At 60.0% G+C, this 43,439-nt stretch carries 40 protein-coding genes and 2 pseudogenes (1 of these 42 cut by a window edge); 18 read left to right on the top strand and 24 right to left on the bottom strand.

Features of this window, described 5'->3' with window-relative positions; all coding sequences use genetic code 11:
- The first annotated feature begins 799 nt into the window (after positions 1-799).
- Genes rpmH through CAURI_RS13220 form a run of 8 tightly spaced genes read left to right on the top strand, consistent with a single transcriptional unit; the run spans position 800 to position 5,736 of the window.
- Positions 800-943, top strand: coding sequence for a 50S ribosomal protein L34 (gene rpmH / locus CAURI_RS13255; protein ID WP_003847033.1), 144 nt, complete (start codon positions 800-802; stop codon positions 941-943).
- Between the two features lie 3 nt (positions 944-946).
- Positions 947-1,315 (top strand): ribonuclease P protein component, encoded by a 369-nt coding sequence (gene rnpA / locus CAURI_RS13250; protein WP_010188081.1) that lies wholly within the window; start codon positions 947-949, stop codon positions 1,313-1,315.
- Positions 1,303-1,581, top strand: a complete 279-nt coding sequence (gene yidD / locus CAURI_RS13245) for a membrane protein insertion efficiency factor YidD (RefSeq protein ID WP_010188079.1) — start codon at positions 1,303-1,305, stop codon at positions 1,579-1,581. The genes rnpA and yidD overlap by 13 nt, the downstream gene beginning before the upstream one ends.
- Positions 1,582-1,590: 9 nt before the next feature.
- The gene (yidC, locus tag CAURI_RS13240) at positions 1,591-2,580 is read left to right on the top strand and encodes a membrane protein insertase YidC (protein ID WP_010188077.1); all 990 of its coding nucleotides are present in this window, start codon (positions 1,591-1,593) and stop codon (positions 2,578-2,580) included.
- Positions 2,581-2,603: 23 nt separating this feature from the next.
- Entirely contained in the window at positions 2,604-3,233 is a 630-nt protein-coding gene (rsmG, locus tag CAURI_RS13235; protein WP_010188075.1) for a 16S rRNA (guanine(527)-N(7))-methyltransferase RsmG, read from the top strand.
- Between the two features lie 10 nt (positions 3,234-3,243).
- The gene (locus CAURI_RS13230) at positions 3,244-4,092 is read left to right on the top strand and encodes a ParA family protein (protein WP_010188073.1); all 849 of its coding nucleotides are present in this window, start codon (positions 3,244-3,246) and stop codon (positions 4,090-4,092) included.
- A gap of 6 nt (positions 4,093-4,098) precedes the next feature.
- The gene (locus tag CAURI_RS13225) at positions 4,099-5,154 is read left to right on the top strand and encodes a ParB/RepB/Spo0J family partition protein (protein ID WP_010188071.1); all 1,056 of its coding nucleotides are present in this window, start codon (positions 4,099-4,101) and stop codon (positions 5,152-5,154) included.
- A 6-nt stretch (positions 5,155-5,160) separates the two neighbouring features.
- Complete coding sequence (locus CAURI_RS13220) at positions 5,161-5,736, top strand: hypothetical protein (protein ID WP_010188065.1); 576 nt, start codon at positions 5,161-5,163, stop codon at positions 5,734-5,736.
- A 159-nt stretch (positions 5,737-5,895) separates the two neighbouring features.
- Here the strand turns inward: CAURI_RS13220 and CAURI_RS13215 are convergent, their stop codons facing one another.
- The 9 genes and pseudogenes from CAURI_RS13215 to CAURI_RS13175 form a co-directional block, all read right to left on the bottom strand.
- Positions 5,896-7,080, bottom strand: a complete 1,185-nt coding sequence (locus CAURI_RS13215) for an N-acetylmuramoyl-L-alanine amidase (RefSeq protein ID WP_010188064.1) — start codon at positions 7,078-7,080, stop codon at positions 5,896-5,898.
- Between the two features lie 65 nt (positions 7,081-7,145).
- Positions 7,146-7,469 carry a thioredoxin gene (trxA, locus tag CAURI_RS13210; RefSeq protein WP_010188062.1) on the bottom strand — a complete coding sequence of 108 codons (324 nt, stop codon included), beginning with the start codon at positions 7,467-7,469 and terminating at the stop codon, positions 7,146-7,148.
- Positions 7,470-7,476: 7 nt separating this feature from the next.
- Positions 7,477-8,403: a thioredoxin-disulfide reductase gene (gene trxB, locus CAURI_RS13205; RefSeq protein WP_010188061.1), complete on the bottom strand. Its 927-nt coding sequence runs from the start codon at positions 8,401-8,403 to the stop codon at positions 7,477-7,479.
- A 54-nt stretch (positions 8,404-8,457) separates the two neighbouring features.
- On the bottom strand, positions 8,458-9,000 hold the full coding sequence (locus CAURI_RS13200; protein WP_010188059.1) for a sigma-70 family RNA polymerase sigma factor: 543 nt from the start codon (positions 8,998-9,000) through the stop codon (positions 8,458-8,460).
- A 139-nt stretch (positions 9,001-9,139) separates the two neighbouring features.
- Positions 9,140-11,668, bottom strand: a complete 2,529-nt coding sequence (gene pepN / locus CAURI_RS13195) for an aminopeptidase N (RefSeq protein ID WP_010188057.1) — start codon at positions 11,666-11,668, stop codon at positions 9,140-9,142.
- Positions 11,669-11,831: 163 nt separating this feature from the next.
- Positions 11,832-12,365: a YceI family protein gene (locus tag CAURI_RS13190; protein WP_010188054.1), complete on the bottom strand. Its 534-nt coding sequence runs from the start codon at positions 12,363-12,365 to the stop codon at positions 11,832-11,834.
- A 220-nt stretch (positions 12,366-12,585) separates the two neighbouring features.
- Positions 12,586-15,828 (bottom strand): murein biosynthesis integral membrane protein MurJ, encoded by a 3,243-nt coding sequence (murJ, locus tag CAURI_RS13185; RefSeq protein ID WP_012715390.1) that lies wholly within the window; start codon positions 15,826-15,828, stop codon positions 12,586-12,588.
- A gap of 9 nt (positions 15,829-15,837) precedes the next feature.
- Complete coding sequence (locus CAURI_RS13180) at positions 15,838-17,979, bottom strand: hypothetical protein (RefSeq protein WP_010188051.1); 2,142 nt, start codon at positions 17,977-17,979, stop codon at positions 15,838-15,840.
- A pseudogene (locus tag CAURI_RS13175) lies at positions 17,976-18,560 on the bottom strand (NUDIX hydrolase); the annotation flags it as partial. The gene CAURI_RS13180 and the pseudogene CAURI_RS13175, both read right to left, overlap by 4 nt.
- Positions 18,561-18,606: 46 nt before the next feature.
- Here CAURI_RS13175 and CAURI_RS13170 point away from each other — a divergent pair.
- The 4 genes and pseudogenes from CAURI_RS13170 (at position 18,607) to CAURI_RS13995 (ending at position 21,711) form a co-directional block, all read left to right on the top strand.
- The gene (locus CAURI_RS13170) at positions 18,607-20,040 is read left to right on the top strand and encodes a CCA tRNA nucleotidyltransferase (protein ID WP_010188047.1); all 1,434 of its coding nucleotides are present in this window, start codon (positions 18,607-18,609) and stop codon (positions 20,038-20,040) included.
- 2 nt (positions 20,041-20,042) lie between these two features.
- A complete protein-coding gene (locus CAURI_RS13165; RefSeq protein ID WP_010188045.1) occupies positions 20,043-20,642 on the top strand; it encodes a YqgE/AlgH family protein in 600 nt (199 codons plus the stop codon).
- Positions 20,643-20,677: 35 nt separating this feature from the next.
- A complete protein-coding gene (locus CAURI_RS13160; RefSeq protein ID WP_012715388.1) occupies positions 20,678-21,394 on the top strand; it encodes an AzlC family ABC transporter permease in 717 nt (238 codons plus the stop codon).
- Positions 21,379-21,711, top strand: a pseudogene (locus tag CAURI_RS13995) (branched-chain amino acid transporter permease). The gene CAURI_RS13160 and the pseudogene CAURI_RS13995 overlap by 16 nt, the downstream one beginning before the upstream one ends.
- Here CAURI_RS13995 and CAURI_RS13150 read toward each other — a convergent pair.
- From CAURI_RS13150 to CAURI_RS13130, 5 genes are all read right to left on the bottom strand, one after another.
- Positions 21,708-22,016: a hypothetical protein gene (locus CAURI_RS13150; RefSeq protein ID WP_010188038.1), complete on the bottom strand. Its 309-nt coding sequence runs from the start codon at positions 22,014-22,016 to the stop codon at positions 21,708-21,710. The pseudogene CAURI_RS13995 and the gene CAURI_RS13150 overlap by 4 nt on opposite strands.
- A gap of 6 nt (positions 22,017-22,022) precedes the next feature.
- Positions 22,023-22,982 (bottom strand): bile acid:sodium symporter family protein, encoded by a 960-nt coding sequence (locus tag CAURI_RS13145; RefSeq protein WP_010188036.1) that lies wholly within the window; start codon positions 22,980-22,982, stop codon positions 22,023-22,025.
- A gap of 75 nt (positions 22,983-23,057) precedes the next feature.
- Positions 23,058-23,429 carry a Rieske (2Fe-2S) protein gene (locus CAURI_RS13140; RefSeq protein WP_010188034.1) on the bottom strand — a complete coding sequence of 124 codons (372 nt, stop codon included), beginning with the start codon at positions 23,427-23,429 and terminating at the stop codon, positions 23,058-23,060.
- A gap of 51 nt (positions 23,430-23,480) precedes the next feature.
- Positions 23,481-23,705 (bottom strand): hypothetical protein, encoded by a 225-nt coding sequence (locus CAURI_RS13135; RefSeq protein ID WP_010188033.1) that lies wholly within the window; start codon positions 23,703-23,705, stop codon positions 23,481-23,483.
- A gap of 223 nt (positions 23,706-23,928) precedes the next feature.
- A complete protein-coding gene (locus tag CAURI_RS13130) occupies positions 23,929-24,393 on the bottom strand; it encodes an SdpI family protein (RefSeq protein WP_010188031.1) in 465 nt (154 codons plus the stop codon).
- A gap of 157 nt (positions 24,394-24,550) precedes the next feature.
- Here CAURI_RS13130 and CAURI_RS13125 point away from each other — a divergent pair, with 157 nt between their 5' ends.
- Positions 24,551-25,786, top strand: a complete 1,236-nt coding sequence (locus CAURI_RS13125) for a dicarboxylate/amino acid:cation symporter (protein WP_010188029.1) — start codon at positions 24,551-24,553, stop codon at positions 25,784-25,786.
- A 635-nt stretch (positions 25,787-26,421) separates the two neighbouring features.
- On the opposite strand, the gene CAURI_RS13120 is transcribed toward CAURI_RS13125, so the two are convergent.
- Both CAURI_RS13120 and istA read right to left on the bottom strand, forming a co-directional pair.
- Positions 26,422-27,189, bottom strand: coding sequence for an ATP-binding protein (locus CAURI_RS13120; RefSeq protein ID WP_012715386.1), 768 nt, complete (start codon positions 27,187-27,189; stop codon positions 26,422-26,424).
- Between the two features lie 5 nt (positions 27,190-27,194).
- A complete protein-coding gene (gene istA, locus CAURI_RS13115) occupies positions 27,195-28,829 on the bottom strand; it encodes an IS21 family transposase (protein ID WP_012715385.1) in 1,635 nt (544 codons plus the stop codon).
- 163 nt (positions 28,830-28,992) lie between these two features.
- On the opposite strand from istA, the gene CAURI_RS13110 reads away from it, so the two are divergent.
- Both CAURI_RS13110 and CAURI_RS14160 read left to right on the top strand, forming a co-directional pair.
- Positions 28,993-29,709 (top strand): hypothetical protein, encoded by a 717-nt coding sequence (locus CAURI_RS13110; RefSeq protein ID WP_241760817.1) that lies wholly within the window; start codon positions 28,993-28,995, stop codon positions 29,707-29,709.
- A complete protein-coding gene (locus tag CAURI_RS14160; protein ID WP_012715384.1) occupies positions 29,625-29,996 on the top strand; it encodes an HNH endonuclease signature motif containing protein in 372 nt (123 codons plus the stop codon). Before CAURI_RS13110 ends, CAURI_RS14160 begins: the two co-directional genes overlap by 85 nt.
- Positions 29,997-30,273: 277 nt before the next feature.
- Here the strand turns inward: CAURI_RS14160 and trpA are convergent, their stop codons facing one another.
- Genes trpA through CAURI_RS13080 form a run of 6 tightly spaced genes read right to left on the bottom strand, consistent with a single transcriptional unit; the run spans position 30,274 to position 36,901 of the window.
- Complete coding sequence (gene trpA / locus CAURI_RS13105) at positions 30,274-31,104, bottom strand: tryptophan synthase subunit alpha (RefSeq protein ID WP_010188018.1); 831 nt, start codon at positions 31,102-31,104, stop codon at positions 30,274-30,276.
- The gene (trpB, locus tag CAURI_RS13100; protein WP_010188014.1) at positions 31,104-32,318 is read right to left on the bottom strand and encodes a tryptophan synthase subunit beta; all 1,215 of its coding nucleotides are present in this window, start codon (positions 32,316-32,318) and stop codon (positions 31,104-31,106) included. The genes trpA and trpB overlap by 1 nt, the downstream gene beginning before the upstream one ends.
- A gap of 45 nt (positions 32,319-32,363) precedes the next feature.
- Positions 32,364-33,746: a bifunctional indole-3-glycerol-phosphate synthase TrpC/phosphoribosylanthranilate isomerase TrpF gene (gene trpCF / locus CAURI_RS13095; RefSeq protein WP_010188012.1), complete on the bottom strand. Its 1,383-nt coding sequence runs from the start codon at positions 33,744-33,746 to the stop codon at positions 32,364-32,366.
- A complete protein-coding gene (gene trpD / locus CAURI_RS13090; RefSeq protein WP_010188010.1) occupies positions 33,724-34,761 on the bottom strand; it encodes an anthranilate phosphoribosyltransferase in 1,038 nt (345 codons plus the stop codon). Before trpD ends, trpCF begins: the two co-directional genes overlap by 23 nt.
- Complete coding sequence (locus CAURI_RS13085; RefSeq protein WP_010188009.1) at positions 34,761-35,405, bottom strand: anthranilate synthase component II; 645 nt, start codon at positions 35,403-35,405, stop codon at positions 34,761-34,763. The genes trpD and CAURI_RS13085 overlap by 1 nt, the downstream gene beginning before the upstream one ends.
- Positions 35,402-36,901: an anthranilate synthase component 1 gene (locus CAURI_RS13080; protein WP_010188008.1), complete on the bottom strand. Its 1,500-nt coding sequence runs from the start codon at positions 36,899-36,901 to the stop codon at positions 35,402-35,404. Before CAURI_RS13080 ends, CAURI_RS13085 begins: the two co-directional genes overlap by 4 nt.
- Before the next feature lie 352 nt (positions 36,902-37,253).
- Between CAURI_RS13080 and CAURI_RS13075 the strand changes: the two genes are divergently transcribed.
- The 3 genes from CAURI_RS13075 to CAURI_RS13065 are packed head-to-tail and all read left to right on the top strand — an operon-like array spanning position 37,254 to position 39,880.
- On the top strand, positions 37,254-38,234 hold the full coding sequence (locus tag CAURI_RS13075; RefSeq protein ID WP_029158887.1) for an ABC transporter substrate-binding protein: 981 nt from the start codon (positions 37,254-37,256) through the stop codon (positions 38,232-38,234).
- Complete coding sequence (locus tag CAURI_RS13070; RefSeq protein ID WP_010188006.1) at positions 38,231-39,088, top strand: ABC transporter permease; 858 nt, start codon at positions 38,231-38,233, stop codon at positions 39,086-39,088. Before CAURI_RS13075 ends, CAURI_RS13070 begins: the two co-directional genes overlap by 4 nt.
- A gap of 3 nt (positions 39,089-39,091) precedes the next feature.
- Positions 39,092-39,880, top strand: a complete 789-nt coding sequence (locus CAURI_RS13065) for an ABC transporter ATP-binding protein (protein WP_010188005.1) — start codon at positions 39,092-39,094, stop codon at positions 39,878-39,880.
- 174 nt (positions 39,881-40,054) lie between these two features.
- Here CAURI_RS13065 and CAURI_RS13060 read toward each other — a convergent pair whose 3' ends face one another.
- Together CAURI_RS13060 and CAURI_RS13055 are read right to left on the bottom strand one after the other, a co-directional pair.
- Positions 40,055-41,905 carry an FAD-binding monooxygenase gene (locus tag CAURI_RS13060; protein WP_012715383.1) on the bottom strand — a complete coding sequence of 617 codons (1,851 nt, stop codon included), beginning with the start codon at positions 41,903-41,905 and terminating at the stop codon, positions 40,055-40,057.
- Between the two features lie 223 nt (positions 41,906-42,128).
- A protein-coding gene (locus tag CAURI_RS13055) for an MFS transporter (protein ID WP_010187997.1) crosses the window boundary here: on the bottom strand, positions 42,129-43,439 show its 3' portion. It continues 54 nt past the right edge of the window; 1,311 of the gene's 1,365 nt are visible here — the last part of the coding sequence; its start codon lies beyond the right edge, outside the window; it ends in the stop codon at positions 42,129-42,131.

Below are 43,439 nucleotides of genomic sequence, written 5' to 3'. Positions count from 1 at the left end.
AACGCCTACCTTCTGTGTAGTTAAAGTTCACGCGGTGCTGCCGAAGAGGCGGCCACACCTATGTGGTTCTGGGAAGAAGTGGCCTTGAGAACCAAAATATTTACTGCGTGACTCTGGGTGAGAATCGGGGATGGACGGATGGATAAGAAAGAGATACGGAACGAGAAATCACAAGAAGTTTGTGATTTCCACCGGAGATTCCACACGATGTTTTAGCGCGTAACCTCGGTTTCCACAAAGTTATCCACAGGTGTGGATAGGTGGTTTATCCACAGCCTATCTTATGACTGTGGATAACTATGAATTGGCTCCTTAATGCAGTTGACCTGCGTAAACAGCAAAAGTCTCAAGTTATGATTGAGAGTTATCCACATCCTGTGGGTGACTGTGGAATTCGATTCCTCAGTTGTACCGCGTTATAGGGGCGCTGTCTAACGCACTTTTATGCGCGCTCGACACGGTGGCGCCTAGCGCGGTGGGCGGACAGCGGGAGGGGGCGCTAGCCGCGCTGCATGTGGGCAAAAAGTGGCGTCCTAGCTGCGGATAAAAACATCCTTGTAATTTCGGGGACACCCAGTGTGTCGATTTGTTTCGCGCACTATCTGTCACGTAACCTGTGATGGTCTATCGCAACAGTGCATGGTGCACATGTTGCATGTGGGAATGCCTCGCCACGCCTCACGGCGCTTAAAGTGCGAAGCCTCATCCCCACGTACACCATTCATTAGTGGATGTTTAAGCCCACCGCCATCAGTGGCGCGAGGCTGTGCCATCCACCAACAACTTCAAGGAGTTAATCGTGGCAAAGGGTAAGCGTACCTTCCAGCCGAACAACCGTCGTCGCGCTCGCAAGCACGGCTTCCGTACCCGCATGAGCACCCGCGCCGGCCGCGCCATCGTCGCCGCTCGTCGCAAGAAGGGTCGCGCTAAGCTCACCGCTTAATTCATGCTTCCAGCCCAGCACAAGCTCACGTCCCCGAGGCAATTTCGGAGGACTATCAAGGGCGGGCGCCGGGCGGGCACGCGCACTGTCGTCGTGCATTTGCGCTTTAATGACGGTGAAGACGCCATCGCGGCCACTGGGCCGCGGTTCGGTCTCATCGTGTCGAAGGCCGTCGGGAATGCCGTGGTTCGCCACCGCACCTCCCGACGGCTTCGTCATGTGTGCATGTCCCTCATGCGCGATGGTGTCAAAGGGACAATGCTGCCCGCCAACGTTGACATCGTCATCCGCGCCCTGCCCGCCAGCGGCGAGGCCACCAGTGAACGCCTTGAGCGTGATATCCGCAAAGCGCTAAGCACATGGGATATCTGAACTCCCAAGGTGAGGAGATCCCCGAAGCCCGCGGCTTCGGCAGAGTCCTGGTTCACGGGGTGCGCTTCTACCAAAAGCACCTATCAGGCCTTAAGATGGTCTCCACCTGTCGTTTTGATCCGACATGCAGTGCCTATGCCCTCGAGGCCATATCGATTCATGGAGCCCTCAAGGGATCGGGCATGGCCCTCGCCAGGTTATGCAAGTGCGGTCCCTGGCACCCGGGCGGGTTTGATCCGGTACCGACCAAACAACAACTGAGGTAAATAACTCTCGTGCTTAATTTCATCTATTGGCCAATTTCAGCCGTCTTGTGGTTCTGGCATTGGCTCTTGAGCTTCGTTCTTGATTCCGCATGGGGCGGAACCTGGATCATCGCCATTGTTCTTCTGACATGGACGCTCAAGGCCATCATGGTCAAGCCGACCATTACGCAGCTGCGCTCTTCCCGAAAGATGCAGGAGATCCAGCCGCAAATCCAGGAACTGCGCACCAAGTACGCCAATGACCAGACCAAGGCGGCGCAGGAGATGCAGCGCATCTACAAGGAATCTGGCGTCCGCCCGGTGGCGGGCTGCCTTCCCATGTTTGCGCAGATCCCGATGTTCATTGGTCTGTTCCACGTGCTGCGCTCCTTCGACCGCACTGTTGCCGTCGCCGGTGGCATTGGCCACCCGGCGGGTGAAGCAATGTCGGAGGAGATGAACGCCTCCATTGCGAACTACATTTTCGAGCCCGAGCTGGTGAAGCAGTTCGTGGACGCGAAGATCTTTGGCGTGCCGCTGGTGGCCAACTTGCGCCTGAACTCCGGTCTGGAGATTGTTAAGGAAACCACTACCATGCAGGCGGCCGTCATCATCGTGCCGCTCATTGCCATCATTGCGGTGCTCACACACTTCAACGCCCGCATGACCCTCAACCGCCAGGAGGCGCGCCGCGCCGCCGGCAAGACCGCTACCCCGCAGGGTCAGAACGCGGAAATGATGCAGCAGCAGATGGCCATGATGAACAAGATGATGCTGTGGTTCATGCCGGCAATGCTGGTCTTTTCCGGCTTCATCTGGCCCATCGGCCTGCTCTTCTACATGCTGGCTAACACCGTGTGGACCTTCTTCCAGACCCGCATCGTCTACGCCAAGATGGACCGCGAGGAAGAAGAGGAGGCAGCCGCCAAGGCTGAGCTCAAGCGCACCTCTGCTCCGAAGCCGGGTGCTCGCAAGAAGGACAATCGCTCCAAGAAGCAGCGCCGCAAGAACAATAACTAGAACTTAACCCAGGAGTTTTCACAGTGACTGAATCTGTGTCCGACACTGTGCCACTGGACCCGTCTGACGTATTCGGATCGCGTCTGCCGCTCGCGCAGAAGTATCACGATTCGCTCGCCACGGACGGGTCCACTCGTGGTTTTATCGGCCCCCGCGAGGTCCCGCGCCTGTGGGAGCGCCACCTCATCAACTGCGCCGTGGTCGCGGAGGTGATGCCGGAGGGCGCCACGCTTATCGACGTCGGCAGTGGCGCCGGCCTACCCGGCATCCCGCTCGCCATTGCGCGTCCTGATCTGAACATCACCCTCATCGAGCCGTTGCTCAAGCGCTCGACCTATCTCAACGAGGTCGTCGATTTGCTGGGCCTCGATAATGTCACCGTCATTCGCGGCCGCGCCGAGGAAGGTCCGGTGAAGAAGGCCGTTAAGGGTGCCGACATCGTGACCTCCCGCGCGGTGGCACCGCTGGGCAAGCTGGCCAAGTGGTCCCTGCCGCTGGTGCGCAAAAGCGGCGAGATGATCGCTCTCAAGGGTTCCTCAGTGCATGAGGAGCTGGAGCGCGATGCTGCTGATATCAAGCGCGCTGGTGGCGGAAAAGCCGAGGTCATGACCATCCACGGCACCACGATTATCCGTGTCCCGCGCGTGAACTAAAGTAGACGGCATGACTCATCCTCGTCTTATCACCATCGCGAACCAGAAGGGTGGCGTGGGTAAAACCACCTCCGCCGTTAACCTTGCCGCCGCGCTCGCTGAGGCCGGCAAGAAGGTCCTGGTGATCGACTTGGACCCGCAGGGCAACGCCTCCACCGCAGTGGGCGCGGAGCATACTTCCGGCACTAAATCCAGCTATGAGGTTCTATTAGGTGACTGCAGCGCGGAGGATGCGATGCAGCACTCCCCCGATAATGAGAACCTCTACTGCATCCCGGCCACCATCGACCTCGCCGGCGCAGAGATTGAAATGGTCTCCCTGGTCCGCCGCGAGTTCCGCCTGTATGACGCCCTGCACAACGGCTTCCTCGAAGAGCATGGCTTTGAGTACGTATTTATTGACTGCCCACCGTCCCTAGGCTTGCTCACCATCAATGCGATGACGTGCGCAGAGGAAGTCATTATTCCCATTCAGTGTGAGTACTACGCCTTGGAAGGCGTGGGCCAGCTGCTGGGCAATATCTCCATGATTCGGGAGCATCTCAACGAGGACCTTCACATCTCCGGCGTGCTGCTCACCATGTTCGACGCCCGCACCAAGCTGGCTGAGCAAGTGGCCAATGAGGTGCGTGAGCAATTCGGCGCCGTCGTCTTGGGCAACGTCATCCCGCGTTCTGTGCGTGTTTCGGAGGCGCCGGGCTATGGTAAGACAGTTATTGCTTATGACCCGTCGTCGACAGGCGCCCGCGCCTACTCCGCCGCTGCACGCGAGCTGGACAAGCGCGGAGACTACACGCCGCACCCCACCACGGGTGCCATTGGCGTGAGCCCAGAGATTTTCGCGGAATTGGAAGGATAGGACACCGTGGCAGATAAGAAGGCAGAGCAGAAGCCGGAGCAGCGCCAGGGCGGACTAGGCAAGGGACTGGCCGCTCTCATTCCGTCCGGCCCGGGTGCGCCCTCCCGCAAGCCGCGCCTTGGGGATTCGGCGGCTGACATTATCCTTGGTGCTTCGACTGGCGGGGCTCACGGTTCTGCGCCGAAAAAGGTGCAGGGTGCGCCCACCATCCAGCAGTCTTCTGGATCGAAGAAGCGGCAGGCCAAGCCTTCGGTGATTGGTGCGACGTACCGCGAGATCTCCGTCGGGGACATCATGCCCAACCCGAAGCAGCCGCGTACTGTCTTCGATGAGGATGATCTAGCGGAGCTGGTCCACTCCATCAAGGAATTTGGGCTGCTGCAGCCGGTCGTGGTCCGCCCTGCTGAGGAGGGCGGCTTCGAGCTCATCATGGGTGAGCGCCGCTGGCGCGCCTCCTCCAAGGCGGGCCTGGCTACAATCCCAGCTATCGTGCGCGATACCAAGGATGATGACCTCCTGCGGGACGCTCTGCTGGAGAACATCCACCGCGTGCAGCTCAACCCGTTGGAAGAGGCGCACGCCTATCAGCAGCTTCTTGAAGAATTTGGGGTTACCCAAAATGAGTTGGCTGACCGCATCGGCCGCTCCCGCCCGCAGGTGACCAACATGATTCGCCTACTGAAGCTGCCGGTCAGCGTGCAGAAGCGCGTTGCCGCTGGCACCTTGTCTGGCGGCCATGCCCGCGCGCTGCTGGGCCTGCCGGATGCTGAGGCCATGGAGCTCATTGCCAACCGCATTGTGGCCGAGGGCCTGTCTGTGCGCGCCACGGAGGAAGCCGTCACCCTGTACAAGCGGGACGGTAAGCCGGCCGAGCCAACGAAGAAGCCTGCCGCCCCACAGCCGCAGTTCTTCACCGATTCCGCTGAACGTCTGGCAGATCGCTTCGACACCAAGGTCACCGTCACCATGGGCAAGCGCAAGGGCAAGATGGTCGTCGAATTCGGTGACCAGGAAGACTTTGAGCGCATTCTGGCGCTCATTGAGGGCAAGGAAAGCAGCTAGCCCACCATGTTCGTTCAGGCCGTCACGGAAGGTGTTGCCATCAACCCCTTGGCGGCCCGATCCATCTTCTGGGAGCTGAAGACCACGGTCGCTGATCCGGCCTTCGAGAAGGAAGCATGGATCAGCGCCACGCTGCTGCGCTGCGGCGAATGCGGCTTCACCGTGGGTGATGAGGCGACGGTGTTCTTCTGCCCGCCTGACCTTGCCCCCGGTGCCGCGAAGCTGCCCACCTCCCCTGTCTCGGAGGATGCTGTGCTCGTGTCCTCGCTCTTCGTGAAGTCGCACCGTGCGGCAAAGGGCCTGGAGGCGGTGCTTCTCGACGCCACCATTATGCACCTCACCTCCCGCGAAGCTAGCGCTGTCGAGGCTTTTGGCTACCGGGGTGCCCAAGCCGCAGAAGATCTTCTGCGGGATAAGCCCGGCCGCATCGGCCTTTTACCTGTGGAAACGCTGGAATCCGCCGGGTTCATGGTGGTGCGCGATCACCCCATTACTCCGCGCTTGCGCCTTGAGCTGCCCCCTGCATTCGACCTGCTCACGGCTGCCGCAGTCGAAGACCTCCTAGCCCGTGCCCTGGCCTAGATACAGGATGGTTCTAGTAAGAAGGCTCTACTCAAACGGTTCTGTTGGGGGCAAGGAAACCTTTTAGAACGTCGTAGAAGGTTTGTTTGGGGGGCAAGGAAACCGTTTGACTGGAACCGTTTGAGGGGAACCGTCTTGGACGGCACCCCCTAGGCTCCGTTAAGAAGAGCGCTCCGCGCGCAGCAGCTCGTCGAAGCGGTAGGTGCCGGTCACGGCGGTGTCGTCGTCGAGAAGGTAGAGGCGCTTAACGGAGACGACGATGGCCTCGGCGATGTCATCGCGGCGATCCGGGTTGGTCAGAACAGCCACGTCCTTCGGGCTGGTCAGGTACCCCAGAACTACTTGGACCACCGGCATTTGAGTCAGGCGCAGCAGCGCCCACGTGCGGCCGTGGTTGCGGCAATTACCCAGTTCGGTGCGGGCAACGATCTCACGCTGGATGAAGCCGGAGAGCGTTTCCCCGATGAGGGAAGAATTGCCGGACTCCGAACCGAAGTAGAAGGTGGCCACGCCATTGGCCTTCTCTGTGGGGTACTCGTCGCAGGCGAGCGAAATGACCAAGTCAGCGCCGAAGGCATTGGCGATATCGGCGCGATCATGAATAGAAGGATCATCGGTACGCGGGCGGGAGATGATGGTCTCCATGCCGGCGGCAATCATGCGGCCAGCAACTCGCTCGGCCAAATCCCAAAGGATCTCTTCCTCGGTGATGTCACCAAAGCGGCCCTTGACCGTGCGGCCCTTGTTGAAACCGCCCAGGCTGGGATCGATGACAACGCGCTTGCCGGCCAATTGGGGTCCCGCATTGCGGACACGCTCACGTTCTTGGATGTTGTGCGCTGAGCCGCCGGTGATGCGCCGACCCAAGAGGTTCAACGCGTTGATGGTCTCCGGGCCACAAATTCCGTCACTGCGCAGTCCAGAGTTCAACTGGTACTCCGCCAGGGCCGCATAGGTGCGGGCACCAAAATTGCCATCGATGCGCTCCTGGTAGAAACCGAGCTCCTGGAGCTGTTGCTGCAATTGGGAGACATCATCGCCCACCTGCACGTTGCCCGGCTCATAGGCCAGCACGCGTGCGCCCAAGGTGTAAGAGGCTTGGCGCAGTTCACGCAAGGTGAGCTCATCGATATCGCCGCTGGGCACGATGCCGCGTGATTGCTGGAAGGCCTTAAGAACTTCCGCCAGCTCGCTATCAAAGTGTTTATCGGCTTCGGAGTACTTTTGCTTCTTCCAGTCGGACAACGTCCCCTGGTAATCAGTCATCAGGCCGAGGCGGGCAAGGGTTGCGCGTGCTTCGGCGACCCGAACGCTCTGGTCACCTACACGTAAAACGCGGTTCACACCTACCCCTTTCGTGATCAAGGAGGCGCACTACAGTGCGCCAACAACGAGTTAAAGAATACCAGTTAGAGCTGTTTCTTTACCTGCGCCACGATGTCGGCCTTGGAACGCAGTCCAACGAACTCATCGACCTTCTCGCCGTCCTTGAAAATCAGCACAGATGGGATGGACATGATCTGGAACATGGCACCCAAAGTGCGCTCTTCATCGACGTTGACTTTGACTACGGAGACGTCCTCACCGAGTTCTTCGGCAACCTCTTCGAGGATCGGGGACAGCTTCTTACACGGACCACACCATTCGGCCCAGAAGTCCACGACGACTGGCTTGCCTGCCTCTACGACGTCAGCGCGGAAGGAATCAGTAGTGACGTTTTTAATGTTTCTCATGTGATTACTAACGGTTCTCGGCGAGGAAATGTTCCGCATCAATGGCCGCGCGACAGCCGGAGCCCGCAGCGGTAATGGCCTGCTGGTAGTGGTCATCCACCAAGTCACCACAGGCAAAGACACCTGGCAGCGAGGTCTTGGTGGAGGGCTGCTCCACCACCACGTAGCCAGCCTCATCGGTCTCTACCTGGCCGTTGAGGAAGCCAGAGCGCGGATCGTGGCCAATGGCCACGAACATGGCGGTTAGGTCCAGCTCGCTGGTCTCACCGGTCAGCACGTTCTTGACCTCGAGAGCACCGACCTTGCCGTCCTTTTCCAAAACGCGCTCGACGGTGGTGTTGGTCAGCCACTTGATTTTTGGGTTCTCCTTGGCGCGTTCCAGCATGATCTTGGAGGCGCGGAAGTTCTCCGAGCGGTGAATAATGGTGACGGTTTCGGCGAACTTGGTGAGGAAGGTGGCCTCCTCCATGGCGGAATCGCCGCCGCCGACGACGGCAATGTTGTGGTCCTTGAAGAAGAAGCCATCGCAGGTGGCACACGCGGACACGCCGCGGCCAGTTAGCTCCGATTCGCCCGGAATACCCAGGTAGCGCGGAGCGGCACCGGTAGCGAGGATGACAGCACGGGCTTCATAAACCTCGTCGCCCACATGCAGCTTCTTCACCTCACCTTCGAGCTCGACGGAATCTACAACTTCCATGCGCAGGTCGGCACCGAAGCGGATGGCTTGGGCGCGCATCTCTTCCATGAGCTCAGGGCCCATGATTCCCTTCTGGAAGCCCGGGTAATTCTCTACCTCGGTGGTGTTCATGAGTTCGCCACCGTATTCAAAGCCCTCGAAGACGATGGGATTGAGTTCGGCGCGTGCTGCGTAGAGCGCTGCGGTATAGCCGGCAGGGCCGGAGCCGACGATGGCGACATCGTGGATAGTCACTAAAAACTCCCTTGTAACGATAATTTTTAAGTAAGACTCAGATTCTACTCGCCCTCAGTCTATCGCCGCACGCAACACTTGCCGAGCTCGAGCTCGCCGTGACTTCACCGTCCCAGGCGCCACGCCTTGTACCTTAGCCACCGTATCGATGGGATAGCCTGCAACATCGGTGAGGTAGAGCGCCTCGCGCTGGTCCTGGCGCAAGGTTTCCATCGCTTGGGCCACCGTGATGCGTTCCGCCAGGTTTTCGCTAGGGTTGTGCGCGAGCGCATAGTTGCGGTCATCCTCAATGATCTCTGCATCCAGGGAGGCGTTCTCTCGGTTCGAGCGGTGGTTGAGGAAGTCATAGCCGGAGTTCATCACCAGTCGGTGCAGCCACGTGCTCAGCGTGGCATCGTGCCGGTAGGAGGCCATATTGCAGCTGGCCTTGAGCAGGGCCTCCTGCACGATGTCCTGTGCATCATCATCGTTGCGCGTATAGCGCCGCGCCATGGCGGTCAGGCGCGCGCGGTGCTTTTCGACGATTGCTGAAAAGGCCTTGGTATCTCCGCCAATGAAGGCATCGACGAGTTCACGATCGGTCGGCTGTGCTGACACTAAGAATCCCCCCGGAAACTTGAGCAATGACAAGTGGGTCAACACAGTCCCCCAGCCGAAGCTGATGGTTTGTGATTGTCCCCCCGTTAATGTGTCTGCGAGTTTACGGGAAGATTCTGCTGTCCGCTACGCGCCGCTTCTAACGTGCCGCGATCACTGCGCGGCACGCACGCACGCGTTGCGCGCGACGCAGCGCATCCTGGCATTCCAGCAGCACGCGGCGAAGTGCACGCGGACGTTCACTGCTCAAGAAATCGCTGGTAGCGGCGTCGGCCATTGCGAGATCCGGGTAGAGCCCGCGGACGAGGCGGTTGGCAATCTCGATGGGGTGCTCCTCCCAGAGCTTCGCCAGAGAATCGAAATACTCCTGGGCGAAGGCCTCGGTGAGGTGGGCCGAGCGCGGCGCGTTGAACGCCGCGAGCAGGGAATCCACCTCCGCGTTGGAGTACTTGCCCGGCGTGCGCACGAGGTCGAAGACTTCGCGCTTGAGCTCGGCAGATGGGAAAGCGTGGGAGGCGCCCAGGTAGGCGGCGGCACCGGTGAGCGTGTTATCGCGCTCCTTCTCCGCCTCCAGCTCCTCGGCGCTGACGGCATCGCGGGCGGCCAAGGCGCGGAGGATGGCCCAGCGGATGTCCGGGTCGAGGGCGAGGCCGTCGAGGGAGCCGTCGTAAAGCGCGCGCAGGCGCTGTGTGCCGGACTCCTCCGGGGTGGCGGCCAGCGCCTGGATGGCAGCGCGGGCGAAGGTGAGCTGTGCGTCGGAGCCGTCCGGGGCCTTCTGTAGAACCTCCCAGAGGCGCTCGGCGTAGTCGGCGCGGATCTCCTCGCGAACACCCTCGCCCACGAAGTGGTCAATGGCATAGCTTGCATTGGCAAAGGCAGTGGTCAGAAGCGTCGGGTTGGACTCCGCCGGGGCGTGGTTGAGCACCGTGTCCAGGTAGGAGCGTACGGGCCACTCGCCATCGCGGGTGAGGTTCCACAGGGAAGTCCAGATGACCGCGCGGGAAAGCTCATCCGGAACCGCAGACAGGCGCGTGCGGATGGTCTCCAAGGAGGTCTCGTCGAAGCGGACCTTGGCGTAGGTGTGGTCGCCGTCGTTCAGCAGCAACAATGCCGGCGCCTGAAGTCCAGATGCCTCGTCGAGGATGGTGCGCTCGCCCTCCAGATCGACGTCGAGGGTGGCGTATTTGTTCAGGGAGTTGTCGAATAACGTCACGTTGAGGCGGTGCGGGCGCGTGGTGTCCTCGGCCTCGACCGCGATGGCGAGCTCGTGAATCTTGTCTCCGTCTGCGTGCAACTCCGGGGTCAGTGTATCCGGGCCCCACGTGCGCAGCCAGGCGGTGGACCAGGCGTCGAGATCGCGGTCGGTGTGCTTCTTCAGCGCCTTGAGAAGGTCGTCGAAGGTGGCGGCAGCAAAGGCGTGCTCCTGGAAGTAGTCGCGCGCGCCGGCGTAGAAGTTCTCCCGGCCCACGTAGTGCACCAGCTGCTTGAGCACCGCCGCACCCTTGGCATAAGTGATGCCGTCGAAGTTCTGGCGTGCGGCATCCACGTCCAGGATCTCGGCCTTGATCGGGTGCGTGGTGGGCAGCTGATCCTGCAGGTAGGCCCAGTTCTTGCGCTGGCCAGCGAAGTTTACCCACGCCTCGGCGTACTCGGTGGCGTGCACGGAGGAATCCGCGCCCATGAATTCCGCGAAGGACTCCTTGAGCCACAGGTCATCCCACCACTGCGGGGTGACCAAGTCACCGAACCACATGTGCGACATCTCGTGCAGGATGGTGTTCGTGCGCCCGGCATGCTGCGCGCGGGTGGCGGCGGAACGGAAGAGGTAGTGCTCCGTGAACGTCACGAGGCCGGGGTTCTCCATGGCGCCCAGGTTGTACTCCGGAACGAAGATGGAATCGTACTTGCCCCACGGGTACGGGTAGCCAAAACTGCTGTGGAAGAAGTCCATGCCTTGTGCTGTGACCTGCAGGATTTCATCATCCAGGTATTCAGCCATGGAGGCGCGGGCAAAGGCGCGCAGCTCCACTTCCAAGGAGCCATCGGGTGCGGTCCAGGTGCTGTGCTTCTCGACGTACGGCCCCGCCGCAAACGCCGTCAAATACGTCGACAGCAGAGGGGTCGGCGCGAAGTGTGCCACTTCCCCGCCCTCAGTCTTCTCGCGGCCAACCTCCGGTTGATTGCTGAGCAGCTGCCAGCCCTGAGGGCCGGTGAGGTGTACCGCGTAGCTGGCCTTGAGATCCGGCTGGTCAAAGCAGGGGAAGATGCGGCGGGCATCGGATGGCTCGAGGTGCGAGTAGAGGTACGTAGTGTCATCGGCCTGGTCGTGCATGCGGTGCAGGCCCTGGCCGGTGCGGGAGTAATAGGAGGAGCCGGTGATCTCCACGGTGAGTTCCTCCCCCACTGGAAGGTTGCTCAGGTAGACCCGTCCACCGTCGAAGGTGTTCTCCACCTTTTCGCCGTTGACGCGCACGGCGTGCACGGCCTTGCCCAAGTAATCCACGAAGGTCTCGGGCTCGGTGGTGGTGAACGTGATACGCGAGGTGACCTCGTAAGAATCGGCGTCGGTGGGCGCGCTCGTGACGTCGAGGTGCAGCTCGTAGGTGCTCAGGCGCAGCGCGGCGCTGCGGGCGGTAGCTTCTGCATGGGTGAGGTTTGCGGTAGTCATGCGCTACATCTTAAACGTCGCTGCGGTGCGTATCACATGCCGGTCACTCAAAGTTGTTTCAAACAACTCCGCAACAAAAAAGCCGTTGCCCGCAGTACCAAAATGGGCACTACGGGCAACAACTAAGAACTACTTCCTACGAATAGGTTTCGCGCTTTATGGCTTACTGCTTGATGGCAGAAACCTCGAGCTCGATCTTGATCTCCTCGGAGACCAGCACGCCGCCGGTCTTCAGCGGAGCGTTGAAGTCGATACCGAAGTCGAGGCGGTTAATGGAGGTCTTAGCCTCAAAGCCCAAGCGGGTGTTGCCGAAGGGATCCTCGGCCACGCCGGCTTCGTCAACCTTGAAGTCGACGGACTTAGTGGTGCCCTTGATGGTGAGGTCACCAGTGACGGTGCCCTCGCCTGCCTCGTTAACGTCGAACTTGGTCGCGGTGAAGGTCATCTCCGGGAACTTCTCAACGTCGAAGAAGTCCTCGCCCTTCACGTGTGCATCGCGATCAGCGTTCTTGGTGTCGATGGATGCGGTCTTCACCGTGGCGGTGGCGGCGGAGTCAGCAATGTTCTCCCCTACGGTTAGGGTGCCTTCGAACTCGTTGAAGTTGCCGCGCACCTTGGTGATCATGGCGTGGCGTGCGACGAAGCCAATAGTGGTGTGTGCTGCGTCCAGTGCGTAGGTTCCTGCGGTGATAGTCATGGTTTCCTCGTTTCTTCTAGGTTTCTCTAGGTTGTTGACGTGACAACAATAATTATACGCTCCTTCTCTTATCTGTCAAGGGAAGAAATCGCAAGAACAATAAAGCCCCAGACCTGCAACCCGAAACCTGCAGGTGGGCGTCGTTAAGCGCGTTATGCGTCTGAGTGAGCACGCAGGGAGTTTCGGGATCGAGGTCTGGGGAAATGCGTGAGGTGGTGGGTTAGTTGGTGGGGATGCCCACCAGGGTGGCCTCCTTCAGCGTGACGGAGCCGGACTTGGGCATGTCGGTGAAGACGATGAGGGCGCCGTCGAAGGCCACGGGCTTCTCCTTGAGCTCGATGTCTTGGCGTGCGCTCGTCAGGGTGCCGTGTGCGAGCTCGGTCAGCGTCGCGGCTTTAGGGTTCGTGGGATCGAAGTCCTTGGTATTGACGCCATAAACCTCATACTTCGCGCCGGTGGACTTGCTCTGTTGCAGCGGAAGCGCGCGAAGTTGCGTGGGCTTGTCAATGCTGAGCAGGAGTCCAGTGTCTGCCTTCTTCGTGGACCATGAACCAGATACTTCCTTGCCTTCCGGAACGGAGGTGGTCTTCACGTCCTTGAAGAGCACCGGCGGCACGTTGGGGAAGGTCGTTTCCGTCGTGGATTCGCTCTTCGTCACCACTGGGGAAGTCTTTTCATTACCCACCTGGGAGAGAATCCACACGCTGAGTGCGGCCATCGCCACGACGAAGAGGGTAGCCAGCACGCCGAGCACGATGATGCCGGAGCCAGAATAGCCGCGGCCGCCGAAACCCGGAGCGGGGCTCGGGTCCTCCTTGCGCGGGGTCTCCTCCACTGGAATCTGGAGGGTCTCCTCGCCGTCGTCGCCATCGCCGGCGAAGGCCGCCAAGCGGTGGGCGATGTCCTCGAGATCGGAGTCCTCGCCCTCTTCAGCGTCGGTAGCAATCTCCTGTAGCACCTCCGGTGTTGGGCTGGTGGACTCCACCAGGAGAGAGATGGCGGAGGCCAGCGCCGAGCGGTCAGTTTCCTCATCGTTGCTGTGCAGCACCGCTGGGAAGGCCAAGGTGGCAATGCCCTCGGTGGAAATACGGATGCGGTTGCGGTTTTCAATGCCCAGCACGAGTCCCGCCGCGTGGGCGGCGGCCGTGGTGCGCACCAGCGGTGCCAAGGCGTGGGCGACGGCGCGGGGATCGAGGTCCTCATCCTCCGAGACCGTCTTCAGGGACGTGCCCTCCACCCAATCCGCCACGACGAGGCAGCCCTGGCGGTAGGACAGGATATCGATGTTCTTCGCCATGGCATCCAGCTCCATCTCCGCCAAGCGGCGCGTGGAGCGGGATACCTCCGCGGAGCGGCGGGCAGCCACGGCCGGGGTGGCCGGTGCCATCGGAGCTTCGCCCGTGGTGTCTACGAAGGTCAGAGATACGAGGCGTCCAGTTGCTTGCTCGCGGGCCTTCCAGAAGCGGGTACCCGGGGCGGAACCATAGTCCTTGAGAAGGCGGAAGCGGCCATCGGAGACAGGGGCGCCCGGCACCAGGCGCGGACCGCGCACGATACCGGCAGACATCGGCGGTGGCACCGGCGAAGAGTTGAAGGCATCCACGCTGAAGATCGGCTGGAACTCCAGCTGCTCCGGTTCCTCGACCTCGATAGCCTCTGCATGCTCGATCTTGATGAAGCGTGACATGCCCGGAATACGCTGCAGCTGGCGGCCTAGGTTGATGACTTCCGGCAGGCCCGAACGCGAGAGCACGATGCCGGTCACGATCACGAACACTAGGCCCACGACGGCGAGCTTGAGCAGGTACACAAACGGCGGAACCTCGGCCGGGAGCACGAAATTGATGCCGTAGTTGAAGGCGTAGGCTACGACTAGGCCCACGATGGAGGCCAGCACCGACCACACGGTGGTGGCGATGACCGCGCGGCCGCCCAGGCTGCCCAGCTTGCGCTTGAGCAGGAAACCGCCGATCACTGCGCCGGCCACGAAGCCGAAGCCGTTGGCCGTACCCAGCAGGATGACCACGCGCTCCGGGGAGTCCGCAACGTGCGGGGCTAGCAGGGAGAGCACGACCTTGGTCAGCGTGATGCCGGCGATAATAAACGTCGGCGTCCACGCTTCCTCGCGGGCGTAGAAGACGCGCAGGTGCAGCAGCACGAGGGCGTAGGGGATGAGGGTAAAGGCGGAGAAGCTCAGCGTGAGGCCGAGCAGCTCGGCCGCGTCGGCGTCGAAGGCGCCGTACTGGAAGAGGCCGCGGGCGATCGGGATGCCGAAGCCCGTCATAAAGATGACGATCGGGATCAGGGCGATAAACGTCAGCTTTGTGCCGAGCGTGAGATCCCGGACCACGGCCTTGACGTCACCGTCCGCGGCGTTGCGGGAAAGGCGCGGCATAATCGCGGTGAGTAGCGTGACGCCGATGACGCCATAGGGCACCTGCAAAAGCAGCCAGGCCTGCTGGTAGGTAAAGGGTGCGCCTTTATCCGCATGCGCCGCCACGCGGGAGGTGATGACGTAACCCAACTGGGAAATCGCCACATAGGCCACGATTGCCATGGCCATGCCGCCGAACTGCTTGAGGCGGTCATCCAGGCCCCACAGCGGCTTGAGGTTAATGCCCGCCTTCTTGAGATAAGGAAAGAGGATGAGGCATTGCACCACCACGCCCGCCGTGGTGCCCAGCGCAAGAAGCAACACGTGTTTGTCCGTGATCGGCGAGGGCGCATCGGGATGCAGACTGCCCGGCACCAGCTGGTAGGCCACCAGCACCGAAATCGAGATGATGTTATTGACCACCGGTGCCCACGCGCCTGGCCCGAAGATGTTCTTCGTGTTGAGCACCGCTTGGAAGAGCGCGAAAAGCCCGTAGAAGAAGATCTGCGGCAGCAGCAAGTAGGCAAAGGAGGTCGCCTGCACGGCATTGACCTCGCCGTCTTCCGGCAACATCATGCGCGTTAACTGCGGGGCAAAAATACAGGAAAGCACCGTGATCGTGGCCAACAGGGAGAAGGCCAGTGTGAAGAGGCGCCGGACAAAGTCTTCGCCGCGGTCTGCATCCTCCTTTTCCGCGCGCACCAGCACTGGAACCACGAGTGAGGTCAGCACCGCACCCAGCACGATCTCCGTGATGAGGTTGGGTAGCTGGTTCGCCGTGGTAAAGGCGGAGGAAATGGCCGGGCCAAGCGAAGAGCCGATGAGCACGTTGCGAATGAATCCCGTGATGCGGGAAATCAACGTTGCGATAGCCATGGAGCCGGTCGCGCGGACGACGGCGCCGTCGGAGTTCTTCTCGCCGGCGGACTCACTTGGGGTCGAGGCAGACTTGCCCTTCAGTCCCGAACGGTCCTCGAGTTCGTCGTCGACAGCTACGACGCCGCTCGGCGCGCGCTTTTCCGGGACCGGTGCCGGCGGCGAGGGCGTGACAATGCGTCGACGGGCACCAGACATAGGTTCATGTGTCATAGAGAAAAACTATCCGTGAGACTTCTTTTTCTTCCGCTTACCCAGACGGAACAGGGCAGCTAGGGCGAGGGCGAGCGCGGCGATCGCGCCGACTCCATAGACGCTAACGATACCGGCACGCGTCTGCACCGTGATGTCGATTGGATCCGAAATCAGGTGCTCAGATGGTGTTGCTAGCCACAGGCGCAGCGACGTCTGGTCAGCGTTGCTGGGCAGGTCAGCGGTCATGGACACGGTAATGGATCCCTTGGCCGGGATGTGAATCATGTTCTGCGTGTTCAACGTGGCGCCGTCGGGGGCGTCATAAGCCAGGTGGGCGTCGACAGGCAGCGGCAGGCCGTTCTCCGCCACGATGAGCAGCGGCGATGACTCTGAGACGCGGGTATACACGTTGCCCGGTGGGATGAGGGATACGGAGGCGCGGAGCTCGCGAAGCATATCCGCGTTCTTCTCCAACCGGGAGCGGCTCTGCGTCACCGAAGTCGGAAAACCGTGCAGGCTGGAGCGGCCGGTCGCGCTGAGCGCCGTGAGCAGATCGTGGCGCAGGGGCGCCGTGAAGTCGTAGCGCGTCATGGCAATACTGGGGTCGTTGACCATGATGGACATCAACTCGTCGGTATAGCGCGCCTGCTGTGTTACCTGTGTGATCTCGGCGTCGTGAAAGGCTGAAGGGTCCGGGTAGGGGCTGCCGGGACTCCCACTGCCCTCCTCCACCTCTAGCGCGGTAACGGGGCGGGGCTGGAGGCGCCCAGTATCGAGGAGCCGCTGCGCTGCTTCCATCACCGAACGTGCGGCGGCAGGGTCCTGGTAATTCGGCAGCTTGGCAACGGTCTCCTCTTGTGCAGACGCCACGCTTATCGACGCCCCCGCCGTCAGCGCCCTCGCCTGCTCCGAATCGATCGAGAAATCGTAGCGCAGCTCCGGATTGGAGTACCCGGTGGTTTGCGGCTTCGACCCGGTTTGGGCCAAGAGTGCGCCGAGGGAGGCATCGAAGGTGGCGGCCTTGCCTGCCCACTCGGAATTATCCGCCACCAACAGCGGAACGGACATCGCATGCTCGCTCGTCCCAGAGGCAGGTGCGGTGAGCTGCGTGCTGAGCGGGGCGCCGAGGATGCGCTCGATGGTGTCTGCGCCTTGTTCTACGGCCTCGTGGGTGAGCCATTCATTGCCCACTTTGGCCACGGCGTCGGTGTCTGCGTTGGCCCACGGCATGAGCATGCGGCAGTCCACCTTCTTTAGTTTTTCTAGCCATGCTGCGGCGTCCTGAGCACCCGCGCCGGGCGTGCCGCGATCGGAATCGGCGCTGCTAAACCAGGAATCGCGCAGGCGTGTGGGGTGTTTGGCTGTGGAGGGGCGCGTCTCGTTGACGGTGTAGCCGGCGGACATGCGGTCGGCGGCGTCGACAAGCGCGGGGTCCAAGGCCATACAGCCGGAACCGTGCAGATCATGCTGCAGGTAGGCATCGAGCAGTTGATCGAGCCGCCCGCCCGGGGAGAGCTGTTCAGCCAGCTGCTCGCTTTCTAAGATGAGCTCCTCGCCACCAGTATCCCCCGGCACCACGTCTACTTCGGCGGTGACGGGATAGACCAAGGAAAAGGAATGCTCGCCCTCGTCGTCGGGAGCCGTTTCTTCTCCTTGGAAATCCAGGATTGTCCGCTCCTCCGCGAAACTGGCGGCCTGGCCGCCGCGGGTGCCGGTGAGCGTGAACAGGAGCGGGTAGGCGCCAGGTTCCGTGATGGCGAGCGTGGAGTCCTCGCCCAATGCGGTGGGAACCTCCACGGTCAGCTCGCGGCTCTCCCCCGGCTCAAGCTTTCCTGCGCCGAGTGTCGCTCCATAATAAGGAAAGGAACCCGCAGCGAGCTCTTGGCGGGCCTGCGTGGTGGAGTTCACGGCAGTGCTGCGCCGGGAGGTTATCTGCAAGTCATCAACGGCGCTTTCGGTTGGGTTGTGGATGCGCAGTTGTAGCTTGAGCGTCTCCCCTACCCGCGCCTCCGTTGCGCTGAGCAGGCTGAGCTCCAGCTCGTCGGGACCGCGAGAGCCGAGCCAATAGTGGGAGTCAGTGATCCCAGTATCGGGAGTTTGTGCTTGGGCCACGGGGACGGCGCAGCCCACTGCCAGCGCCGCGATGGCCGCCGCTGCGCGCCACCTCACCGTGGGGTCGCCTTTCCTGCGGCAGCTTCCTTTCGCGCGAGATCCGGGAGGAGGTCGTGGGCAATGCGAGCCAGCTTGCGCTCGTCCGCATAGGCCAAGTGCTCGATGAGCTCGGAGACCGGGATCCAGGACACCTCCGTGACCTCAGGATCCTCGTCATTCATGATGCCGTCCACAAAACGCAGAAGGTGGTGGTGCACTGTTTTGTGAATGCGCACCCCATCGGAGACGAACCAATAATCAATCATGCCGAGATCTGCGAAGACCTTGCCGTGGATTCCCGTCTCCTCCCAGACCTCGCGCTCAGCGGTGAGTTCCTTGGCTTCGCCATTTTCCACATGCCCCTTCGGCATGGACCACAGTAGCCGCCCACGGCGGTCCAACCTGCCGATGAGCGCCACATAGATCTGGGACAGGTCCACGTTGCCGTCTTCGTCGACGGCCTCCGCCAATCCGGACACGACGAGTCCGCCGGCGGAGGTTTCATCCCGCGTGGTCATGCGGTTGGTGGACGTGCGCTGGGGGCGTCCCGTGCGGTGGTTCCGGTGGCCCGCGCCCCGCCGGCGGCGGCGTTTGGACCCTGGCGTGTTCTTAGTCATCCCTGCTAATCGTAGTAGACTTCGATCCGTGAATTTTCAGGACACTCAGCTAATCGGCGTTCTTGCCCGCGCGGACGCTACCGTCAGCCGGCTCAGTGGCCTCTTAAGCGGCCTGGTGGAGCGCTTTGCGCTTCACGACGCCCCCCTCTACCTCGTCGGCGGCTCCGTCCGCGATGCCCTACTTGGCCGTCTGGGCAACGATCTCGACTTCACCACTCCGGCTCGGCCCGATGTGGTTTATTCCATTCTCGAAGAGTGGGCGGAGACCGTATGGGATACCGGCATTGACTTCGGTACGGTTTCGGCGGCCTATAAGGGCCAGCAGATTGAAATCACGACTTTCCGCTCAGATAGCTATGACGGGCAGTCCCGCAACCCCGAGGTCATGTACGGCGATACCCTCGAGGGTGATCTCGTGCGCCGCGATTTCAAGGTCAATGCCATGGCCATCGAGCTGCGCTCGGACGGCACGCGTGAATTCCACGATCCGATGGGTGGGCTTGATGACTTGGCGAAGCGCATCCTCGATACCCCGGATGCGCCGGAGATTTCTTTCCACGATGATCCCCTCCGCATGCTTCGTGCTGCGCGTTTTGCGGCGCAATTGGAGTTTGACGTCGCCCAGCGCGTGCGCGATGCCATGATCGACATGGCAGGCGAAATCCAGCGCATCACCGTGGAGCGCGTGCAGGTGGAGCTCAACAAGCTCATCTGTGGCACCGCGCCGTGGAAGGGCATTGACCTGCTCGTTGATTCCGGTATTGCGGACTATGTTTTTCCGGAGATTCCGGCGTTGCGCATGGCTCCCGACGAGCACGCGCAGCATAAGGACGTGTACGCGCACTCGCTGACCGTACTGCGCCAGGCCATGGAGCAGGAGGAAGAAGGCCCGGACCTGATTCTGCGCTGGGCGGCCCTGCTCCATGACATCGGCAAGCCGGATACCCGTGACACCACCGATGGCAAGGTCAGCTTCCACCATCACGAGGTGGTGGGCGCGAAGCTCACCCGCAAGCGCCTGCGCAAGCTGAAGTTCCCCAAGGCTACGACCGAGGACATCGGCCAGCTGGTCTACTTACACATGCGTTTTCACGGCTTCGGCGATGGCCAGTGGACCGATTCTGCTGTACGCCGCTACGTCACCGATGCCGGTGATCTCCTCCCGCGCCTGCACAAGCTTGTGCGCGCAGATTGCACTACCCGTAATGAGCGCAAGGCCCGCCGCCTGCAGCGCACCTACGATCAGCTGGAAGAGCGCATCGCGGATATCGCCGCCAAGGAGGATCTCGCTCGCGTACGTCCCGACCTCGACGGCAACGAGATTATGGAGATACTCGGCCTTGAGCCCGGTCCCGAGGTGGGCAAGGCGTGGTCTTACCTCAAGGAGCTGCGCCTCGAGGAAGGCCCGCTGGAGCGCGAAGTTGCTATTGCGAAGCTGCGCGAGTGGTGGAATTCTAGATAGGGATGTACGCAGACAGACTCTTCAACGCCCTTGAGCGCAACGATCCCGCCCCTGGCCAGCTTCTCGTGGCGGCTCCCGACGTGCTCGCGCCCCACTACAATCGCTCCGTCATTCTCATCACTGAGCAGCATGCCGGGCATACCTATGGCGTGGACCTGACTAAACGCTCCGAGGTCGCCGTTTTCAACGTTATGCCGGAGTGGTTACCTGTGGTTGCTAAGCCGCAGGCCCTCTACATCGGTGGTCCGCACAATCAGCAGGCGGCCATTGGTGTGGCGCTGACTAAGCAGGGCGTGGACATTGAGAAGCAGCCGGCGCTGAGCCGCCTGGCCCCACGTGTGGCACTCGTCGATCTGCGCGTCGGTCCGGATGCCGTCACCGAATTAGTAGAGGGTATGCGCTTTTTTGCCGGTCATTTCGAGTGGGGCCCGGGTGAGCTCGATGAGGAAATTGACCGCGGTGAGTGGTACGTGGCCCCTGCCCTGCCCCAGGACGTGGTCTCCTCAGGCTCTACGGACACGTGGTCGGATGTCATGCGCCGCCAGGCCATGCCCCTGCCGCTGTTTGCCACTTTCCCGCGCTATATCGATGAAGATAATTAGCGCTCTTCCTTTTCCTCTGCGCTAACATCTCTGCCATGCGTGCGGAGATCATTAAGGCAGTACGGACCTGCATGCCCATCGCCGTCGGGGTGGTGCCGCTGGGCCTTGCCTTCGGCGTGCTCATGGTCCAGACCGGTTTCGACTGGTGGTGGACCCCCATCTTTTCCATCGTTATTTACGCTGGCTCGATGGAATTCCTTGCCATTTCCATGGTGACCGGCGGCGTGACGCCCGCCGTTGCCGCGGTGACGGGTTTCATGGTCAATTTTCGGCACATTTTCTACGGTCTGACCTTTCCACGCGATGAGATTTCGAGCCGCCTCGGCCGCGCCTATTCGACATACGCGCTGACCGACGAATCCTATGCCGTCCTTTCCGCCTTTCCCCGAAACTCTCGCCCAAGCGGCGTGTTTGTTTTTAGCGTGCAGCTGTATTGCCAAGTGCTGTGGGTCGGCTCCGGGATCATCGGCGCGGTGGCAGGCCAGGCCATTCCGCCCTCGGTGAAGGGCTTGGAGTTTGCCCTCGTTGCCCTGTTCATTGTGCTTGCCATTGACTCTTTCCAGAACAACAAGGATTACTCCCTCCCTCTGTCTGCGGCGGCTCTGGGAATCCTCGCGAGCTTTCTATTTCCTGGGCAGCTGCTCATGGTGGCGCTGAGTGCCTACTTTGTACTCTTGGTGGTGCGCTACTTCTCCCCGCGTATCGACAATGCGCTGATTCTGCGGAGGGAGCCGACATGCCAGGCGGAGTAACCCTCGGTAGCATTTTCGCCGTTTTGATCCCCGTAGGACTAGTCACCGTCCTCTTGCGGTGGCTGCCTTTCGGGTTCGTCAAAGCGCTTAAAGGAAGCCAGTTCATCAGCATGCTGGGATTCACCATGCCCGTGGGCGTGATGACGGTGCTTGTGGTCTATACCTTGTTTAGTTAGACCCAGGACACGGGAAGCCTCATCGCTCCCCTAGTGGGCGCAGCAGCTACCGCCGCGCTTCACCTGTGGCGCCGAAACTCGGGCTTGTCCATTTTCGGTGGCACGGCCGTGTACATGGTGTTAGTGAACCTGGTGCTTTAAAAGTCCCCGTACAGGGCGATGGCCTCGGTCCACAGGGAGTGGAACTGGAAGGCGTCGATAAGCTCGGCGTCGATGTCGGGGTACTTGTCGTAGGTATCGGGGTGGGGCACGACGCTCTGTGGGATGTTGGCGTCACCTACTGAGGCGGTTGGCGTGGCGGCACCGACGATGGCGTCATTTGGTGCGAGGGCAATCATGCGCAGCATGGTGCAGGCTTCGGCGTTGATTTCCTCCAGCTCCGCGATATGGATGGCGGTGCCGACCTCTGGGACAGTCATGGTGGTGCGAACATAAAGCTTTTTCATGTGCTCTCACTCTACCCGCGCGTAGCGAGCCGCCATAGACGCGCAAATCATAAGCTGCACTTGGTGGTAAATCATGAGCGGGAGGATGAGCAGCCCCAGAGAGGTACCGCCAGAGGCGAAGATGACCGATGCCATGGGAAGGCCTGTGGCCAAGGATTTTTTCGAGCCACAGAACTGGATAGCGATGATGTCTTCCCTGCTGAATCCCAACTTTTTACTCACGATCTTGGTTAACCACAGCATGAAGAAGACGAATGCAGTTGAGAACACAATCTGAAACAGGATCTGCCATACGCTAATCGACGCCCAGATCCCGTCAACCATTCCTTTCGAAAAGGCTGCATACACCACCATCGCGATGGAGCCACGGTCCACCACCTTCGTGGCTTTGCTTGCTGCGAGGTTGCCGACCCATTTTCTGGTGAGTTGGCCGAGCACGAAGGGCAGTAGCAGCAGCACGGAAATCTCAAAGAAAACCGAACTATCGATATGGATGCCGTCTCCCGCGCCCATGAGTGCCATGACCAGCAATGGAGTAATCACGACTCCGGCAAGGTTTGATGCAGACGCGGAGACGATTGCTCCGGGAACATTTCCTCGCGCGATTGAGGTAAAGGCTACCGATGATTGCACCGTGGATGGTACGAGCGTGAGGTAGAGAATTCCCAAGTAAAGATCGTTGGGGATGAACGCGGTGAGCGGGCGGAGCGCGAGGCCGATGATCGGGTAGACCACGAAGGTAAACGCCAGAATGGTGAGATGGAGCTTCCAGTGTTTGATGCCGTTGACGGCTTCGCGCGTTGAGAGTCGAGCGCCGTAGAGGAAGAAGAGAAGGGCGATCGCAATATTTGTGAAGACATCGAAGCCGTCTGCAAAGCTTCCGCGCGCGGGAAAAACGATAGCGATTGCGACGGCGAAGAGGATGAGGACGATGAGGGGGTCGAGTCTTTTGAGGCGCTCAATCATAGAAGAGAGTCTAGACGCCCCTCACGGTTTCACGTGAAACATCTTTTCAGTCCCCTGAGTCTCCAGAGAGCTCCTTTAGGCGGAGACGTTCTTGATTGTTCCCCCGTTGTTTTCTACGCCATACTCTGTAAGCGGTTTGGGGCTGGGTCCGCCGGTGACTTCACCACTACTGAGGTCAAAGCTGGAGTAGTGGCTAGTGCAGGTGGCAGTCATTCCCTCAATTTTCGTAATGAGGGAGCCCTGGTGTGGGCAGGTCTGCGAGTATGCCTTGAACTCCCCTTCTGTGGGTTGAGCGAAAATCACTTTGTCCACAATGATGGCTGAGCCGACGGGGATTTCTGTCGCAGCGATCTCTGCGGAAGGCTCCTTGCCGCAAGCGGCGAGGTAAACCCCGGCAAAGGTGGTGGCGGTACCAAGCAGGAAGAGACGGCGTGAACATGTAGTCATGTTGATTACTCTATCTGATTGATCGAGTGCGTTCTGTAGGATGATGGGCTGCTAGCTGAGTTTGCCGTCCCACACGGGTAGCTCTTCTTCCCTACTGCCGCTGAAGTCATAGGCACCGTAGTTTGTGCCGACGTCGTTATAGATTGTTCCGGCTACTGTGTGCCCGGTGCGGGTATCGCTAGCAAGAGCATAAGTAGCTCCTGCCCCTAGAATGCTGAGGCTGAGCGCGGCGGCAGCGATGATTCGAAACGTGCGGATGTTTGCAACTCTGTTCATGGGATCCATGGTGCGCCGGTGATCGTGTCTTGTCACGGCGCCGCCCCGTTCTCCCATAGTGTTGGTGCACACTTCTCAGTGTGGGCACAGGATAAAGAAAAATGGCTCCGCCCATGGTGGGGGTTCCCATGGTTGGCGGAGTAACGTATTTATTTGAATGTGACGAAACGGTTTTAGATAGGAATACAACGATAGATTACGTCACTGTGCTTTAAAGGGAGCTCTAATTCTTGTTCATGTTATCGGCGCGTTCCGCGGCTGCGCGGGCCGCGGAGACGTCTACAGTCGGCGCTTCTCCCCCGCACCCGCCATTGCCGCAGTTGCAGGAATCACCGCAGCCTTCTTCCTCTTTGTGGGCTTGGTTCCACAGGTAGGAGGCGCGGGCGCCCATGTTTGAACCGATGGACAGCGCGAGGACTGCGACGACGAAGGTGAGCGCGGGGATAAGCCACATCCATCCCTCCGCGCGCAGTGCGATGATGCCACCGAATATTAAAGCGATACCGCCCAGGAACCAGAACGGGCCCGCGACAGCGTGGGCGTTATCCCAGGCTTCTTTAGATTTGCGGATCTCCGCCAAGCGTAAACCAACGACGCTATTTCCAGGAAGCTTGCGGAGCGTGGCAAGGCCGCCGACGACAATAAGGACCGCGGCCAAGATGAGGAAAATGATTCCGACTACGAGCATGCCCTTTAGTCTATCCCGCTTCCTAGCTGGCGAGAAAGCTGGTTCAAATTATTCGCATCCTGCTGTAATATACATTTCGTGTCGCTTGGTAGATATTAAAGCATTTATCATCGGGCGCGAACATCGACGTGGTATCAACCATAGAAAAGACTCAATCATGACATTCAAGAGTGTTCTCAACTCTCTGCTGTTCAAGATTATCGTCGCGATAGTTTTGGGCATCATCGTTAGCCAGTTTGCCCCAGAGTGGTTTGGCAGGGCTTTTGCCACATATAACGGCCTGTTCTCAAACTTCCTCGGCTTCTTCATCCCCATTCTTATTCTTGCGCTCGTGGCTCCGGCAATTGCCGGCCTCGGGCGGGGCGCCGGCAAGTGGCTGGGCATCACTGCGGGAATTGCCTATGGCTCAACCATCGTGGCGGGCCTTGTTGCGTATGGTCTGACCCAGGCCCTGTACCCCACTTTGCTGGCTGGACAAACGCTCAATACCGAGGTATCCGACATCGATGCTGGTGCACTCGAGCCCTATTTCACTGTTGAGATGCCAGCACCATTTGAGGTGATGACGGCCCTACTTCTGTCCTTCTGCATTGGCGTGGCCATGACCACTGTGAAATCCGACAATCTCTATGCGATTACCAAGGAATTCGAAAACGTTGTTATCAAGGTGATCTGGGGCTTCGTTATCCCACTTCTGCCGATCTACATTTTCGGTATGTTCCTCTCGCTGGGCATGAACGGAAACATCGGCACGGTTCTGATCGCCTTCACGAAGGTACTTTTGCTCGCAGTTGTGATGACCTTGGTTTACCTTGTGCTCCAATACGTCATTGCTGGTGCCATTGCAGGTAAGAATCCGTTCAGCGCTTTGAAGAACATGGCACCGGCCTACTTCACGGCGCTGGGTACATCCTCCTCGGCGGCTACTATTCCGGTTACCTTGGGTGCCACTTTGAAGAATGGGATTTCCAAGCCTGTTGCTGGCTTCGTTATCCCCCTTTGCGCGACCATTCACCTCTCCGGTTCGATGATCAAGCTGACTCTATATGCCTTTGCGATCGTGTTCATGGCTGACGGTATGGAAGCTGATTTGGGTAAGGCTCTCGGATTCATTCTTCTTCTTGGCATTATGATGATCGCTGCCCCTGGCGTTCCGGGTGGTGCTGTGATGGTCGCTGTGGGTCTGTTGCAGGCCAATATGGGCTTCGATGATTCGATGGTGGCATTGATGATTGCTGCCTACATTGCCATCGACTCTGTTGGTACTGCTGCGAACGTTACTGGCGACGGCGCTATTGCGATGATCGTTGACCGCTTCGCACGGGACAAGATCGAAGGCTTGGAAGCTGAAGTTGATTCCTCTGCCGCCAACGAGGAGGCCGCCACACCCTAAGTTTCACGTGAAACGCTGATAGCTTCCCTCTCCCCTAGTCCGCTTCACTTCGGTGGTCTATTTACCTAGACCAACCTTCTGGAAGGCGGGCTCTGGGAGGGGGATTTTTTTATGCCCGAACAAGTTCCTTCACTAGTTGCGCAATCGCCGTCCGTGACTGGGGCGCCCTCGGTGGAAAGATTTTAGTTAACCCTTGCGTGCTCTCGTTCGAACAGGTATTCTATAGGTGGGTGTGGGGACGTCATTGTTCGGCTAGTTTAGGGGGTGCAACTACCCATGGGAACCACAACAAACTCTTCAACGTCAATACCTACCGCGTACTTCTCTCACTCAAACCCGCACGATCCTGATTGCAAGGCAGGCCAACTGATGCGGAGAATAGAGTACGAGTTTTGGTCCAGTGTCCAACCACCGCTCGATGCAGACTCAGATACTGCCTTTATGCGCATTGGGCAAAAGACAGGAAAGTCTCTTGCCCATGTGGCGCGGAATGTTATGGGACTCATTCGTCTCAATGAGTTGCCGAAGGTAAAGGCTTTGTGTTCAGAAGACTGAAATGGTAGCGGTGTGGTGAGTATCTGGTAGCGCCTGAGTGAGTATCCGGTAGCGGTGTCTCACTCAGGCGTTGTTGGTGGTTATGCGTTGGTGTTCAGGCGCATGTTTGGTCCTTCGAGTGTGATGATCTCGGCGCCGGAGACGAGTCGGTTGAGGATTGACTCGGAGATCACGGCGTCGGGGATGGACTTGTACCACTCCAGTGGGGTGAATTGTGAGGTCACTATCGTTGAGACTTTGCCTTCACGCCCGGCGAGGATGTTGAGAAGTTGGTGCGCGGTTGCGGCATCAACAGGTGTGGTCAGGAAGTCATCGAGGACCAGGACGTCGACGTCGTGGAGGTGCTGGATGAACTTCAGTCGTGCGGGGTCATCGGGTTGGAGGACTGCTAGTTCGGCGGCGAGCATGTCGGTGCGGTAGAACCGTGCTGAGTAGTCGTTGCGGCATGCTGCTGTGATCAGGGCTTGGGCGAGGTAGGTTTTGCCGACTGAGGATTTGCCCAGGATGACAATGTTTTGGCCCAGGTGGCACCATTGTCCGTGAGCGAGTCTGCTGACTTGCTCGGGGTTGATGTTGCGGTCAGGTGTGCAGACCACGTTTTCAAGGCAAGCATCAAGGTTTGGCGATCGGGATGCTTTCAGCAGTTTGTTGATGCGTCGTTCACGCCTGGCCGCGACTTCTTTATCGAGTGCGTAGAGCACCTTTTGGGAAAACGTCCATGTGTCGAATGCGGGATCGTTGGCGATGTCGATGACGCTTCTGCCGAAGGCTGTCATCCGCAGCGCGGTGAAGTCGGGCAGGACGGATTCGTCAAGGAAGCGATCTGTTGGCGGGGTTGGTGATGACAAGGGGTTTAGTTTCCTTTCTTTGCGAGGTTGTCCATGCTGAACTGTTCTGCACCGCCGAGAAACGCGCCGGTGGTATCCCGGTCGGTGACTACAGGGGCGGTGGGCTGGTTGGTTGTGGTGCTGCGCGGGGCTTGGTCTAATCCGCGGGGCCGGGTGGCGTGTTCTTTGCGTATGGCGGCCATCATGTTTTTGACTGCGGTATATGACACCGCCCGTCGGCTGCCGTCGTTGGCGGTCAGGCGCTGGCATGCCTCTTCCAGGATTGGTTTGTTGCCGTGTTTGCCCATCGAAAGCACATTTCGGCAAGACTGGTACGCCTGGGCCGGGATGGCTTTCGCCGCGATGAGTTCTTCGATGACCTTGCGTGTTGCCGGGCCGGTTTTGCTGGCTTCGCGATAAAAGTAGTCACTAGTCCACAGTCCACGGGTGGAGTCCATTCCAGATGGAATGTGCTCATAGTCAGTGACATAGGCCCCACGCTTATGCGAAACCTGGTGGGTTGCCACGGTCGTCCCCTGATCAAAGACGGTCAAGACCTGGCCTGTGATGCGCACATCGACAGTGCGGCCAACAAGCTGATGCGGGACGGAGTAGCGCACCGTTGCAACCGTGATATGGAAATCAGGGGCCACTTTCGCGCGCTTCCACTCGGTGTGCTGCCATGGGGTTGTCGGCAGGTCAGCAAGGAGATGCTGCTCGTGTTCTTCGAAGAGATCCCTGCGGCTGATGTGCTGACTGCGAAACGGCACGGACCTGTTGATTGCATCGACTAAGTCCACAATCTTTCCGTTGAGCTCGTCCAAGTCAACACACTGGTGGCCTTCAAGGGCGTGGATGACTTTGTGTGTGACGATCTTTACCGCAGCTTCCACATTCGCTTTATCCTTCGGCCGACGCGCGCGCGTAGGAAGTGCTGCTGTGTTGTAGTGCTCCAAGAACTGCTGGTAAGTGTCGTTGACCTTCCGATTCCTATCGGCAGTGCTGATCGCGTTTGATGCCGTCGACGCGTTATCGGGGACAACAACCTGGCAGACCCCACCAAAGTAGTCAAACGCTTGACGGTGGGTATCAAGCCAGGACTGTTGCCGCTGGTCAATACACGCACAGGCAAACAGCATCCCTGAATACGGCAGCGCGGCAACGAAAATGCTGACTTTCGCACCCGGTGTGCCCGCAGGGTCGTACAGGCACATCTTGGTCCCCGCCCAATCCACCTGCATCGTATGCCCTGGTGCATGGGTGATCCGGGCGGTAAGCCCGGCCGCATCGACATGGGAAGCAACCAACTGGCGGAACCGGTCGTAGCTGTAGTGACGCTGACCCGGCTGGGCGGGGATCGTGGTGTACCGAGCCCACAATACTTGCAGTGTTTGCTTCACACGCCCTGTGCGTGCTTTGACGACCGCGTCAAAGTCAATCGGGACGAACTCGCCTTGCCCGCTACTGCGCTTGTCAACGAATATCTCGTCCAGCTCGTCATTCGTCAACGCCGCGACCTGCTGGGCAGTGGTCAAGCCAAGGCTTCGCAGCGCTTGGTTCGCTCGGGAAATCGCGCGGTGCGAGCACCCGAGTTGGTCTTCAATCTGGCGGTAAGAACGCTTCCTAATCAGCAGCGTCATCACCGCACGGTAATCCGTCATCAGCGGACTCCTTCCAGTACGCGCCGCACCCGAGTGGTGCGGCTACCGGAAGTATCATCCCGAGCCCCGTGAGCTGCTACCAGATACTCACTGAAGCGCTACCAGATAGTCACGACACTGCTACCAAATAGCCGGTCGCAACACTTTGCAAGACGCTCAGTTCTTGCTTGACATGCAGGCCCTGGTCGCTATCGATCAAGTAATGGCAAAGCTCGGAAACCCTATTTCATCAGTTGTTGCCGAGATTGATAGTCAATTGGCGGCGTGGTTAACGCCGACTAAGCCGAACCAACTTTTCCCAACCGCAGATAAGATCCGGCGCAAGGTGCGTGACATTGCGAAGGTCTTGGATGATTCAATCGCCTTCCGAGACAGGCGGAAGAAGAATCGCTACTCGCTTCTCACTCGTGGAGAGCGTGCCTCGATTGAACTTGAAGTAGACAGCAATGTCGGCATCGTCATCCACGAAACCATCAAGTTGGCCGCTAAAGAGCACGACGTCTCAATGGCGGATGCCTTGATCCTCCTCATTACGGGCGAAATTAAACCTGAGGTAGGAAAGGTGGTCGTGCATGAATACAAATCCACGGATGTGGAAGGATCCCCAGTTTACGTCCAAGGACATGGATGGACCGGCGAAGGAGTCCCGGCGTCGAAGACAGTGACGCGCGACTTTAGTGATGCTCCAGAACCGTGCAGGGGTTACCAGCCTTCAGATGCCACACGAAAGTATGTTGAGGGGCGCGACGCACGTGTCGCGCCCCCGGCTGTAATCGTCCTGCATGGACCTGCCAATTGGACCATCGGATCAACTATTCCGATGGTGGCCAGACGCATGCATCCAATTTGGTTGCTCTTTGCCAGCACCACCACAACATGAAAACTGATGGGCGGGCCTTCTATATCCTAGACCCAGTTACCGGTGACGTTGTGTGGTTGTTTGAGGACGGAACCTGGGCGGTGACCGAGGCAACTGGTCCCCTGGCTCCGGCGTCAAAGGTGTGGGCGCGAACCATTGCGGAGGATGTCATTTCCCACCGTCGGAAGATGCACGAAGAAGCAAAAGCCTTGAAGGTGGAGCTGGACGGCGGTGAAATGGTCGAAATATTCGACAGGACGGACCCAGCAGATCGTTACTCGAGTGGGCACGAGGATATCCCCTTCTAGGGGTCTAGGGTCGGGAGTTGTTAGGAACGTACGGGGAATTGAGGAGGCATCTGGAGGGACATGGATTAGGCTCCACGGGTATTGCCTATTTCGACGCTGGTAGTCATCAGGTTAGCGCACGCGGACAGTGCGTAGTTCCACGTGAAACGGCCCCTTCCATCGCGATGCGCGGCGGCGGACGACGTGATGAAAGAGGCTGAGGTGAGTTGACTAGTCTGGGGCGCTCCTAGTCATGGTTGCCCGAATAGGTGTCCAGAAGGGTACCTAGAAAGCTTGTTTAGGATTCTGCATGTTTGGTAGCGGCCTTCATCTTGGAGACAAAGCCGGTGACCGCAGCGGCGAGCCCGTCGGCGGGGCGGCCTTCTTCGTCGAGGTGGGCGTCGACAATCTTCGTTAAAGCGGAACCGGTGATTGCACCAGCTGCGCCGGCGGCGATTGCGTCGGCGACGTGCTGAGGCGTCGAGATACCGAACCCAAGAAGAATCGGCGCTCCACCGAAGCGCTTCACGTTATTCACCACTTCATCGAGCCCGCGAGTTTCCGACTCCTTCTCGGTGCCAGTGACGCCGTCGCGCGAGATAGCGTAGATATAGCCCTTGGAGTACTGAGCCACTCCCTGGAGAGTTTGTTCAGATGCTTGAGCCGGGGCGATAAAGATTGGGTCAATTCCGGCTTTTTCGGCAGCGGCGACGAAAGGTGCGCCTTCGCGAACGGGGACGTCGGGAAGCAAGATGCTATCGGCACCCGCTTCCTGGAACTCGGAGTAGAAGGTCTCTAACCCGCGAGTGAAGGGAACGTTTCCGTAGATGAGCATGCCGATTGGTAGGTCGGGGAATTCGTTTCGGATGCGGCGGATTTGTTCGATCGCGGAGTCGACCGTCGCGCCGCCTGCAAGTGCGCGGATATGGGAGGCCTGAATGGTGGGGCCGTCGGCGACCGGATCGGAGAAGGGGACGCCGAGCTCGAGCGCGTCGGCACCACCGGCGACAGCGGCGCGAACAATGGCGAGAGCGGTGTCTGGGTTGGGATCGCTCAGCATGATGAAGGGGACAAATGCCCCTTCCTTGCGGGCGGCGAGGCTGGAGAAAAGTTTCTCGTAGCGGCTCATTACTTGTCCTCCGTGATCTTGAATTCGGGATGCGTGTCGAGGGTGCGGCGAACGTGGTCGATGTCCTTGTCACCGAGGCCAGAAAGGGAAACGAGAATGGTGATGTCCTCATCTTTGCGCTTGAGTGCATAGGCAAGGGCATGCGAGGATTCGAGAGCTGGGATGATGCCCTCCCGTCGGCTGAGAATCTGGAAGGCTTCGAGTGCTTCGGCGTCGGTGATGCCGATATAAGTGGCTCGGCCGGTCTGTGCGAGGTGGGCGTGTTGTGGGCCTACACCCGGGTAATCGAGGCCGGCAGAAATAGAATAGGATTCCTCAACTTGCCCGTCAGCATTGCGCATGAGATAGGAGCGGGCACCGTGGAGGATGCCAATGGTGCCGTTGTTGATCGTGGCGCCATGGTGGCCGGAGTCTAGGCCCTCTCCCCCAGGCTCGGCACCGACGAGTTCGACTGATTCCTCGTCGATGAAATCCGCAAACATGCCAATGGCATTGGAGCCGCCGCCGACGCAGGCGACGACCACGTCGGGGAGCCCGCCAGTGCGCTCCAGCATTTGAGCCTTGGCTTCCTCAGAAATGACTTTGTGGAATTCTCGAACAATCGTCGGGAAGGGGTGAGGGCCGGCCGCGGTGCCTAGGAGGTAGTGAGACTCGTGGAACGTCGCGGTCCAGTCACGGAGAGCTTCGTTGACAGCATCCTTGAGGGTGCCGGAACCAGAATCCACGGGAACAACTTTCGCGCCCATGAGTTCCATGCGGTAGACATTGGGCTGCTGCCTTTCGACGTCCTTTGCGCCCATGTAGATTACGCAATCGAGGTCAAGCAGAGCACAGGCGAGGGCGGTCGCCGTGCCATGCTGGCCGGCGCCGGTCTCCGCGATAATGCGGGTCTTGCCCATTCGCTTAGCCAAGAGCGCTTGGCCGATTACCTGGTTGGTCTTGTGAGCGCCTCCGTGCACGAGGTCCTCACGCTTGAGGAAGATGCGCGCCTTTCCGCCAAGTTTGGTCGCTTCGGTGAGAGGCGTGGGGCGGCCCAGGTAGTCCCGCAGGTAGCTGGCAAGCTCCTCGCGGAAGGCCGGATCATTCTGGGCGTCGACGAAGGCTTGCTCGAGCTGGTCGAGTGCTGGAATGAGTGATTCGGGAACAAATTGTCCGCCAAATTCACCGAAGTAGGCGGGAAGAATGGTCTCCCTGATGTCCTGATCGTTGGTCATGACTTTCCTTTTGTCTCGGGCTGTTGCTAGGGCTCGGGTTGGGAATTAATACGTAAAGTGACGAATAATATGGAAGGCTTGAGCGATGAGTGCACTGTCTTTTCGGACGTTCACTTCGACCCCTGAGTTGATGTCCAACCCGGCGGTGCCGACGCGAAGCGCCTCGGTGAGGTTCTCTGGTTTCAGGCCCCCAGCGAGAAGTGACTTTGCTTTGACCTCGTCCGGAACAGACGTCCAGTCGAAGGAGGTGCCGGTGCCGCCGGTGGCGGAGTCGAGGATGAGGAGGTCGACGGCGTCGGCAAGCGCGGAGGCGAGGGCCGGGCCGTGGGGTGCCGTCATGTCGATGGCGCGCCACACCTGGCGCTCCCCCACTGCTGCGCGTACGGACTCAATGAGTTCGAGCTCGGCCTCTGTGCTCCCCTGGTAAGGTGCGTGGATCTGCAAGGCAGAGATGCCATCGATGGCCAGGTCCTCCCAACCGGTCGTGCGGCGTGAGACCGCGACATAGTTAAGGTCGGGCTCATGAGCGATGATATCGAGCGCGGTTTCACGTGAAACATTGCGCGGCGATGCCTCTTCGAAGATGAGACCACCGTAGATCGCGCCGGCGGCGCGGGCGGCCTGGGCCGCAGACCACGTAGTGAGGCCGCAGACCTTGTTGTGGCCATAGACAAGCTCGCGGGCGGCGCGGTCGATGTCAGGTGTGCCGGTGAGCTGCGAGCCAACGAGAAAGGCATTGGCGTGAGAACCCAGGTGGCGAACGGTTTGGTTGTCGCGGATACCGGACTCCGAGACGATGACCTTGCCAGACGGGACGTGGTGCGAAAGGCGTTCGGAGCGAGTGAGATCGATGCTGAGGTCGTGGAGGTTGCGGTTATTAATTCCGATGGCGTCGATACCAAATGCGGTGGCGCGGGCGACTTCCTCCTCGGTGATTGCCTCGGTAAGGACATCGAGTCCGAGGGAATCCGCCAGCTGCTTGAGCTCCGCGTAAGTCTCGTCATCGACGATGGACATCATGAGCAGGATGGCGTCGGCGCCGAAATAGCGCGCGGCGTAGACCTGGATCGGATCAATGATGAAGTCCTTGCACAGCACGGGCAGGTGCGTGGACAGTGCGACGGTCTGCATGTGGTCGTAGTCGCCACCGAAGCGATCGGGTTCGCAGAGGACGGAGATAGCCGACGCATAGCGCGAGTAGATGCGAGCGATGGCCCCAGGTTCATAGTGTTCCCGAATGAGCCCCAGCGATGGCGAGGCGGACTTGCATTCCATGATGAAACGGTTGGTGCCGTTGAGCGCATCGTAGAAGGAACGTTTTGAGCGTGGGAGAGCAGCGAGGTCCACGTGTGCCAGGCGCTCACGGATGGCGGGAAGATGGGTGCGGCGCTTGGCAACGATCCCCTCAAGCACGGTCGGCAGAGCCATAGTTCGCCTCCTCGTGCTTCTTCAACCAAGCGGCCACGGTGCCATTCTTGATGAGCTGGTCGGCATGCGTGACGCCCTCGTGGATGGAGTCGGTAGTGCCATTGAGGTAGAACATCGCGCCGGCGGTAGCGGCGATCGCGTCGTGGTGGGCGGGCTCACCGGTACCGGCGAAAACAGCCCGGAGGGCCTTTGCGTTCTCTTCCCCGTTGCCGCCGGCGAGGTCAGCCAGTTCGTGGTGGGAAATACCGAGGTCCTCCGGGGTGAGCTCGTAGTGGCTAATGGTGCCATCGCGAAGCTCCCAGACCTGGGTGGTGCCGTGGACGGCAATCTCATCGGTACCGGCGCCGTGGACGACGAGCGCGCGCGTGCGGCCCAGATCCTTGAATACCTCGGCGATGAGCTGGCCCTGCTCGGGGTTGGCGATTCCCATGATCTGGAACTCCGGGCGGCCCGGGCTGAGCAGCGGGCCCATGGTGTTGAAGAGAGTCGAAATCCCGAGTCCCTTGCGCACCGGTTGCACGTGGGCAACGGCCGGGTTATACGCAGGAGCGAAGAGGAACGTGAAATTCGAGGCCTCGAGTTGGCGAACCGCGCGGTCCGGATCGAGATTGAGCGGGATGCCGAGGGCCTCGAGGACGTCCGCGGAGCCCGACTTGGAAGATACGGAGCGGTTGCCGTGCTTGACCATCTTGACCCCGCCGGCGGAGGCGACGAGCGACGCGCCGGTGGTGACGTTGATGGTGTTAGCGCCATCGCCACCGGTTCCCGCGGTATCCATGAGCCCCTTGCCTGTGATTGGGAACGGATGGCCGGCATTAAGGAATGCGCGGGCCGCGCCGGCGACATCGGCGAAGGTCTCGCCGCGGGTACGGATGTGGGTAAGGAGGGCAGCGATGTGAATATCGTCGTACTCCCCTACCGTCAGTGGCGTGAAGACCTCGATAGCCTGCTCGAGCGTTGGCTCGGAGATATCGAGGAATTCCTGCAGTATCTTTAGTGCTTTATTGTCTGTCATTACTTGGTTCCCTTCGTTGTAGGTTGAGTAGAAAGTTGTTTGATGCAGCGTTCAATGATGATTGGTCCCGTCGGTGTTAGAACCGATTCCGGGTGAAATTGAAGGCCGAGTGCCTTGCCGTCGAGAGTCTCTGCCGCCATGGTGACGGGTCCGATAGCGGTCTCGGTCTCGGCGAGGCTGCGCATCTGGGCGGGAATGTTCGCACAGCCTAAGGAGTGGTAGCGCGCAACGGGGACGAGGCGGCCCACGTAGTTCGGGTTATCTGGCTCGGAATCAGTGGTGAGCCCGTGGAAGAGCGGGTGCTTCGCGCCGGCGTCGGTCAGGGTCATGGGCACAGAGGAACCGTGCACTGGACCGCAGGCTTCGACCGTGCCGCCGAAATGCTCGAGCAGCGCCTGGAAGCCCAGGCAGATGCCGAGGATGGGGATGCGGCCGAGGGAGGCGTCGATAAGCTGCATCATCGAGCCGGCGTCGCGCGGATGACCGGGGCCGGGCGAAAGGATGATGATGTCGGGCTGTGGGGCGAGGACCTCCTCCACCGGTACGGTGTTGCGGAAGACGGTCGTGTTGTAGCCGGCGAGCGCGTCGACGAGGTTGTAGACGAAGGAATCGTGGTTATCGATGAGGACAACGTGCGGATTCATCGGATGACCTCCAGGTTTGCGTTGTGTGCCTGGGCGATGGCGCTGAGCACCGCGTAGGCTTTGTGGACCGTTTCATCGGCTTCGGATTGCGGGACGGAATCGCGCACGACTCCCGCGCCGGCCTGGACGACTGCCGTTCCATCCTTGACGTAGGCGGAACGGATGACAATGCAGTTGTCCATAGAGCCATCGCCGCGCAGGTAGCCGATAGCGCCACCGAAGGAGCCGCGGCGAGTACCTTCGGTCTCGCGGATGAGCTCCATGGCGCGCAGCTTCGGAGCGCCGGTGAGCGTGCCCATGTTCATGCAGGCGCGGTAGGCGTCGAGGGCGTCGAAGTCCTCGTGCAGCGTGGCGACGACGCGGGAGACCAAGTGCATGACGCGGGAATATCGGTCGACTTGGAGCAGGTCGGCGACCTTTCTGGTGCCGGGGACGGCGACGCGGGCAAGGTCGTTGCGCGCTAGGTCCACGAGCATGATGTGCTCCGAGACTTCCTTGGAGTCCGTGCGCATTTCCAGTTCATTGCGGATGTCCAGCTCGTGGGTCGCACCGCGCGGGCGGGTGCCGGCGACCGGGTAGAGCTGTACCTGCCGGTCGCTGGCCGTGTACTTCAGGTTGGACTCAGGGGAAGCACCGAAAAGCTCGTGCTCTGCGCCGCGGACATAGAACATGTACGGCGAGGGGTTGGTCTCTCGCAGCGTGCGGTAGGCGGCAAAGGCATCCGGGCAGTCGAGGCTGAACGCACGGGAAGGGACGACCTGGTAGATATCGCCGGCGTGGACGTTGCCCTGGAGGCGCTCCACGTGGCGTCGGAAAGCGGCGTCGTCGATGGAGGCGCGCGCGCTGATGGTCTCACGCGGTGAGGGGGCCTCGGGAGTAATAGGTCCGGTGGCGGCGGCCCGGTCGAGCTCCTCTTCGAGGGCGTGCTTGTCGACGCCCCACCCCTCAATCTTTGCCGTCTGCGTCAGGTGGTCCACCGTGAGGACGTGCTCGGCTACGAGAAATTCATAATCGGGGTATTCGTTAGGGCCATCAGGAACCGGCGGCAGCGCCTCGAAGGTATCGATGTAGTCGAAGGCGAATCCCCCACCAAGGAAAGGCAGCGACTCGCCGGAATAGGGCTGGCTAAACTGCAGTGTGCGAAGGATATCCGCGGTGGAGGTGGCGCGGAGGCGGGCGCGCTCATCGTGCTCGGTTGAGAGCTCGAAGCTAAAGGTGGCGCTGTCCTCACCGTCCTGGCTCATCCTGAAGCGGAAGTCCTGACGAAGCTCATCTAAAAGCAGGTGACCGGCTGGCGTTAAGGCCGTTGCGGTGACCTCCTGGCCGCGGCATGCGACCTTGAGCGCAGCCTTGGTGATGGCGATGCAGGTGAGGTTCTTCTTGGACTCGATGTCTGCGGATTCTAAGAGCAGGGAATCCTGCGGTGTGGCGAGGGCATAAAAGAGCGCGCTGGCGTCTGGTGTGTACCTGACCTTGCGTTTGGCTGTAAACGGCATACTGTGTCTTTCTTTAAACGATAGTGAGTGCTGCCGCGAGCTTTATTAAGAGAGCAAAACGCCGAAAAGCCCGCAGCTGCGGGCCTTAAAAACTGGGAGAAGAACGAGGCCCGCGGGTTACGCGCGCCACCACCAAAGGTTAAAAGTGTTCTTCACATCACTGACTCTAACACCGATACCTTCTGTCGTACAGATAAAGGTCATTCGGGTACCCCCGTGGCCTGATGGTGGTCCGAGCTCATTAAATCGAGAGTGATACAAGAAACATGCAGCTAGCCGGTGTGAGGTACAACTCTAAAACTGTAGAACTATAGCTTTTGCAGGGCTAAGAGTACCCCCGCGCGGGAACAATATTCATAAAACTGCTGCTGCTCTCTCAGCTATCGCCCTGAGCGCTGCTGCCCTCGTGGGCTGCTCCTCGTCGTCGGAAAGCGCCAGCGGGGATTCCGGAGGCGGAGACTCCTACTCCATCGGAATTAACCAGCTGGTTCAACACCCCTCTCTCGACGCCGCGGCAGAAGGGTTCCAGGAAGCCTTCGAAGAGGCGGGCGTGGATGTGGAGTGGGATGTTCAGAATGCCAACGGCGAGCAAGGTACTGCGGTGTCCATCTCCCAGCAGATGGCAAATGCTAATCACGACCTCTACCTGGCCATCGCTACCCCAGCGGGTCAGGCAATGAGCAAGTCCATCAAGGACAAGCCTTTGCTGTTCACTGCGGTGACGGATCCCGTGGAGGCGGAGCTCGTGGAGGCGCTGGATAAGCCGGGCAAGAATGTCACTGGTACCTCTGACGCCGCGCCCATCGAGGAGCAGGTAGAGCTCATTAGCCAGCTGGTCCCGGACGCCAAAACTGTGGGCGTCGTCTACTCCTCCGCTGAGGTGAATTCCAAGGTGCAGGTCGAACAGCTGACGGAAGCAGCCAAGCCGAAGGGTATTGAAGTGAAGTCGCAGACGGTGACCTCCGTGACGGAGATCCCGCAGGCCGTGGAGGCGCTGGGTGATGTCGATGCCATCTACATTCCGACCGATAACATGGTCGTCTCCGGCATCTCTTCGCTCATCAAGGTAGCGAATGACAAGACCATCCCGGTCATCGCTGCGGACTCCGGTGCCGTTGAAGGCGGCGCTGCAGCCACCATCGGTATTGACTACAAGGAGCTGGGCCGCCAGACCGGTGAGATGGCGCTGCGCATCCTCCAGGACGGCGCTGACCCGGCCGAAACCCCGGTGGAAACTGCATCTGAATACACCTACGTGATCAACGAAGACGCAGTGAAGGCGCAGGGCATTGAGGTACCGCAGGAAATTCTAGACAAGGCTGAGACGCTGTGATTGGAGCACTCGAGCTTGGGCTCATCTATGCGGTGATGGCCGTGGGCGTCTACCTCACGTTCCGTGTGCTTGATTTCCCAGACCTGACGGTCGACGGCTCCTTCACCACCGGGGCTGCAACTGCCGGCGTGCTCATTACGAATGGGGTCAACCCCTTTTTGTCCTCGCTGGCTGGCTTCGCCACCGGATTCGTGGCTGGCTGCATCACCGGACTTTTGCACACGAAGGGCCGCATCGATGGGCTGCTTGCTGGCATCCTCACGATGATCGGTCTGTGGTCGATCAACCTGCGCATCATGGGCAGCGCTAACGTGCCGTTGCTGACGCAGGATTCTGTATTCACCCCACTGGATGCCGTCATGGGAACTTGGGCCGGGGTGGGGTTGCTCGCTGTGGGCGCGGTGGTGCTCTGCCTGCTCATTGTGTGGTTCCTGTCTACGGACTTGGGCCTCTCGCTGCGCGCCACCGGTGACAACCAACAGATGATCACCTCCTTTGGCGTGTCCACGGATTTCACCAAGATTTTGACCTTGGCTCTGTCCAACGGTCTGGTGGGTCTGTGCGGTGCGCTCATCGCGCAATATCAAGGCTTTGCCGATATCTCGATGGGTATTGGTCTCATTCTGGTGGGTCTGGCCTCCGTCATCCTTGGGCAGGCGGTACTCCCCCAGTCGCGCCTGTGGATGGCCGTCGTGGCGGTGGCACTGGGTTCCGTGATCTACCGACTCATCATCTTCGCCGCTTTGCAGGTGGGTCTCAACCCGAATGACATGAAGCTCATTACGGCGCTGCTGGTTATCGTCGCTCTCCTGGTGCCTCGCATGACGCGGGTACGTGGGAAAAGGAAGGCCTAAATCATGCTCAACATAGACAAGATCTCAAAGACCTTCTTTCCGGGAACGGTTAATGAACGCCGTGCGCTTCGCGAAGTCTCCCTGGAACTCGCCCCTGGTGACTTCGTTACCGTCATCGGTTCCAACGGTGCGGGAAAGTCGACACTGCTGAACTCCGTTGCGGGCCGGCTCATCCCGGATTCGGGAAGGATCTCGATCGACGGCAAAGACGTGACGAACCAGCCGGAGCATAAGCGTGCGAGGAAGGTTGGGCGCGTCTTTCAGGATCCTATGGCGGGTACAGCGCCGAACCTGACGATTGAGGAGAACCTCTCACTCGCTTATCTGCGCGGCAAGAAGCGCGGACTCGGCCTGGGCCTCAACTCCGCGCGCCGGGCTGTTTTTGTGGAACAGCTGGAGTCGCTCGAGCTGGGCTTGGAGAAGCGCCTTGGAACGAAGGTGGGCTTGCTCTCCGGCGGCCAGCGCCAGGCGCTGTCGTTGCTCATGGCCGGCTTTACCAACCCGAAGGTGATGCTTCTGGATGAACACACGGCTGCCCTCGACCCGCAACGCGCGGAGCTGGTGACCACACTGACGAAGCGCATTGTCGAGCAAGGGCAGCTCACCACGCTGATGGTGACGCACAATATGGCACAGGCCCTGCAGGTGGGAAACCGCCTCATCATGATGCATGAGGGAGAGATCATCTACTCCGCTGATGCCGAGGAAAAGGCAAAGCTCACGGTGGAGGATCTCATGGCAGAGTTTGCGAAGATCAAGGGCGCGACTTCCGACAGGACCCTCTTGCAGTAGCGTTCCTCCGTGGTTGTTTCACGTGAAACCTAGGTGCTGTGTTTGGCAGTACCTAGGTTTCTTCTTGTCTGTGGGGCACTAGCATTTCAGTGGGGCTCTAAGGGATGACACAAGAAGAGGGCCCAGCGTGTGCTGGGCCCTCTTTAGTGTGAAGCTGCGGGAGCTTGAGTGGATCTACTTGAGCTTGATGAGCGCGGAGGAGAAGTAGTCCTCGACTGCTGATGGGTCATCGAGAGGGAGAACAGCGCCTACGTACTGGTCCGGGCGAACGATGACCACCGCTCCGTCACGGGAAATTCCGCGGGCATCGAAGATGTCTTTGTCGCCAGGGAGAGCGTTGAAGACATTTTCCCAATTCGGGATGTTGAACTTGCCGTTGCGCGGGCGGAACAACAGTGGGGCGTCAAGAATCTCATAATCGTGATGGTTGGTCTGCTGGTAGATAACCTTCACGTCGAAGTAGGTATTCTCATCAGCTCCCTCCGGGGTGAACTTGTCCAGGATGGGGCCGAGCTTCTCGGCCCACTCGCTAAGAGTGGAGTTCTCTCCGGCCTTGGGGGCATCGGCAAAGGCGTAGATGCGGTAGCGGCCATCGGCCGTGTGCTGGTGGCCCAGGTGCTGAGGGTAAGCATCGCAGCGGCGAAGAACCTCAAAGGACTTGAAACGCTTGCCCACCGGGAAGCCGGAAGCCAGATCTTGGTGCTGTGTTGTTCCGACGATCAGGTTTTCTTCGTACTGCGTCATCATGCCAGCGGCGAACTCCTCCGCGGCGACGTAGTACTTCTCCACTGCCTCCGGATCATCGAGTTCTTCGGTAGGTGTGGCCATGAGGGTGGACCACTCGCGGTCGAAATTAATGAGGTTCTGAGCAGCTGGCTGACGCTCGCCGTGGTAGGTGGTCAGGAGTTCCTTCGGGGCGCGGCCGTCGAGGACGTGACCGAGCTTCCACCCGATATTGAAGCCATCCTGCATGGAGACGTTCATGCCCTGGCCGGCCTTGGCGGAGTGGGTATGGCAGGCATCGCCGGTGAGGAAGACCCGTGGATCGTCGTCGTTATCGTCGAAGGCATCGACGAGCCGGTGGCCCACCTCGTAGACGGAGTGCCAAGCAACCATCTTGACGTCGATGAAGTAAGGCGAGTAGATCTCGTTGGCCTTCTCGATGATCTTCTCAATCGGGGTGGAGCGGACCTTGTGGTTGTCATTCTCGGGCACGACGCCGAGGTCGACGTAGATGCGGCAGAGGTAGCCGCCCTCACGCGGGATGTGCAGGATTGAGCCGGCCTGGGAGTGGATGGCACACTTGGTGCGCCAGTCTGGGAAGTCGGTGTCAACCACGACATCCATGACGCCCCACGCGTGGTTAGCCTGGTCGCCCTTGAGGGAGCGGCCGATGGACTTGCGGACGCGAGACTTAGCACCATCGCAACCGACGACGTACTTGGCGCGTACGTCGCGCGGGTTGCCGTCGACATCCTCGAGGTGGACCGTTACCGGGTATTCGCCCTCCCTTACCTCAAGGGAGACGAAGGTCCAGCCGTAATCCGGGGTGATGCGGCCCGGGGCGCGGTGCGCATAGCGAGCGAAATAGTCCAGCACGCGGGCTTGGTTGACAATGAGATGGGGGAATTCAGAGATGCCCTGCTCGTCATCGATGGGGCGAGCACCGCGGATAATCTTGGAACGATCCTGCGGATCCGGGTTCCAGAAAGACATCTCCGTGATCTCGTAGGCCTCTTCCGTGATTTCCTTGGCAAAGCCAAAGGACTGGAAGGTTTCCACGGAACGGGACTGGATGCCGTCGGCCTGGCCCAACTCAAGGCGGTGAGGACGGCGCTCAATGATGCGCGTGTTGACGTCGGGGAACATTGCTAGCTGAGCGGCTGCGATCATGCCGGCCGGACCGGAGCCCACAATGAGAACGTCCATTTCATCCGGAAGTTCAGAGACGCGATCGATGCCGTATCCGGCAGGTTCGTGCACGCGGGGATCTTCCGAAACATAGCCGTTGTGGTGGAACTGCACTGTGGACTCCTTAGTTGGCGGTTGTAGTGGACGAGAACAAAGAGAGTGATGGGGGTGGTGACTGCTCCCCCACTTCTATGTGAGCTTCGCTCGTTGTATTGGTGACTCAGTTCAAGGCTTCAGGAGGATGTGAGCTGGGTCGTATATGAGAATCATATATGATGCGCCCCCCGCGCACAATGGCTTGTGCAGAAAGGGGAGCGCATGGGTGGAGGGGCGTCGTCTAGCGCTGGCTGAAGATGAAGTGGCCCTGGGATTGCTCGGCCTCGTGCTCTGCGCCGAGGTCTATTCCCTTGCGCTCACGCAGGATAAATGTGCAGATAAAGCCGATAATCGAGGCCGAAACCAGGTAGCCCGACACTGCAAAGGTGGTACCCGTTGCCTCGACGAGCGAGGCGGCAATCATGGGGGCGAAAGCGCCGCCCAGGACAGAGCCGAGGGCATAGGTAATGGAGACGCCGGTGGCGCGAATGGAGGCGGGGAAAAGCTCGGCGTACATCGCGGACTGTGCACCGTAGGTGAGACCCAGACCCACAGTGAGGAAGAGGAGCGCACCGTAGAGCATCCCCAGGCTACCCGTGTTGACCAGGGGGAAGAGTGCGGCGGCGCCGATGCCCTGCAGGATGAACCCGAGGAGATAGGTCTTCCGACGGCCGATGTAGTCGGAGATGAATCCGGCGAGCAAGGTGGTCAGGGCCCATGCGAAGGCGGACACGGTCACCGCGTTAAGAACATCACCGCGGTCGAGTGCGACGGGGCCGTCGGGGTCGGTAGCGTAGCGCTGGATGTAGCCGCCCGTGGTCATGTAGCCAACGGTGCCGTTACCTGCGAAGACGAGCGCGGCGACCAGCACCAGCGGGGTGAAGTTCTTGAAGAGTTTGCCAATGGGGTTGGTGGCCTCTTCCTCTTCGCGCTCTGCGATTTCCTCAAAGACCGGAGACTCGTCGACGCCCATGCGGATGAGGTAGCCCACCAAGATGAGGACGAAGGAAAGGAGGAAGGGAACGCGCCAGCCCCAGCTCATGAAGGCGTCGCCAGGCGCGATGGTGTTCATGATGGAGAGCACGCCGGAAGAAAGCAGCAGACCGGCAGGAACGCCGATCTGAGGTCCTGCGCCGTAGAGGCCGCGCTTGTCGTTCGGCGCGTGTTCCACCGCCATGAGAACGGCGGAACCCCACTCGCCACCCGCGGAGATGCCCTGGATGATACGCAGGGTGATGAGGAGGATCGGCGCCCAGATTCCAGCAGTTTCATAGGTGGGCAGAAGGCCGATGAGGGTGGTAGCGCCGCCCATGGCGAGGAGCGTGACCATGAGGACCACGCGGCGGCCGAGACGGTCGGCGAAGTGCCCGGCCAGGAACGCGCCGACTGGGCGGAAGAGGAAGGACAAGCCAACGGTCAGGAAAGAAATGATGGTGGCTAGGCCACCTTCGAGCGGGCCGAACATCAGCTGGTTGAACACGAGTCCGGCTACTGCTGCATAGAGGAAGTAGTCGTACCACTCGATGGCAGTACCGATGGTTGTCGCGGCGAC

This window comes from Corynebacterium aurimucosum ATCC 700975, from assembly GCF_000022905.1.
GTDB lineage: Bacteria > Actinomycetota > Actinomycetes > Mycobacteriales > Mycobacteriaceae > Corynebacterium > Corynebacterium aurimucosum_F.
This window is presented reverse-complemented; position numbering and strand designations above follow the sequence as displayed.

What these genes read in the sequence shown, in the direction of transcription:
- CAURI_RS13065 (WP_010188005.1), top strand. Translation starts at nt 39,092, where the DNA reads ATGCTCAACATAGACAAGATCTCAAAGACCTTCTTTCCGGGAACGGTT.
- CAURI_RS13140 (WP_010188034.1), bottom strand. Translation starts at nt 23,429, where the DNA reads ATGACTACATGTTCACGCCGTCTCTTCCTGCTTGGTACCGCCACCACC.
- istA (WP_012715385.1), bottom strand. Translation starts at nt 28,829, where the DNA reads ATGACGGATTACCGTGCGGTGATGACGCTGCTGATTAGGAAGCGTTCT.
- CAURI_RS13230 (WP_010188073.1), top strand. Translation starts at nt 3,244, where the DNA reads ATGACTCATCCTCGTCTTATCACCATCGCGAACCAGAAGGGTGGCGTG.
- trpA (WP_010188018.1), bottom strand. Translation starts at nt 31,104, where the DNA reads ATGAGCCGCTACGAGAAACTTTTCTCCAGCCTCGCCGCCCGCAAGGAA.
- CAURI_RS13160 (WP_012715388.1), top strand. Translation starts at nt 20,678, where the DNA reads ATGCGTGCGGAGATCATTAAGGCAGTACGGACCTGCATGCCCATCGCC.
- CAURI_RS13080 (WP_010188008.1), bottom strand. Translation starts at nt 36,901, where the DNA reads ATGCCGTTTACAGCCAAACGCAAGGTCAGGTACACACCAGACGCCAGC.
- CAURI_RS13125 (WP_010188029.1), top strand. Translation starts at nt 24,551, where the DNA reads ATGACATTCAAGAGTGTTCTCAACTCTCTGCTGTTCAAGATTATCGTC.
- pepN (WP_010188057.1), bottom strand. Translation starts at nt 11,668, where the DNA reads ATGACTACCGCAAACCTCACCCATGCAGAAGCTACCGCCCGCAGCGCC.
- trxA (WP_010188062.1), bottom strand. Translation starts at nt 7,469, where the DNA reads ATGAGAAACATTAAAAACGTCACTACTGATTCCTTCCGCGCTGACGTC.
- CAURI_RS13135 (WP_010188033.1), bottom strand. Translation starts at nt 23,705, where the DNA reads ATGAACAGAGTTGCAAACATCCGCACGTTTCGAATCATCGCTGCCGCC.
- rnpA (WP_010188081.1), top strand. Translation starts at nt 947, where the DNA reads ATGCTTCCAGCCCAGCACAAGCTCACGTCCCCGAGGCAATTTCGGAGG.
- trpD (WP_010188010.1), bottom strand. Translation starts at nt 34,761, where the DNA reads ATGACAGACAATAAAGCACTAAAGATACTGCAGGAATTCCTCGATATC.
- trpCF (WP_010188012.1), bottom strand. Translation starts at nt 33,746, where the DNA reads ATGGCTCTGCCGACCGTGCTTGAGGGGATCGTTGCCAAGCGCCGCACC.
- CAURI_RS13085 (WP_010188009.1), bottom strand. Translation starts at nt 35,405, where the DNA reads ATGAATCCGCACGTTGTCCTCATCGATAACCACGATTCCTTCGTCTAC.
- CAURI_RS13165 (WP_010188045.1), top strand. Translation starts at nt 20,043, where the DNA reads ATGTACGCAGACAGACTCTTCAACGCCCTTGAGCGCAACGATCCCGCC.
- CAURI_RS13150 (WP_010188038.1), bottom strand. Translation starts at nt 22,016, where the DNA reads ATGAAAAAGCTTTATGTTCGCACCACCATGACTGTCCCAGAGGTCGGC.
- CAURI_RS13190 (WP_010188054.1), bottom strand. Translation starts at nt 12,365, where the DNA reads ATGACTATCACCGCAGGAACCTACGCACTGGACGCAGCACACACCACT.
- CAURI_RS13130 (WP_010188031.1), bottom strand. Translation starts at nt 24,393, where the DNA reads ATGCTCGTAGTCGGAATCATTTTCCTCATCTTGGCCGCGGTCCTTATT.
- murJ (WP_012715390.1), bottom strand. Translation starts at nt 15,828, where the DNA reads ATGACACATGAACCTATGTCTGGTGCCCGTCGACGCATTGTCACGCCC.
- trpB (WP_010188014.1), bottom strand. Translation starts at nt 32,318, where the DNA reads ATGACCAACGATCAGGACATCAGGGAGACCATTCTTCCCGCCTACTTC.
- yidD (WP_010188079.1), top strand. Translation starts at nt 1,303, where the DNA reads ATGGGATATCTGAACTCCCAAGGTGAGGAGATCCCCGAAGCCCGCGGC.
- CAURI_RS13145 (WP_010188036.1), bottom strand. Translation starts at nt 22,982, where the DNA reads ATGATTGAGCGCCTCAAAAGACTCGACCCCCTCATCGTCCTCATCCTC.
- CAURI_RS13220 (WP_010188065.1), top strand. Translation starts at nt 5,161, where the DNA reads ATGTTCGTTCAGGCCGTCACGGAAGGTGTTGCCATCAACCCCTTGGCG.